Origin of the sequence: Streptomyces sp. NPDC048623 (assembly GCF_040650755.1) — a bacterium.
Classification (GTDB): Bacteria; Actinomycetota; Actinomycetes; order Streptomycetales; family Streptomycetaceae; genus Streptomyces.
This window is the reverse complement of sequence record NZ_JBEZHV010000006.1, coordinates 280383-322653: the sequence shown is the minus strand read 5'-3', so window position 1 is coordinate 322653 and position 42271 is coordinate 280383. Positions and strand designations below refer to the sequence as shown.

The window sequence follows — 42271 nt, the reverse complement described above, 5'->3', positions numbered from 1 at the left end:
TGTGCAGCTCCGGCATGTTGTCGAAGTTCATCCCGTAGATCGTGCCCACCAGGGTGGGCGCGAAGAGAATGGCGGCCCAGGAGGAGATCTTCTTGAAGTCCTCGCCCTCGCGTCGCTGACCTGCGGGAGTCGACTGGAGAGGTGCTCTGACCTGCGCCGATCAACCTTTCCGGCTCTTTCATCGTGCTACCGACTTATACAGCCGATCCTCCCCAGCCGCTCCCCAACGGGGCTTGATCCTCCCCAGATTCTCCCCAGCGGAGAGCGTTCGGAGGCGGCCTGCTGCTGGTCAGTGGAGCGTCCGTGCGATGGGCTACACCACATCGACTCCGTGCGCTCTGGCCAAGCCGTCGAGTCCGTCTGCCCAGCCCTGCCCGACTGCTCGGAGCTTCCACACCGGCAGACCCTGGGTGGACCTGTGCCGGTATAGCTCTGCCACGACCATCGCTCGGATGGCAGGATCGGCGGGTGGCTGGAAGGCCCAGGCGGCGGCAGTGCATTTCAGGGACAGTTCTGCGTGGGTGAGGGAGCCGCACGTCAGTCCGGTGTCGACATCCATGTTGATTGCGATCGTCGTGCGTTGGACGCGTTCAGGCAGAGCCGCGAGGTGGACGGCGGCGCGCTCGATGGTGTGCGTGCCATCGTTCTGCTTCCCCAGGAGACGTGCGGCCCCTTCGGCGGCGGACGGCTGGTTGTAGAAGACGAAGTCCTCGTCGGAGGCGACCCGGCCGTGCGCGTCGGTGAGGAAGAGCGTGAGGTCGGCGTCTGCGCCGTCGAAGCTGAACGTGATGTTCAGCCCTTCCCACGCCTCGTCGGGCAGGGTGAGGTTCTGCCCAGGCGTAAGCGTCGCGGGGGCGGCGTGAACGGGCTCGCCCGTGGCGGGCAGCTGGGCCGGGGACGGGGCCTGGGCCCTCCACTCGGCGAACGTGTGGATCAGATAGGGGTCTGAGGTTGGCACATCGTGGGTGGCGGGGACGTTGGCGATGAGGTCGCCGTCCAGGCCGGCCAGTGTGGCGTCGACCGAGGTGGCGTCGTCCTGGGCGTGGTCGAGCAGGCTCTGCAGGCCGGGCAGACGGCTGGTGTCCAGCGGCTTGATGGTGCTCGACAGGTTTCCGGAGGCGGTCGTGGCGACGGCGCAGGCGACGTCCTGGCCGATGTCGAGGAACCGCAGCGCGTCCTCCGGCTGCCGCCAGGAGCCTGCCTCGATGACCTGGCGGGTCCACCGGCCGTACGCCACGAACCCCAGCCGCTGGGTGTCCGGCATGCGGGTGATCACCGCGAGGTCGATCGCGGTGATTCCTGGCGCGACGGCGAAGCCCTCCTTGAGGGTGGCGATGACGTTGGACCCCATGGCCGTGAGCCACCACAGGACCCGGTCGCGCTTCGTCAGCGTCTTCAGTGTGGGGCGCCCGCTGGAGGTGACTCCGGGAGTCCGGTCGGGGAGCGAGTCGATGTCGGGCTGCCGCATCACCACGGACATCACAGAGCCATCCACCCCGACCGCGCAGCCGGCGGCGGGGTTGTCGGAGAAGGCGTAGTTGACCGTCTCGCAGACGGTCGCCTCGTCGTTCGCGACGAGGGCCTGCCACCATTGATGTGCCTCGGTGGTCAAAGCGGCGTAGATGCCGTGCAACCGCGCCTGTTCGGCGGCCAGGTACACCGGCGCGTCCTGCTCGGCCCGCCGCTTCGCCTCGGCGCGCTCTGCACGGGCGAACACACTGAGCCCCGCCAGATGGAACGTCCTGGCCTCGGCCAACGCCCAGGGCAGTCCCAGTTGCGGGGGAGCGGGCACCACCGGCGGGTGGGCGGGGGAGAAGGGCTGCAGATGCACGCTGGTCATCTGCAGCCGCAGTTCCCGCAGATGCGCGATGGCCGCGTCGCGTTCTGCCTCCTGTCGGGCCCGCTCAGCCTGTCGGCGAGCCCGTTCCAGCTGCGCGCCCGAAGGTACGGTGGCCCGCGGGCGCGAGCCGGAACGTGGCGCGCGGCTCGTCGTGCTCCGACGGCGCCCACCGCCCAGCGCGGTGGAGGCGTACAAGGGCCCCATGCCCGACGAGAGCGTCGTTCGCCCGCCTCCTACGTTCACGCGTGCCATCCGCGGCCCGATGGACGTCCGTACACCCCTTGTCGAGACGCGCACGCTCAATCCCGGCACACCGACGCGGAATCCGAAACCCATGGAGCCTCCCTCGCTGCTGCAAAGAGTCTGGCAGTCTTCCGATATCGATGCCGGGGCTTCGCTCCTACTGCCGGCGAACGGCAGGGGGCTTCGAGGCCGACTGCGGAAGCATCCTCGGGTGAAGCCCATACCGGACACAAGCATCGACCGCCTCCGTACACGCCGGAGCGGCATCAGTTGCCGGGGTGGCGCTTCGAGAGTGCAGGCCCGGGGATCACATCAATACCCACGTGTTTCCTTGGAGAGATGCTCCTGATCGGCGAACGGCTCTGACAAGGACCGGGCCGGGTAGCCCCGACCATGTGCTTAGAAGGCACTTGGTGGGGGAGTTATAGGGCTTTGACCTGCGTGAATGTGCCCCGTGATGAGCTGCCGCCCATAGCTTCCGGCATTTTCGGGATGATCGTTTCCCTACCACTACGAATGTGTGCCGGCCACTTCGGCCGACGCACATTCGTGCTCACCGCTCGACGGTGGCGGAGTCCACCCAACGTGCGAGCACACTGATGGCCGCCAGCTGTTCCAGCGCCTCGTGCTCCGGAAGCTCCGGCAGGCCGTCCTCATGGCTGTTGGGGTTCCGGATGCCCGCGAAGCACCCCTCAGCGAACGCGGCCGCGCCTCGATGGATGCTCTGGAAGGTATCGCTGCCGTCGTCCGGCATCAGGCGGAGCCGGGGCTGACCGGGCTTGGGAGCGTCCTTGGAGAACGCGTTCAGAAAGAGGGCTGTTTCGCTCACGTCCCGCCTGTCCACCTTGTTCTGCGTCTCGGCGTTCACCTTGCGGGCAGCCGCGGTGACCGCCTGCCGGAAGTGGCCGCTCTGCCACAGGGCTCGGGCCCCGTCCCAGGCCCACGGGTGCATGGTTGCCGCGCTGAGCTGCGGTGCGTCGTCGCCGAGCCGCTTGCGGATCTCCGCGTCCCGCTGAAGTGCGACATCGGCTCGCTGGGCGGCTTCCCGATGCTGGGACCAGCGATTCAGCAGCTTGTTGTTCTCGGACGGGACACTGGTCCGCCACGTGGGTAGGACCCGGTCCAGGATCTTCTCGACCACCTGCGCACTCGCGACGATCTCGTCGTCGGAGCCACGGGTTTCCAGGTGGAAGCTGATCACGTTCGGGTTCGACGGTGCGTGCATCGTCGTCAGCGTCAGGAATTCGGCGATCTCGGACCGCGCCCATTCGACATCGATGGCCATGCCGCCATCATCCGACCGACCACTGACAACGGGGGAGGCTTCGCTCAGGCAGTGGCGCTGCAGAGAACCTCGGTCTCGAGATCGGCCCCTTCCCCCGCTCTCGGCTGTCTCGTGTGAGTAAGCTGTGGAGGCAAGGTCCGGACTCCCGGTAGCACCGGGGGAACCAGCCGAACAAACCTAGTCTTTCGCCGTCCGGAGGCGCGTCAGCAGCGTGCCCACCAGCGGAACTCCACTCGCTTTCACGCACGTTTCCCGTGCGTCCATCGTTCGGAGTCCTCCGCATGTCTGCTCAGCCGACCCTAGCCGCGCTCCGCGGCTTCCACTGCGAGCACACCCCCAGCAAAAGCCGCATCCTCGCCCTCGTCCATCACCGAGAGGGCCCCGCCTCCTTGCAGGCCGTCCTCACCTGCCGGCAGCCCGAGCTCGCGCAGCAGGCGGTGAGTATCCTCCAGCAGGCCATTGGTGCTTCTGTCGAAGCTTGGAAGCCCGAGCCACTGGAGGAGCTCTGTGCCCAGCTGCCGGATGCTCCGGCTTCCTCCCTCCGCAGCGCCGCACGGCACGCGCTGGCGGGTGTCTGGCCCATGGCACCAGGCAGCTTCCTGAAGTGGGAGCAGCTCGCCGACGACGTTGACGACGACTCGGAGGAGGACGGCGACCCCGACGCGGCTCGGCGCGACGCAAGGACCCCGAACGACGCACGGCTCGCTGACCTGGCTGGTCCGGTCATTCGGGTAGAGGTACTCCGAGAGTTCCACGTACATGACCCGCAGGCCGTACTGAAGGCAGCCAGGGGCGCGGGTTGGGAGCCCCTGCCGAGTCAGAGCACCGAGAGCGACGACCCCCAGGACATCGTCGGGGCGGTCATGTGGCTCGGGGAGGCCGACGCCGAGATCGAGGGCGCGGACACCGTTACAGAGGCATCCCAGGGCATGAGGCTGTATACCGAGGAGGGCCATGAGGTCGCCGACTGGAGCAAGGAAGCGGTGGTTGCCGACTTCGGCGCGGGCTGGCGATACTCGGCGGCTGTCCGCCGAGGTGAGCAAGCGAAGCCGTCCACCAAGGGTAAGAGCCTGGACTTCGCAGCACTGTTCGCAACGGAGGCGCCGCACTGCGATGACCCGGAGTGCGAAGACGAACGGTGCCAGTGGCGGCTCACCCCCCGAACGGCCGACCTCCTCTACACAGAACTGTGCGTGCTCGCCGACCAGGCGTACGACGACAGCGAGGAACTCGGTGACAGGACCGTGGTGCCCGACGAGTACGACGGCCACTGGGGAGTGTTCTCCTACCTCCCGAAGCTGACCTTCGCGGCCGACCTCCAGTGGCGCCGCCGGTTCGCCCGGGCCGCCGACGACCTCGCCAGCGACCTCGAACGCGGACAGTGGCCGGAGCCCACCTGCACGGCCGAGGAACTCGCCCTTCACCTCGCCATCCGTGACGCCGCCGACCACGAGGTCGAAGACGATGCCGCCAGTGACCACGGGAGGCTGCCCACCCACCGCGACGACTACGACTTCGACATGTGCTCCGAGGTGTTCTCCCAGGACACCGACGTGCTGATGCTCTACAACGCTCGCTTCGACGGAATCGAGGACCCGGACGGCGAGACGAACCAACACATGGGCATCGGCGACCTCCGTGCCGAAGCCTGGTTCGAACCGTTCCTGAACGTCGACGCACGAGATCCCCATCGCGGGTTCCGCCGCTGACTGCCAGGCAGCGTCCAGCAGGACCCTGGCCGCGATGGTTCAGGAAGCCAGACTCTTGCGGCGGACCCTGAGGGAGTACGTGGTCCCCTCGGGTCCGCCCCAGCGGCTCCACCCGACCGAGGTGGCCACCGCCCAGCCCTTCTGCTCCCGCATCTGCTCGGCGAACACACGGAGACTCTCGATCTTGCACCCGCAGTCCAACACGACCTCGATGCCGATGTACGGGCTGCGAGGATTCTTCTCCTCGTCCGATTCGGCCCATCGGACCTGATGCACATGCTCGGCCAGCCCTGTCCGCTGGACGTCGTGCTTGATGCCCCACGCCTTGGCGTACTCGTCCAGATCGTCGATCACGAAGAGATGGCTGGACCACTCCCCAGGCCACACGGCATACAACCTGGACTCGCCGGCCACCGCCCGCTCGTACGTCGCCCGATTTGCGCCGTGGGTGACGCGGCCGTCCCTGTGGATCTCGATGTAACAGGTAGTTCGTGCGGTGTAAGGGAAGGCCTGTCCCGCTGCTGCTGCACTTCTCGGCTCCATCGCATGCCCTCCCGATACGCCGGACCCCAGAGCTTGGGGTACCCCACCAAGATCTCCCTGCAGGATTTTCCCAAACAATCACTGGGAACGCAGGGAGGGCCTGATCCTCACTGAGGATCAGGCCTTTGACCTGGTTTTACCCTGTCGAGGCGGCGGGACCTGAACTCACGACCTCTTCGTCCCGAATGAGGTTCGGTCGTTGAGCTCGCCTGCCGAGATGGCGTTTATGCAGGTCAGGTGGGCGGTCTCGATTGGTCTCGGCGGTTTTTGGAGAGAGTTGGGGAGCAACTCGGCTCCCAGACCAGCTTGTAGGGGAGGAGCACGATCTCGTTGCCCACGTGCTATCCGAGCAGTGTGCTGACGGCGGCGGTGAGGCCCTGGAGGACGGTGACGACGGCCGCCGCCGACCCGATGGCGAGCCCGAGGTCTTCGAGGTTGTCTCTGATGCGGCGCTCGTCGGGCTGGGCGCTGTTCAGCTCCTCGCCGATGCGTCCAGCTGTTCGGCGCGCCAGATCGGCATTGCTCAGCTCTGCGGCGTGCTCCTCCACGGCCGCCTCCAGCTCCGAGAGCTTCGCCAGAGCCGCCTGGAGGTGGCGGGTGTCCCGACCTGCGCTGACGTACGACTGGCGTTGGTCCCCGCCGATCTGTCCGGTGTTGACCTGGTTCCCGTTGCCCGTGATCTGCATGCCGCCACTCGTCTCACGGCTCCGCCAGATAGTCATGATCATCCTTTCGGCTGCGCGTTGCTGTTTTCGACGCTCTGTTCCTGACCACCGTGCATGGTCCCGGTGTTGACCTGGTTGTGGTCGCCGTTGATGAAGATCTTGGTGACGACCTCCTGCGCTTGGCGTCTGAAGTCGCCGGTGTCGACGCCGTGGTCATCGAGGAAGGCTCCAACCGTGCTGAACATGCGTGACTGGAGGATCGAGACGTGCCGGGCTGCGTCCTCGACCTGGTGCATGTCCTCCGGTGCGTCGAGGGCGCAGTGCTCACGGAGGCTGACCGGCTCGCCGTTGTCCTTCTTCTCGGTCTTGTCGAGAACTGCTGCTGCCTGCTGCTGCGCGAACTGCCCGAACAAGCCGCCAACGACCACGCTTAAGGTCCGGATGAGGCCGGCGTGGGACCGACGCGCCAGTGCCACAGTGTCCCCGAGGGCGTGTACGGGGGTGAGGAGGATCTTCTTGGCGAGCTCCCACCCCTTCGCCGACTCGGAGCGAGCCTCGTCCTCGAGAGGCGCCATAACGTGTGGGCGCGTCACGAAGTGGAGCGTCTTCCCCTCCAGCGCTGCGTGGGCGAACACCGTAACGACGACTTGCCCCTCCCAGTCGACGACCTGCGCAGCGAGATAGCGACGCGAGTGGTGGCCTGACGGAGCCCTTCGTCCTTCCTCGACCATTTCCCGTGCCTCCGGCCAGGCGTCGTCGAAAGCTCTTCTCGGAGCATCGGGCTTGCGGCCGGGCTTGCGCGGGAGCTTCTTCCACCGGGACTGCGGGACGGCGAGTGTTTCGAAGATGTCGCAATGAGGGAGGGCGTGGGTCTCCACAAGGACGCCGCTGAGGCGTTCGAGTTCGACGCGCAGCTTGGCCATCAGCTCGTCGGCCTCGAACTTGCGGATGCCGGCAGTCTCGCCCCCCGATGAGACGTTGGCCTCAGCGGACGGTCCTGATGTCGGAGTTGGGTTCGTGCCGATCTGCTCCTTGTCCTCCGCATCGTTCGCGCGACGAGCGGCGGTGAGCTGGATGCGGGGTCCGCCGGCACGCCAGGCATCGAGGCCGGCGCCGACGAAGCGATTGACCCCGTCCTCCTTCCGGTACGGAATGCTCTGCCACCGTTCGCTTACCTCGCATTCGGCAATGCGAGCCCTTGCACGCGGGGCAAGTCGTGGGCGAGTGGCCGGGGCCTTGCGCCAAGGTCCCAACGAGGCCAGGTAGGCCAGGCCCGTCCAGCGGTCCATCGTGTAGACGACGGTGAGCAGGAGTGTCGTCCACACAGCGGCGGCGACAGAGTCCTGTACCGCGAACATCAGGGTGGGTGTACGGGGCTGAACCTGTGACCAGGCCAGGTAGCCACCCGCGATCACGAGAAGCAGGGAAACGAGCGAGCTGAAGCCCCAGCGGAGCAGCGCGCGAAGGAGACCGGCTGTGAGGAGGTAGTGGTGGAGCAGTGCCATCACCACCAGTGCCAGCGCACCCCACGGATGACGCACTGCCACGAGGCTCACCACCCCGGCCATCGCGATACCGCGCAGTCGGCGCTGACGTTGGGCAGCGACGCTATGTGTGAGGACGAGCGGAAGGCTGAAGCCGAAGGAGGGAACAGGTCGCTTTCGCGCACTGAGCACGTTGTCAAGAGTCCATCGGACGAGTTCCTCACCGGCAAGCGGGCCCAGGTGCCGCATATCGCGTGCCTTGTGACCGCGGACGCGGTCCTGCCACTGACCCATCAGGTCACGTGCCTGACCGATACGGTTCACGCGCTCGTGCATGGCTCCAGCGAGCAGGCGGGCCACCTCAGTTGTGGAAGGCGGCACGTAACGTGCAGCGTACGTTGCACGCAGGGAGCGAGGGCTGTCGGTCTCGGCAGCCCCATCGGAGCCCTTCTGGAGCGGGACGCTCGGAACAGCTTCGGCAGGATCTGACTCGGAGACGACCTCGCGGGGCGAACCGCTTGGCGCGGAGGCTCGCCAAAACAGCAAGGACATAGGCACCTCCCCCGAGACCCCTGCTCATCAGCGGCCCATCCTGCCCACGAACAATTCGATCAGTCAGGGAAAGTAGGAGACGCGCCACTAGGGCAGTGGGCGCTATGGCAAGAACCAGCACCAGGTGGATCCACGTTGCCCCAGGTGAGAGGGGCTGACATCCACAAAATGCCCATTCCCGCGCACCGTCATCTTGACTGGTTCCCGCCCACGGTCGATTCCTTCGATCGTGGGTACCGTCTACGAGCGCTGGCCAGGGCGAGGTCTTCGGGCTCTCGCCGCAGGACGTCGACTTCGATCGTGGCGTCATCCGGGTACGCCGCCAGGTGCAACTGCTCAATGGGCGCTTGTACTTCACGCGGCCCAAGGGCGGGAAGACGCGCGTCGTCGACATGCCCGGTTCGGTCACCGCTGAGCTGGCCGCCCATTTCCTCGAGTTTCCGGTCGTCGAGGTCGAGCTGCCGTGGGGTCGGCCGGAGCCCGAGTGGGAGAGGCGGGTCTTCCCGATTGTCCTGACCACCACGTACGGCAACGCGATCCGCGCCAACATCTTCAACGACGAGTTATGGAAGCCCGCGCTCGCGAAGGCCGGCGTCATCCCCATGCGGGAGCAGGGCGGGCGCTGGAAGGCGTCCCGCAAGGACGGCTTCCACATCCTCCGGCACACGTACGCCTCGATCATCCTCGAAGCTGGGGAGTCTGTGGTTACCCTCGCCCGCTGGCTCGGCCACTCCAGTCCGACGATCACCCTCGACCACTTTGCCCACTTCATGCCTGAGGCCGGCGGCAAGGGGCGTGCGGCAGTCGATGCCTTGCTCGGTGCGGTGCCCGAGTACGTACCTGAGGGCTTCGTCTTGTCTCGCCGAGCCACGATCGGTCGTATCGAAGCTTGACGAACCACCGTCTGCGTCCCCGGACGACCGTAAGGCAGCGACAGTTTCAAGGACCGCACCCGAGATCTTGTGCCGCGGTAGTTGCTTGCGCCCGAGGCTGGTCCAGGAGAGCCGTTGCTTCTCTCAGGTCCGGGCGTCCTCGATCGCCAGCGGCTGGCTGGCTGAGCCTTGATCGACCGATGTCTTCGTCAGTCGATCGCAGTGAGGAGTCGTGCCGCATGGTCGGGGTCGAGATCCCATTGCAGGGTTATGGCCGTCATGCCGTCCAGCTGTAGGTAGTCCTCTGTTGGTTGGCCGGTCACTCCCTGGGCGATGGCGCTGGCGAAGTTGGGCACGCCAGACTCTCTGAGGGCCGGGCCCTCTGCGATCTCGCCCTCAACCCGACGGGCGAGGGCGTCGAGGAAGCCGAGGACCGCGTCGATGACCGGGTCCCCTTGGTGGAGCAGTCCCGCGATCACGTGGCGTGCCTGCTGGAACTGCGCCACTGCCTCGTCGGCGGTCTCCTGGTGCCTTACGTCGGTGTCCCGCAGGGTCGCAAGATGAGCCAGCCCGGAGAGGCACTGGAGAGCCTGGTGTGCGGCGATGGCGGCCTCTGTGAGGGGAGTTGGGTGCGCCTTGGGAAGCTCGGTGCTCCAGGCGTCGAAGAGACCCATTCCCGGCCACAGGGCCGTCTGAAGCTGTCGCGCCATCAGTCTGACCGGTCTTCCAGTGAGAAGGGGCACGAGCAGGACGGCTCTGCGGCTGCCCTGGGAGCCGGGATCGTGCTTCAACAGCGAGCACAGCTGTTCCACTGCCGCCGGCCACTGAGCTAGTTCGGTGAGGTGCACACCCACCGCGAGTTCCATGGCAGGCCACTCCGTTGAGTCCGCCTCGGTGATGGGCCTGATATACACACTGATACGGATCCCTGCTGCCCTGGCGTCGGACTGGAGTTTCAGGGACATGGCGCCTGCACGTGCGTTGGCAGCTCGGCGGGCAAGGTCTGCCGCCCGACTAAGTGCCTGTGCGGAGGGTCCTGACCGCGCCGCGGCGGTGAGTTTCTTGGGTCCGAGGGTACCCCAGGCGAGTTCGGCCAGAACGGCGTGCAAATCGGTGAGTGTCCTAACCAGCTGATTGAGGACGTCCGGAGGCTCTTGGCCGATGAGGTGCCAGCGCTCCTCATCTCGCACCTGCAAGGCGAGACGTGTCAGGGTGTCGCCCACGTAGCCGGCGAGCGCTGCGTACCCTTTGGGTTCTGCGAGCCTTCTGGTGGCGTTCTCGGCGATCCCATCCACGAACTGTTGCAGGTGGTCGGCTCCACCTCCTGGAACGTCGTCGCCGACGGGCAGAGATGACAGAAACGAGGTGTCGACGGGGAGTGTCAGAGAAGAGGCCCAGTTCTTGAGCGCTGCCTGTGTCGTGCGTAGGTCCTCGGCGTCTTTGGGGCGACCACGACCGACGCACCAGATTCTGGTCAGATCCGTCAGGTATTGATGGAGTACGGGGAGCAAGGAGGCCGCGTTCGCGGCTCGGGTGGTCCAGTCAGTCTGCCCCGCCGCCATTGCCCCGATCAACGCGCGTGTGCGAGTCCATGCCATCGAGACGGGAGACCTGTCGAACTGCCGCTGCAGACGGCTGACCCCACTGGTGAAGTCACCAATGGCCAGGGGCAGGCCACCGGGCAGCAGATTCTGGAGGTCGACCTTCTCGCATTGCGGAAGGGAGCGCAGCAGCGTCCGCCCGAGCTCCCTGACCTCCTGTTCCGCGCTCGGCCGTGCCCGGTCCGACACATGGAGCAGGCGGGCGAACGCAACTCGGCTGCCCTCGCGTTCGATGACAGACGCCTCAGTGACCCACGGCGAATCGGTTGCGATGGTGGCCAGCACGCGCTCCTCTCCGCCCCCGATCTCCAGCAGCTCTTTGGCCAGGGGGACCGATACGGCCCGGGCTGTGGAAAGAATGTCTCCCAGAAGACTGATCGGTGCGTCGGCGAGCATCTGGCCGAACGGTGAGTCAGAGACCACCGCTGGCCAATCCGTGAGATCCAGATCCGTCCCGGCAAGGACGGCGAGCAACCGCTGGGAATCGACCGGTTTCTCGCACTCTGACAGTAGGCGGCCGATTGCCGTCGTACCGAGCCGATCCGCGAGCGCGTCACGCAGCGGCGAACCGGATGAGTCAGCTGCCCGAATCTCAGTGATGGCCTCAGCGATCTCGGGTTTGAGCTGCGGCAGCAGCTCTCCATCCACGAGCGCGAACTGAAGTGTGGTGCGGCGCAGCGCGGGTGGGATCCGGTATCGGTCGAGGGTCCGGAGCCATTCAGCTGCAGTGCGGTTGACGTCCACCAGCCGAAGGGCCTGTAGCGCGCCGGTGACCGCCTCTACAGAAGGGTGGCGGCCGAGTCGGACCGCGACCTGGTCCAGTACAACGGGGTCCAGCTCGGGGTGTTCGGTGAGGACGCCGGCGATGAACGGCTGAAGCTGTGAGTCCGCCAGTATGCGCATCACTGCGAGTACGGTCTCGTCCAAGATCGGCGGCGGAATCGCGTGCACGGCATCGGCCAGGTGCGCCGAGCGCAGCTGGTGCAGACCGGACAGCCGTCCGCTCCGCTCGTGGACGAGGTGTTCATCGGCCAGGCGGGACAGGGCCACGCGAAGGTCCGTGTTTTCAAGCCCCAGCTGCTGCTGAAGGGCTCGTACGGGTAGATCGACGCCCCACCGGTGGGCGATCGAGATCCTGGCCAAGATCTCGATCTCTGTCTCCCGACCTTCGATAACTCGCCGCTCTACTTGCTCGGACAGGACATCTGCGAGCCTTCGTCCGCGGGTGAGGAGGTGAGTGAACTCCAGGGTCAATCCGTTTGCCGCGTCATACGCCTCTTGCCAATGCGCGGCCGTCGTGGCTCCGGTAGCCGACAGTCCGGCGTGAATCTGCTCAGCGACCTCTTCGTCGAGCGTCACCTCGATCTGGGTACAGTTGGCCCGGCTTTGAAGGGGTAGTAGGTCCTCGCTCCGGACCGAGCCCAGGAGCAGGACACCGGGAATAGGAGCGAGCTCGCGGTAGAGGACATCCCATGCCTCGGCCGCTCCGATGCCGATGCCGTCCACGATGAATCCGACCGGAGATCGGGCCGAGGGCTGCAACGCCTTCGCCAGCCTCACCAGCGGGACGGCATCGTCGGCTTGGAGCCGCCTGATGCGGTACCAGAGCACATGTCTGGTCACGTAGGCAGCCGTCCACATCACGGTGGACTTGCCAATACCAGAAGGGCCGGTCACGAGGACGCTCTGACCTCGATGGATCGCGTCCGCTACCTGCCCAGTCAGGACCGGTCTGGGGGCCGGAAGCCCGGCAGCGATGTGGCCGGGCTGCACGTCGATACCTTCGTGGAAGCCGGCGGACTGGAGCGGCCGGTCGAAGTCCACCGGCTCGCACAGGCCCGTGGTCAGTGCTTCCTCCAGTGGTGCACGGTCGATGGTTTCCGCGACCTCAGTCGCAATCCGTGCAATGCTCGTTCGACTCAGCCCTGCTGCTCCTGACAGGCTCCTCTCGGCGTTGGCATCGGCCTGTCTTGCGACGGCGTTGCGTAGAGCTAGCACGATTGTCTCCGCAGCTACCGGCAACAACCCGAGCCGATGGGCTACAGCAGTGCGGGTGTCCTCGGCGGCGGCACGCCAAGGCAAGACGTAGAGGCTGGCGACATCGCACCATGCGTCGATTTCGTCCTTGGTCAGACCAGCTTGCGTGGCCTTTGTGTTGAGCGCCTGTAGCAACTGGTGGCCTCGCGGGAGGTCACTCAAGGGGGCGCCCCAATCGGTGAGCCATTCCCCTTCAATCGGCCGCTCGAGCACAAGAAGGGGCCGACCTGGCACCCCTGCTTGTACACGCTTTGCGTGTGCCAGGGCCATGGCAACGAGATGCTTAGCCACCTCAGAAGCGGTGAAGTCGCCCATCCGTTCCTGACGGGACTTCACCTGGACGTGCCAGGGGGTTGGCCCATCACACGAGAGGTCTTCCAACCCCTCCGGGACGACGCGATCCGCGTCGAGGGCGCCGGACAAAACGCGGCCGCATAGCCAGGCCCCGACAGCGTCCTGATAGTGGAACCCACGCCCGGCGCGGGCTCCCGATCGCGTCTTCACCCACAAGGTCTCGCCGGGTGCGTTACTCGGCTCGCTCTGCTGAACGGGGACGGGGAGGCCGACCCTGCTGCTCCGACCCCTGCTCTTCCTGGTCACCTGAGAAGCATCGCAGGCCCTGCTGTGAAACCGTACGGCTTCCCAGCGCGAAGCTGAGACACGAGAAAGGCGGGGAGCAGCAGATGGGAGGAGGGCGGCTCACTCCATGGTGCCGTGCGTTCTCCCCAGATTCTCCCCAGGGCCTCGAATCTATCCATCGGTGAGGTTTGCCGTGGCGAATTCGATCGCCGGTTCCGACTCCCTGGCTACAGCCAGTCCTTCCGCTTGAAGATCACGTACAGGCTGGTGCACACCACCGCCATCAGCAGCACCGCGAACGGGTACCCGCCCACCCAGTGCAGCTCCGGCATGTTGTCGAAGTTCATCCCGTAGATCGTGCCCACCAGGGTGGGCGCGAAGAGAATGGCGGCCCAGGAGGAGATCTTCTTGATCTCCTCGTTCTGCTCGAAGCCCGCCTCCGCCAGCGCCCTCATCTCCGCGTTCTGCTGCTGGGTCACCAGCGTCGCGTTGACCGTGAGGATCTCCGTGAGGGCCTGGCGGAAGCCGTCGACGCGTTCGCTGGTGTGGGTGACGTGGTCGGCCACGTCACGGAGATAGCGCTGGAGTTCCTCGTCCGTGCCGTACTTGGCGAAGCCGGCCATCAGGCCGTGGAGCATGCCGACCAGGGGGCGGGTGGCGCGCTGGAACTCGACCATTTCGCGGGAGAGTTCGTAGATGCGGCGGGAGACCGCGGGGTCGCCGCCGAAGACCTCGGTCTCGATCTCGTCGATGTCGTTCTGGACGCCCGCCACCACCGGGGCGTAGCCGTCGACCACCGCGTCCAGGATCGCGTAGAGCACCGCCTCCGGGCCGAGGGCGAGGAGTTCGGGGTCGGCCTCCATGCGGCGGCGGACCGCCGAGAGGTCGGGGGCGGCGCCGTGGCGGACGGTGATGACGAAGTCGGGGCCGACGAAGACATGGAGCTCGCCGAAGTCGACCTCCTCCGGCGCGTCCAGGTAGCGGGCGGCGCGCAGGACGACGAAGAGGGTCTCGCCGTACCGCTCCAGCTTCGGGCGCTGGTGGGCCTCCATCGCGTCCTCGACGGCCAGTTCGTGGAGGTCGAACTCGGCGGCCAGGGAGTGGAGCTCCTCCTCGGTCGGGCGCTGCAGGCCGATCCAGGCCATGCCGTCGGGGTGCTCACGCAGCTGGCGGAAGGTTTCCGCGAGGGTGGCGGGCGAGGAGACCCGGTGGCCGTCGCGGTACAGGGTCGCCTGGACCACGCTCGGCCGGTTCGCGGGCTCCGCCGGCCGCGACGACGGTGAGGGCGACGCCGAGGGCGCCGACGGCGACGACGGGGACGACGGGGGTCGCGCGGCGGACGCGGCGGCGGCCGGCGGCTCCGGTGCGCGGCGCCAGGACGCGCGCGGACGGCGGTCGGACATCGGTCGGTCTCCTCCGGACCGGGACGCACCTCCGAGGCCTCGCCTCAAGGGTCCGCCCCGTGGTCGCGCTCCACGGTTTCACCCCGCGTACGTGTCCTCGCCCGCGGGATCGGGCTGATTCGCAGGATAACGGGGTGAAACCCACACTGCGGGGGCACCCCGTGCCACCCTCTCGGCCGGACGGAGACGCCAGGACCGCTCCTTTGCGGACCGTACCTGTCCGCAATCCTCGCTAGCGTGCGGCCATGGCCTCGAAGAAGACGACGAAGACCGCCAAGGCCGCGCCTCCGGTCCTCTCCACCCGCGCCCTCAACCGCGCCACCCTCGACCGCCAGCTCCTGCTCCGCCCCGCACCCCTCACCGCCGAGCAGGCCGTCCACCACCTCGTCGGGCTCCAGGCCCAGAACACCAAGCCGCCGTACTACGCGCTCGCCGCCCGCCTCGACGGCTTCCGGCCCGAGGACCTGTCCGCGGCCATGGAGGAGCGCCGGGTCGCCCGGATCGTCTCGCTCCGGTCCACCGTCCACACCCACACCGCAGTGGATGCCGGACCCCTGCGCCGGTTCGTCCAGGAGGGGGCGATCGACCGCGAGCTGCGGATGTTCCGGAAGGGGCTCGTCGGCGTCGACCTCGACCGGCTCGTCGCCCTGACCGCCGACTACGTCGACGAGCGGCCCCGCACCCCCAAGGAACTGCGCGAGCACCTGCTCCAGGAGTGGCCCGACGCCGATCCGCAGGCGCTCACCATCGCCGCCCGGTGCCTGCTGCCCATGGTCCAGGTCACACCCCGTGGGCTCTGGCGGCGGAGCGGGCAGGTGGCCCTCACCAGCGCCACGCACTGGTTCCGCTCCGAGAGGAACGAACCCGCCGACCCCGACGAGACCGTCCTGCGCTACCTCGGCGCCTTCGGGCCCGCCTCCGTCAAGGACATGCAGACCTGGTGCGGCCTGACCCGCCTCCGGCCCGCCTTCGAGCGGCTGCGCCCCGGACTTCTCGTCTTCCGCGACGAGCACGGCACCGAGCTCTTCGACCTGCCCGACGCGCCCCGCCCCGACGAGGACACCCCCGCGCCGGCCCGCTTCCTGCCCGAGTTCGACAACCTGCTGCTCTCACACGCCGACCGCACCCGTGTCGTGCCCGTCGAGCACCGCACCCGCACCTGGACCGGCAACCAGGCCCACCGGACCTTCCTCCTCGACGGCTTCCTCGCCGGGATCTGGCACCTGGAGGAGGACAAGGAGCGGACGATCATGACCATCGACGCCTTCGCCCCGATCGGCCGGGCCGGGCGCGCCGAGCTCACCGCCGAGGCCGAGCGGACCCTGCGCCTCCTCGGGCCGGAGGACGTCCCGTACGAGATCCGGTACGCCGAATGAGTACGCAGAGTGAGTACGGCGACCGGGGACGCCGAATGAGCGCCGCCGCCAGGGCCGCGGCCGGGTCCACGCCCGGGGTCACGGCAGCGCGCCCGCCCGCCGCGCCGCCACCACCGCCTCCAGGCGCGTGTGCGCGCCCAGCTTGCGCATCGCCGAGCGCAGATAGCCCTTGACCGTCTCCGGACGCAGCCCGAGCCGCTCCGCCACCGCGGCGTTCGTCGCACCCGAGGCCACCGCGGCCAAGACGTCCGTCTCGCGCGGCGTCAGGGTCACCTCGGGGTCCGACCCCGAGTCGCTGCCGCCGGAGGCCGTCTCCAGGTGCCCGCACACCGCCCACAGACGGTTCCGCAGCTCGGGGTCGGTGACCTTGGGCGCGAGCTCGCGCAGCTCGCCGTACGCCTGCCGCAGCGCCTCGCGCTCGGCCATCAGCCGGCGAGCCTCGTCCCGTACGGCGAGCACCTGCTCCACGTCCCGGGCCGCCGCGACCGCCGCGTCGAAGACCCGGTCGCCGATCGGCAGCGCGTCGCGCAGCGCCCCGTACAGCACCCCGCGCACCTTGCGCCGGACGACCAGGGGCACCGCGATCACCGAGCGCAGGCCCTCCGCGGAGACCGGGACGTCGTACTCGTGGGTGATCTGCCGGGCGGAGGGATAGTCCGTGACCGCGCACGGCCGGGACAGGGCCAGGCACTTGCCGCCGAGGCCGGAGCCGGTCGAGATGGCCAGGCCGCGCAGCGCCGGGGTCACGACACCGTCGAGCTCGGCGATCCGCATCGCCGAGCCGTCGTGGAGCAGCCCGCCGAACGCCACCTGGAGGCCCGTGGCGCGGCGCAGCCGCAGCAGGGCGCCGCGCAGCTCCGCCGACTCGACGCGATCCTGGACCCTCTCCGGCACGCTGTTCTCCTTCGTCGCGACCATCACCCCCCGAACGGGGGTAGTGAGACCTGGGTCACTGATTACACGATGTCGGGGACCGGTCCCGCAATGGATGCGGTCCAGGATCGAGGAGGACGCATGACCACGACGAGCGCGACGGAGGCGACGGAGAGGTTCCGGGCCGCCCGTGACTTCCTGCTCCGGCACCGGGAGGACTACGAGACGGCGTACGCCGGTTTCGCCTGGCCCCGCCCCGACCGGTTCAACTGGGCGCTCGAATGGTTCGACGTCATGGCCGCGGGCAACGACCGCACCGCGCTGCACATCGTCGAGGAGGACGGCACCGAGACGAAGGTCAGCTTCGCCGAGATGTCGGAGCGCTCGAACCGCGTGGCGAACTGGCTGCGTGAGCAGGGCGTCCGTGCCGGCGACCGCATGATCGTCATGCTCGGCAACCAGGTCGAGCTGTGGGAGACCATGCTCGCCGTGATGAAGCTGCGCGCCGTCGTCATCCCCGCCACCCCGCTCCTCGGCCCCGTCGACCTGCGCGACCGGGTGGACCGCGGCCGGGCCCGGCATGTGCTCGTACGGGCGGAGGACACCGCCAAGTTCGAGGACGTGCCAGGGGACTACACCCGGATCGCGGTCGGCGGCGACGGGGTGAGCTGGCTCGGTTACGAGGAGGCGTACGGCGCGTCCGCGGACTTCACGCCCGACGGCGCGACCTCCGCCCACGACACGCTGATGCTGTACTTCACCTCGGGCACCACCTCCCAGCCCAAGCTGGTCGAGCACACCCACACCTCGTACCCGGTCGGGCATCTGGCGACGATGTTCTGGATCGGGCTCAAGCCCGGCGACGTGCACCTCAACATCTCCTCGCCCGGCTGGGCCAAGCACGCCTGGTCCAACCTCTTCGCCCCGTGGAACGCCGAGGCGACCGTCTTCATCCACAACTACACGCGCTTCGACCCGGCCCGCCTGATGGCCGAGATGGACCGCCACGGCGTCACCAGCTTCTGCGCCCCGCCCACCGTGTGGCGGATGCTGATCCAGGCCGACCTCAGCCAGCTCGCCACCCCGCCCCGCGAGGTCGTCGCGGCCGGCGAGCCGCTCAACCCGGAGGTCATCGAGTCCGTCCGGCGTGCCTGGGGCGTCACCATCCGGGACGGCTTCGGCCAGACCGAGACCGCCGTGCAGGTGTCGAACAGCCCTGGTCAGCGGCTCAAGGAAGGCTCGATGGGGCGGCCGAGCCCCGGATACCGGGTCACCCTGGTCGACCCGGTCAGCGGCGAGGCGGACGTCGAGGAGGGCGAGATCTGTCTCGACCTCGGCGCCGACCCGGTGGGCCTGATGACCGGCTACCACGGGGACCCGGAGCGTACGGCCGAGGCGATGGCCGGCGGCTACTACCGCACCGGGGACATCGGCTCGCGCGACGCCGACGGCTACATCACGTACGTGGGCCGCGCTGATGACGTCTTCAAGGCGAGCGACTACAAGATCAGCCCCTTCGAGCTGGAGAGCGCCCTCCTGGAGCACGAGGCGGTCGCCGAGGCCGCCGTCGTCCCCGCCCCCGACCCGCTGCGGCTCGCCGTCCCCAAGGCGTACGTGGTGCTCGCGGCGGGCTGGGAGCCGGGCCCCGACACCGCGAAGGCGCTCTTCGCGCACTCGCGCGAGGTCCTCGCGCCGTACAAGCGGATCCGCCGGATCGAGTTCGCCGATCTGCCGAAGACCGTGTCCGGCAAGATCCGCCGCGTCGAGCTGCGCAAGCTCACGGCGGAGGGCACCACCGGCACCGAGTACACGGAAGGGGACCTCGCATGACGGGAATCACCGGTACGACGGACTCGATCGGTTCCACGGGCACGAGCAGCCTCTCGTACGCCCACGGGCTCGGCACCACGCCGCTGCTCGGGGACACCATCGGGGCCAACCTCGACCGGGCCGTCGCCGCCTGGCCGGACCGCGAGGCCCTGGTCGACGTGCCCTCCGGGCGCCGCTGGACCTACGCCGAGTTCGGCGCCGACGTGGACCGGCTGGCGGACGCGCTGCTCGGCAGCGGCGTCATGAAGGGCGACCGGGTCGGCATCTGGGCGGTCAACTGCGCCGAGTGGGTGCTCGTCCAGTACGCCACCGCCCGCATCGGCGCCATCATGGTCAACATCAACCCGGCCTACCGCGCGCACGAGCTGGAGTACGTGCTCAACCAGGCCGGCATCACGCTGCTGTTCGCCACGCTCACCCACAAGACCAGCGACTACCGCGCCATGGTCGAGGAAGTGCGCGGCCGTTGCCCGCGGTTGCGCGAGGCGGTCTACTTCGGCGACCCGAGCTGGGACTCACTCCTCGCCCGTACCGCCCCGGAGGGCGTCCGGCCCGAGGAGCTGTCCTGCGACGAGCCGGTCAACATCCAGTACACCTCGGGAACGACCGGCTTCCCCAAGGGCGCGACCCTCTCCCACCACAACATCCTCAACAACGGATACTTCGTGGGCGAGATGATCGCGTACAGCGAGCAGGACCGGATCTGCATCCCGGTGCCCTTCTACCACTGTTTCGGCATGGTCATGGGCAACCTCGCGGCCACCTCGCACGGCGCCTGCATGGTGATCCCGGCCCCCTCCTTCGACCCGGCCGCGACCCTGCGGGCGGTGCAGGAGGAGCGCTGCACCTCGCTCTACGGGGTGCCGACGATGTTCATCGCCGAGCTCAACCTGCCCGACTTCGGCACGTACGACCTCTCGACGCTGCGCACCGGCATCATGGCGGGCTCGCCGTGTCCGGTGGAGGTGATGAAGCGGGTGGTCGCCGAGATGAACATGGCGGAGGTGTCCATCGGTTACGGCATGACGGAGACCTCCCCGGTCTCCACCCAGACCCGCCGCGAGGACGACCTGGAGCGGCGCACCGGCACCGTCGGCCGGGTCATGCCGCACGTCGAGGTGAAGATCGTCGACCCGGTCACCGGCCTCACCGTGCCGCGCGGCACCGCGGGCGAGCTGTGCACCCGCGGCTACAGCGTGATGCTCGGCTACTGGGACGAGCCCGAGAAGACCGCCGAGGCGATCGACGCCGGCCGCTGGATGCACACCGGCGACCTCGCGGTGATGCGCGCGGACGGCTACGTCCAGATCGTCGGCCGCATCAAGGACATGATCATCCGCGGCGGGGAGAACGTGTATCCGCGCGAGATCGAGGAGTTCCTGTACGGGCACGCCAAGATCGCCGACGTCCAGGTCGTGGGTGTGCCGGACGAGCGGTACGGCGAGGAGATCCTGGCCTGCGTCATCGCGCGCGACCCGGCCGACCCGCCCACCCTGGAGGAGGTCGCGGCCTTCTGCCGCGACCGCCTCGCCCACTACAAGATCCCTCGCCGGGTGGAGGTCCTGGCCGAGTTCCCGATGACGGTCAGCGGGAAGGTGCGGAAGGTGGAACTGCGGGAGCGGTACGCGGCGGGCTGACCGTCGTGGCGGTGAGTTCACGGCGCATGCACACCCGCGGCCAGGCGGCGAGCCCGTGCGCCGCCTCGGCCGCGCTGATCGCGCGCAGGCCCTCGGTCAGCGCGGGGTCGCCGGCGTCGAGCCGCCGGAAACCGATCCGGGCGTAGTACGGCGCGTTCCACGGCACCTCGGTGAAGGTCGTCAGGGTCAGCGCCGTCAGGCCCTGCTCCCGGGCGGCCTGCGCCACATGCTCGATCAGGGCCCGCCCGACACCCCGCCGGGCGGCGTCCGGATGCACCGAGATCTGCTCGATGTGAGCGGCCCCGTCGACGGTGTCGGTGAGCAGATACGCGACGGGCCGGTCCTCCGCGTCCACCGCCACCCACGCGCGCCCCGCGCCGCGATAGCTCTCCAGAACGTCCAGCGGAAGGGGGTCGTCGTCGGCGATCTCCCCCATGCCGATGGGCCGGAATGCCTCGCCCGCGGCGCGTTCGATGTCCTGGAGCAAGGGGAGTTCGGCCGGTGCGGCCACTCGGATGCGCATACGCCAGTATGGCGCGCCACAGAACGGAACGGCGCCAGGATTCCGCCCGGACCCCGCCGCGCGGGCGGCCTCCGCCCCGGCCGGGGGCGAGCCCGTGCCGGGCGGCGGCGCCGCGCGTGCCGCCCGCGCCCGCCCCGGCCCGGGGGGCGGGCTGGCCGATTCTCCCTTCCCCCGCTCAGTCCGGCGTCGTGCTGCCGCAGGTGAAGGGGGAGTCCGTTGTGCCGCGGCCTGTGGCGTAGGCGTCGTCGGGGTGGGGGTGGTGGGTGAGGAGGCCGCCGTCGCGGGAGAAGTGGGGGAGGAGGAGGGTGAGGGCGGGGTCGCCGTAGAGGGCGACGTAGAGGAGGACGTCGCGGGCCTCGGTGACGTCGCGGCGCCGGGCGGGGAGCGGGTGGCGGGAGCGGAGGGCGGCGAGGAGGCGGCGGGCCGCGCGGGTCGTGGGCGGGACGCAGAGCAGGGCGGCGGCGCCGAGGACCGGGACCGCGCCCAGGGCGAGGGCGGGGCCGGACACCCCGTTTGCGGCGAGGCCCGCGGCGACCGTCAGCGGGACGCAGATCAGCAGGACCCGGGCCGCCCGGTGCCGGCCCGGCGGGCGGAGCAGGCCCGTCCGGCCCAGTTCCGCGCGCAGCGCGTCGAGGGCCTGCCGCGCCTTGGGCCGGGTGGCGAGCAGCCGTAGCGTCAGGGCGCGCTGGAGCGAGCGGTGCACTCCGAGCTGGAGCGGATCACGGGTCCGCCCGGCGCCGCCGTTGGCGCGAATCGTGCCCCGGCGCCCGGCCGCCACCGCACCGCGCTGGTGCAGCGCGACCAGCGCCACGACGACCGCCGCCCGCGGCCCGCCGCGCAGCAACGCGAGTGCCTGCGGCGGCAGTTCCGGCCGCTCCTGGCTGCGGGCACGCAACAGCAGTGCCGCCAGCCCCAGTTCACCGACAGCGGCCCCCAGGAACCACCACATCCCCGTTGTCATGGCGTCCACCCCCACAGGGAGTTGTGCCCCGGGGCGCGGCGCTCCTCACGTGCGAATGGCCGAAACTGTCAGGGTGCGCCGCCGGCCAGCAGCTCGCCCGCAGGCGCGTTCACGGGCTGCGGCGTTCCGGTGAGGTCGAGGACGAACAGCGGGATGCCGAGACCGTCCGCCCGCTCGTGCGCCTCGGCGGTGTACCCCGCGAGGGAGAAGCAGACGCTCACCGCCGCACTGCTGAGCCCGTTCAGCCACAGGCACTCGACCGCCCGCAGCCCGGTCGGCCGGGTGCTCGGGTCCACCTGGGCGACGAGCCCCGGTCCCCGCAGGTCCACGCCCGAGGCCGAGCGCTCCTCCGGCTGGACCACGTGCCGGAAGCCCAGCCAGCGCAGATAACCGGCGGACGCGGCGACCGCGTCCCGCGCCGTCCTGATCGTCACCGGCCGGAACGCCGTCCGCTGCGCTTCCGGCACCGGCCGGCGGTCCCGCGCCGCCGCGGACGCCGCCGATGGCGACGGATGCCGCCGTATGAAGGGCGAGGAACCTTCCGGCACGCGGTGCGGCGAGGGCCCCGTATCGGACCCGCCACCCGTCTCGGACCCGCCACCGGGACCCGACCCGCCACCCGCACCAGGACGCGGCCGCTCCGCCGTCGCCTGCGGTGGTACGCGCGGGGCGGCGCCCCGCCCGCCGGGCCCGGCCCCGTCCGCGTACCCCTCGGACTCCCCGTACCCCTCGCCCGGAGCCCGTACCGGCACCCGGAGCACCGCCCCGCACGCGCAGCCCACCTCGGGGTGGGGCCAGTCGGAGCGGCGCGCGCACGCGGGGCACTGGACGGTGACCCACTCGTCGGACCAGTTGCGATGGACGACGGGCACGGCCGCGGAACCCGGGATGACCGGGGGCGCGATGGGCGTGCCGCAGGAGCAGGGGAAGGCGGGCGCCGCGTACCGCAGCGTGCGGAGGCACTCCGGACAGCGCACCTGTACCGACTCGGCCACGGATGAACCCCCTCCTGCGCGGTGCGCCCCCATCGTCCACCAATTCGGCCGTCGAAGGGAGGAACTTCGGCCATCCCCCGGGCGGGCGTCTCTTGACGCCTCTCCGCGGCCCCACCTACATTGCTTCCGTATAGCAGAACAGTACTTCCGCATTATGGAAACAAGCCGTCAAGGCCCCGACGCAGGAGCACTCCCATGCCTCGTATGACCGCCGCCGCAGCGGCCGTTGAGATCCTCAAGCGCGAAGGCGTCACCCACGCGTTCGGCGTGCCCGGCGCGGCGATCAACCCCTTCTACCGAGAGCTCAAGAACGTCGGCGGGATCAGCCACACGCTGGCCCGCCACGTCGAGGGCGCGTCCCACATGGCCGAGGGCTACACCCGCGCCAGGGCCGGCAACATCGGTGTCTGCATCGGCACCTCCGGCCCCGCGGGCACCGACATGATCACCGGCCTGTACTCGGCGATCGCCGACTCGATCCCGATCCTGTGCATCACCGGCCAGGCCCCGGTCTCGAAGCTCCACAAGGAGGACTTCCAGGCCGTCGACATCGCCACCATCGCCGCCCCGGTCACCAAGGCCGCGACCACGGTCCTGGAGGCGGCTCAGGTCCCGGGCGTCTTCCAGCAGGCCTTCCACCTGATGCGCTCCGGCCGCCCCGGCCCGGTCCTCATCGACCTGCCGATCGACGTCCAGCTCACCGAGATCGAGTTCGACCCGGAGACCTACGAGCCGCTGCCGGTCTACAAGCCGTCCGCGACCCGCGCGCAGGCCGAGAAGGCGCTGACCTTCCTCCTGGAGTCCGAGCGTCCGCTGATCGTCGCAGGCGGCGGCATCATCAACGCCGACGCGACCGACCTGCTCGTCGAGTTCGCCGAGCTCACCGGCATCCCGGTCATCTCCACCCTGATGGGCTGGGGCACCATCCCGGACGACCACGAGCTCGCGGCCGGCATGGTCGGCGTCCAGACCGCGCACCGCTACGGCAACGCGACCTTCCTGGAGTCGGACCTCGTCCTCGGCATCGGCAACCGCTGGGCCAACCGCCACACCGGCTACAACATGGACGCCTACACCCGGGGCCGGAAGTTCGTCCACGTCGACGTCGAGCCCACCCAGCTCGGCAAGATCTTCGCCCCGGACTACGGCATCGCCTCCGACGCCAGGGCCGCCCTGGAACTCTTCGTCGAGATCGCGGGGGAGTGGAAGGCCGCCGGCACGCTGCCGGACTTCTCCGCCTGGGCCGCCTCCGCCCAGGAGCGCAAGGCCACCCTCCAGCGCCGTACGCACTTCGACGACATCCCCATGAAGCCGCAGCGCGTCTACGAGGAGATGAACAAGGCCTTCGGCAAGGACACGCGCTACGTCACCACCATCGGCCTCTCCCAGATCGCGGCCGCGCAGTTCCTGCACGTCTACAAGCCGCGCCACTGGATCAACTGCGGCCAGGCCGGCCCGCTCGGCTGGACCATCCCGGCCGCCATCGGCGCCGCCACCGCCGACCCGGAGACCCCGGTCGTCGCGCTCTCCGGCGACTACGACTTCCAGTTCATGATCGAGGAACTGGCGGTCGCCGCCCAGCACAAGGTCCCCTACGTCCACGTCCTCGTGAACAACGCCTACCTCGGTCTGATCCGGCAGGCGCAGGGCGGCCTCGGCATCAACTTCGAGGTCAACCTCGAGTTCGAGAACATCAACACCCCGGAGATCGGCGTCTACGGCGTCGACCACGTCAAGGTCGCCGAGGGCCTGGGCGTCAAGGCCATCCGGGTCGAGGACCCGAGCGAGCTGGGCGAGGCGCTGGAGCGGGCCAGGAAGATGGCCGTCGAGTTCCAGGTCCCGGTCGTCGTCGAGGCGATCCTGGAGCGCATCACCAACATCGCGATGAGCAAGACGGTCGACATGAGCGACGTCACCGAGTTCGAGGACCTGGCCACCGAGCCGTGCCACGCGCCCACCGCGATCAAGGCCCTCAAGGTCTGACCGGGCCGCCGTGACCAGGCCCCCGCCCCGAGGAGCACCGGGGCGGGGGCCTCACCGCGTCTGCGCCCGTACGAGGGCGGCGCCCGCCTCCGTCCAGTCGTACAGCACCGAGCGGCCCGCCCGCCGCCGCCGTACCAGACCGGCGTCGAGCAGCACCTTCAGGTGCCGCCCGACCGACCCGAGCCCCTGCCCGGTGAGCGCCACCAACTGACTCGTCGACGCCGGGGATTCGAGGCGTACGAGGACCCCGGCGCGGGCCCGCCCGAGCAGCGCGCCCAGGGCGTCCGGCACGACCGGCCCCGACACGTCCGCCAGGGCGCCCGAGCACGCGTACGTGACCGCGTACCGCTCCGTCCCCTCCCACGACGACCAGCCCTTGGCGGGGGTCACCGGCACGAAGAGCAGCCGAGCTCCGTCCAGCGAACGCGGCGGATAGTCACGGGTGTTGATCTGCAGCCTGCCGTCGCCCAGCCAGCGCATCTTCCCCGGGCACAGCTCGTCGAGGGCCGCCGCCCAGCCGCCCCGGCCGAGCAGCGCCGTCCGCGCGACCACGTCGGCCTCCAGGATCCGCCGCCGGCGCGGCCACTCCGGCAGGACCGTCTCGTGCCACACCCACTCCAGGACCGCCGCCATCCGCCGCGGCAGATCGGGTGCCCGGCGCAGCGGCTCCGGCACCGGGCCGCCCACCGCCACCGCCAACTGCGGGACCGCGTCGCCGGGTTCGGTGTCCCGGACCACCGCGACCTCCTCCGCGAAGGACTGCTCGCCCTCGCCGAGCGGCGTCGGCGTGAGGAAGTCCGCGTTCCACGTGGGACCGATCGCGGCCCGGACGAGCAGCGCGTCCACGGGATCGGCGGCGAGCCGTGCGCGATACGCGGGCAGCCGGGCCGCCAGCCAGGCCCGCTCGCCCGGATGCGCGCCCCGGCCCGCGTGCAGGGTCATCAGGGCCGCGACCGTCTCGGCCAGCGGCGACACCACGAACCGACTGCTCGCGAGCACGTCCGTACCCATCCGCCACCAGCCCATGTTTCGCCTCCCCGCGAAACAATATCGGCGCCGCGCCGAGCCCCGGAGACTCCGCGGCATGCCCCGCTACCGCGATCTCTTCCGTGTCCCCGAGTTCACCCCGCTCTTCCTCAGCGGCTCCGCGCAGACCGCCGCCCAGACCGTGGCAGGCCTCGGCCTCGCCACCCTCGTCTACCGGGCCACCGGCTCGCCGCTGCTCTCCGCGCTCGCCCTGTTCGGCCCCGCGCTCGCCCAGCTGGTCGGTGCCACGACCCTGCTCTCCGCGTCCGACCGGCTGCCGCCCCGCGCGGCGCTCAGCGGTGTCGCCCTGCTCTTCGCGCTCGGCACCGCCGTGCAGGCGCTGCCCGGCCTGCCGGTCGCCGCGGCCTTCGCGCTCCTCTTCGTCCAGGGCCTGGCCGGCTCCGTCGTCGGCGGCGTGCGCTACGGGCTCCTCCACGAGATCCTGCCCGAGGACCGCTTCCTGCTCGGCCGTTCGGTCCTCAACATGTCCGTCGGCGTCTGCCAGATCGCCGGCTTCGCGGGCGGCGGCGTGCTCCTCGCCCTGCTCTCGCCGCGCGGCGCGCTGCTCGCCGGTGCGGGGCTCTATCTGGCCGCCGCGCTGCTCGCCCGCCGCGGCCTGTCCGCGCGGGCCCCGCGCGCCTCGGGGCGCCCGTCGCCCGCCGAGACCTGGCGGACCAATGCCCGGCTGTGGTCCTCGCCCGCGCGGCGGCGCGTCTATCTCGCCCTGTGGGTGCCCAACGGGCTGATCGTGGGCTGCGAATCGCTGTTCGTGCCGTACGCCCCCGAGCGCGCCGGGCTCCTCTTCAGCTGCGCCGCCCTGGGCATGCTGGCCGGTGACACCGCCGTCGGCCGCTTCGTACCGCCCGGGTGGCGGGCCCGGCTCGCGGCGCCCCTGCAGACCCTGCTCGCCGCCCCGTACCTCATCTTCGTCCTCCGGCCCGCACTGCCGCTCGCGGTGCTCGCGATCACCGTGTCCGCCGTCGGCTACGCGGCGAGCCTGCTCTACCAGGAACGCCTGACGGCTCTGGTCCCCGGTGAACTGAGCGGTCACGCCCTCGGGTTGCACACCTCCGGCATGCTCACCCTCCAGGGCCTGAGCGCGGCCCTCGCCGGTCTCCTCGCCCAACTCTCCTCGCCCGCCACGGCGATGACGATTCTGGCGCTCGCCTCGCTCGCGGTGACGGCGGCCCTGTCCGTACGGGAACGGCGCATGCGCAAGAGCGCGGAACCAGGGACCGTAAACCTGGTTCCGCGCTCTCGTTGGTGACCGCCCGACGGTGCGAGGCCGGCGCGTCGGAACGTTCGCGCCGCCGGGCGGAGTCTGTCCCCCTCTTCTGCGCGAGAAAGGGAGGGGGAGGCGGTGGACCGTGGTGGTGCCGACGGGTGCCGCGACCAGTTCCCTTCCCTCAGGTCAGGAAGGGGAGCCGACGGTCCCTTACCACCGCACTGGCTCGGCGCCACCACGGTCCTCACGCTGTCCGGTCCACCGGCCACCCCTCATCCGGGCCGGTGATCCGGACCGCGTACGGCACTGACCTCCCGTCAGGAGCCGTACGCAGTCGGGGTGTCGGAGGCTCAGTCCTCGCGCAGGGCGCGGACGGCCTCCTCGACGCGCCGGCCGTACTCGGCGTCGGCGGCGGCGAAGTGGGCGAGGTTCTTCTCGATGACGTCCTCGCGGGCGACCTGGGAGAGGCTGCCGGCGATGTTGGACACCAGCCGGGACTTCTCGTCCTCGGACATCAGGCGGTAGAGCTCGCCGGCCTGGAAGAAGTCGTCGTCCTTGGCGTGCTCCGGGGCCGCGTGGGCGCCGGTCCAGCCGTGCACCGCGAGCGGCGCGGAGAGCGCCGTGTCGGTCTGCGCCGGGCCCTGGTACGAGTTGGGCTCGTAGTTCTTGTCGTGGCGCGAGCCGTTGCGGGTGGCCATGCGCCCGTCGCGGCCGTAGTTGTCGGCCTCGGTCGCCTTCGGCGCGTTGACCGGCAGCTGGGTGTGGTTGACGCCGAGGCGGTAGCGGTGGGCGTCCGCGTAGGCGAAGAGGCGGCCCTGGAGCATCTTGTCCGGCGACGGGCCGATGCCCGGGACGAAGTTGTTCGGGGAGAACGCGGCCTGCTCGACCTCGGCGAAGACGTTGTCCGGGTTGCGGTCGAGGACCAGCCGGCCCACGCGCTGCAGCGGGTAGTCGGCGTGCGGCCACACCTTGGTGAGGTCGAACGGGTTGAAGCGGTAGTCCGCGGCCTCGGCGGCCGGCATGACCTGCACGTAGAGGGTCCAGGACGGGCTCACGCCGCGCTCGATCGACTGCAGCAGGTCGGTCTGGTGCGAGTTGGCGTCCTTGCCGACCAGCTCGGCGGCCTGCTCGGCGGAGAGGCTGCGGACGCCCTGGTTCGTCTTGAAGTGGTACTTGACGAAGAAGGCCTCGCCCGCCTCGTTGGTCCACTGGTAGGTGTGCGAGCCGTAGCCGTTCATGTGCCGGTACGAGGCCGGGATACCGCGGTCGCCGAACAGCCAGGTCACCTGGTGGGTCGCCTCGGGGGCGTGGGCCCAGAAGTCCCAGACGTTGTCCGCCTCCTGCTTGCCCGTGAAGGGGTCGCGCTTCTGGGAGTGGATGAAGTCGGGGAACTTGATCGGGTCCTTGATGAAGAACACCGGGGTGTTGTTGCCGACGAGGTCGTAATTGCCCTCCTCGGTGTAGAACTTGATCGCGAAACCGCGCGGGTCGCGCACCGCGTCCGCGCCGCCGAGCGAGTCGGCCACGGTGGAGAAGCGCAGGAACAGCTCGGTCTTCTTGCCGACCTCGGAGAGGAAGGCGGCCCTGGTGTACGCGGAGACGTCGTCGGTCACCTCGAAGTAGCCGTACGCGCCGGAGCCGCGGGCGTGCACCACACGCTCCGGGATCCGCTCACGGTTGAAGCGCGCGAGCTTCTCCAGGAGGTGCTGGTCCTGGAGGAGGAGAGGGCCACCGACGCCGGCGGTGGCGGAGTTCTGGTTGTCGGCGACGGGGGCGCCGGACTCGGTCGTGAGCACGCGCTTCGACATCGTGGACCTTCCGTGAGCTGCACTGCTGACTGGTGAAGTGCTCTGGAGCGTAGGGACGCCCGGCGAAAATCGTCAACAGTTTGTTGAAATTGAAGTGTGGTGTTCCGGACGGCGGCGGCGCCTGGGCGCGACAGGACAGGTGTCAGCACCGCCGCCGTCCGGAAATCTGGGCCCCGTTCGGAACGGGGGGCGGGTCAGGCCTGCGGGCCGGAGAGACGCTCGACGGCGCGCAGCAGGGCCGAGTGGTCCAGGCCGCCGTCGCCCTGCGCACGCAGGGAGGCGACGAGCTGGGCGACCACGGCGCCGACCGGGAGGGCCGCGCCGACGTTGCGGGCGGCGTCGGTGACGATGCCCATGTCCTTGTGGTGCAGGTCGATCCGGAAGCCGGGCTTGAAGTCGCGGTTCAGGAAGTTGTCCTTCTTGCGGGTCAGGACCGTGGAGCCGGCCAGGCCGCCGTTGAGGACGTCCAGGGCGGCATTGAGGTCCACGCCGGACTTCTCCAGGAAGACCACGGCCTCGGCGCACGCCTGGATGTTGACGGCGACGATGAGCTGGTTGGCCGCCTTGACCGTCTGGCCGGAGCCGTGCGGGCCGCACAGGACGATGGTCTTGCCGAGGGCCTCCAGGATCGGCAGGGCCTCGTCGAAGTCGGCCTGCTCGCCGCCCACCATGATGGAGAGGACGGCCTCGATGGCGCCGGCCTCGCCGCCGGAGACGGGGGCGTCGATGACGCGGATGCCCTTCTCCTCGGCGTTCTTGGCCAGGTCGACGGAGGTCTGCGGGGTGATCGACGACATGTCGATGACCAGGGCGCCCGCCTTGGCGTTCTCCAGGATGCCCTCGGGGCCGTAGGAGATGGCCTCGACCTGCGGGGAGGCGGGCACCATCGTGATGATCACATCGGCGTCCTTGACGGCCTCGGCGATCGAGCCCGCCGCGGTACCGCCGGCGGCCGCCAGGCGGTCCAGCTTGTCCTGCTCCAGGGTGAAGCCGGTGACGGAGTAGCCGGCCTTGATCAGGTTCTCGGACATGGGGGAGCCCATGATGCCGAGTCCGATCCATGCGATGGTGGGGCGGTTGCTCATGAGGGTGCCTCTCAAAACAAGGTGGTACGGGGAGGGGAGGGCGGGTCAGCGCGCGGCGCGGGCCTCGGCGGGCAGCCAGTCGAAGGACGCGGCGGCGTCGGCGGCCTTGTACTCCAGGCCCACCCAGCCCTCGTAGCCGGCCTTCCTCAGCTCGTCGAGCAGCTGCCCGAGCGGGAGCTCGCCGGTGCCCGGGGCGCCGCGGCCCGGCATGTCGGCGATCTGGACGTGGCCGGTCCTGTCGGCGTACCGCGCGATGACCTCGCTGACGTCCTCGCCGTTCATGGCCAGGTGGTAGATGTCGAGCAGGAACTTGGCGTTGCCGAGCCCCGTGGCCGCGTTCACCTTGTCGACGACCTCGATCGCGGAGGGGGCGCTCACCAGCGGGTAGAGCGGCGACTCCGGCTTGTTGAGGGTCTCGATCAGCAGGATCGCGCCGACCCGGTCGGCCGCGCGGGCGGCCAGGACCAGGTTCTCCAGGGCGAGCTCGTCCTGGACGGCCGGGTCCACGCCCTCGACGCGGTTGCCGTAGAGCGCGTTGAGCGCCGTGCAGCCCACCGAGGCGGCGAAGTCCGCCGCGATGTCGATGTTGGCCCGGAAACGGTCCGACTCCTCGCCGGGCACCGAGACCGCGCCGCGGTCCGGGCCGGGGAGCTGTCCCGCGTAGAAGTTCAGGCCGACGAGCCGGGTGCCGGCGTCCTCAAGAGCCTTCTTGAGGGCGTCGAGCTCGCTCTGCTCGGGGGTGGCGGTGTCGATCCAGGGCCACCACAGCTCGACCGCGGTGAAGCCCGCCGCGGCGGCGGCCGCGGGACGCTCCAGGAGCGGGAGTTCCGTGAAGAGGATCGACAGGTTCACATCGAAGCGCTGGTCCGTGACTGCGCCTTCAGAGAAGCGGGCCATGAGGGGCGGCGCTCCTTCCGTATTGCGGAAGTAAGTTTCTGTCTGGTGGAAGGTTGCAGGGCGGGCGACGCACTTGTCAAGAGGTCCCCGCAGGTCCGGGGCTCCCGCACGGCCCGGGGCGGGCCGTAGCGTGGGGGCATGGTGCGTTTGAGAGTGGAGTTCACGACCGAGCCGTTCGACCTCGACGAGGCGCCGGCGCACGCGGTCGTGGCGCGTGAGGTCATCCAGTCGGCCGAACTGGACGCGGTGGACGTGGGGCCCTTCGGCAATACGGCCGAGGGCGGCGCCGACGCCGTGCTCACCGCTGTGGACGCGCTGCTGCGCAAGTCCCTGGCGGCCGGTGCGACCCGGGTGTCGCTCCAGGTCAATGTGATCGGCGGGGCCGCCGGGGCGGACGGGACGGGTGAGGGAGACAGATGACCGAGCATCCCCTGGTGTCGGCGGTGAAGCCGCTGGTGGACGCGATGGGCGCCGAGCTGCTCGGGCCCGAACAGGCCCAGCCGGACGACGTGGTCCTCGCCTGGGAGGGCGAGGACGTGCTCGCCGTGCGGCTGCCGCAGCTGTCCGAATCCCTGGACCACATCCTCGCCGCCATGGAACGACGGCACGGGATGCCGCTCGCCGAGCTCGACCGCAAGGCCAAGCAGGAGGTCGTGCGGCTCCTTGAGGCACGCGGCGCCTTCTCGGTGCGCCACGGCGTGGAGACGGTGGCCGGCGCGCTGGGCGTCAGCCGCTTCACCGTCTACAACTACCTGAACCGGGAGACCGCCCTGAACAGGGAAAAGACCCCCAAGAACGCCTAGTCGGCCACTCCGTGAGGGAAGCCGTCGTCCAGATGTCGGGACGACGGCTTTTGTATGGCCGACTTTTCAACAAAGTGTTGACGTCGTGTTGCGGAGGGCGTTAGCTATCCGCAGCCCGTCCGACGCACAGCGAAATACAGCCACGGAGGTATCCCGTGACTTCAGGTACGACTCCGGGTCTCACCCGGTTCAACACTTCGGCGGAGGGCGACGCGCTCGCCGCGCTGCACGAGGTGTGCGCGAGCTCGGCGTGGGGGAGCAAGATCCTCGCCCAGCGCCCGTACGCCACGGCCGACGCCCTCTTCCGGGCCAGTGACGCCGCCATGGCGGAACTGACCGCGGAGGACCTGGCCGAGGCGATGGCGGGGCACCCGCCGATCGGTCGTCCGAAGGAAGGGGACCCGACCTCCTCCCGCGAGCAGAGCGGGATGGCCGGGGCCTCCGCGGAGCTCAGGGCCGCGATGCTCGAACTCAACCTGGCCTACCAGGACACGTTCGGGCATGTCTTCCTCATCTGCGCCACCGGCAGGACCGGAGAGCAGATGCTCGACGCGATCCGTGAGCGGATCGGAAACCCGCCCGAGCAGGAGCGGGAGATCGTCCGCACCGAACTGGGAAAGATCAACCGCATCCGTCTCACCCGTCTCGTCGAGACCACCGAGGAAGAGAACCGATGAGCACCGACACCACCGCTTCGGTGTCCACCCACATCCTGGACACCAGCATCGGCCGGCCGGCCGAGGGCGTGACCATCACGCTCGCGGCCCGCGCCGGATCCGCTGCCGAGTGGGTGGCCCTGGGCGGCTCCGCCACCGACGCGGACGGACGCTGCAAGGACCTCCCGGCCCTGCCGGAAGGCACGACCCACGTACGGCTCGACTTCCTGACCGAGTCGTACTTCCTGAGCAAGAAGGACAAGCAAGCCGAGGCGCAGCAGGACGCCCCCGCGCATCGGGACAGCGGCGCGGCCGGTGTGTTCTTCCCGGAGGTGGCGATCACGTTCGCCGTCGTCCCGGGCGAGCACTACCACGTACCGCTGCTGCTCAACCCGTTCGGCTACTCCGTTTACCGAGGGAGCTAGCAGACATGCCCACGATTCTCGGCCAGAACCAGTACGGCAAAGCAGAGAACCGCGTCGTCAAGATCACGCGTGACGGCGCCACCCACCACATCAAGGACCTCAACGTCTCCGTCGCCCTCTCCGGCGACCTCGACGACGTCCACCTCACCGGCTCCAATGCCCACTGCCTCCCCACCGACACGACGAAGAACACCGTCTTCGCGTTCGCCAAGGAGTACGGCATCGAGTCCGCCGAGCAGTTCGGCATCCACCTCGCCCGCCACTTCGTGTCGAGCCAGGAGCCGATCCAGCGGGCCCGGATCCGGATCGAGGAGTACGCCTGGGAGCGCGTCGCCTCCTCCGCGGCCAACTCGCAGTTCATCGGCGCCGACGAGGTCAACCACTCCTTCGCCCGCAAGGGCCAGGAGACCCGCGTCACCCAGGTCACCTACGACGGCGAGAAGTGGGAGGTCATCTCCGGCCTCAAGGACCTCGTCGTCATGAACTCCACCAACTCGGAGTTCTGGGGCTACATCAAGGACAAGTACACCACCCTCCAGGAGGCGTACGACCGGATCCTCGCCACCCAGGTGTCGGGCCGCTGGCGGTTCAACTGGACCGACGACGACCAGCGCATGCCCAACTGGGAGCGGTCGTACGAGCAGACCCGGAAGCACATGCTGGAGGCCTTCGCGGAGACCTACTCCTACTCCCTCCAGCAGACGCTGTACCAGATGGCCACGCGGATCATCAACCACCGCGCGGAGATCGACGAGGTGCGGTTCTCGCTCCCGAACAAGCACCACTTCCTGGTCGACCTGGAGCCCTTCGGCCTGAAGAACGACAACGAGGTCTACTACGCCGCGGACCGCATGTACGGCCTGATCGAGGCCACGGTCCTGCGGGACGGCGCCACGGCGCGGATCCCGGTCGACATGACCAATCTCTGAGCGGCCCCGAGTGATCCGGTCCCCGCCCGCCCGCAGCCGGGCGGGGACCGGTACCGGCCCGGAGCTGAACCAGTTCTTCCAACATCTCGGCACCCGGAGCCGTCACGCGGCCCCGGCACTCAAATCCTCCTAGGGTCCTGCCGTGCCCACCCCACCCCTTTGGAATGAAGGAAGCACCGCCATGGCAGCACCTTCGGCAGCCCCGCAGCGCATCGTCATCGAGAACGCGGCGATCGCGACCGTGGACGCGATCGACACCGAGTACGCCACCGGCCATCTCGTCATCGCCGACAACAAGATCGAGTCCCTGGGAGCCGGCCGGGCCCCCGAGGGCCTGGAGAACGTGGTCCGGCGGATCGACGCCACCGGGCATCTGATCACGCCGGGTCTGATCAACACCCACCACCACTTCTACCAGTGGATCACCCGCGGCCTCGCGACCGACCACAACCTCTTCGACTGGCTGGTGGCGCTCTACCCGACGTGGGCGCGGATCGACGAGTCGATGGTCCGCACCGCCGCGCAGGGCTCGCTCGCCATGATGGCCCGCGGTGGTGTCACCACCGCGATGGACCACCACTACGTGTACCCGCGGGGCTCCGGCGACCTGTCCGGCGCCATCATCGGCGCCGCCGCCGACATGGGCGTCCGCTTCACGCTCGCCCGCGGCTCCATGGACCGCAGCGAGAAGGACGGCGGCCTGCCGCCGGACTTCGCCGTCGAGACCACCGAGGGCGCGCTCGCCGCGACCGAGGAGACGGTGAAGAGGCACCACGACGCCTCCTTCGACGCGATGACCCAGGTCGCCGTCGCCCCCTGCTCGCCCTTCTCCATCTCCACCGAGCTGCTGCGCGAGGGCGCGGCCCTCGGCCGCCGGCTCGGCGTGCGGATGCACACCCACGGCTCGGAGACCGTGGAGGAGGAGAAGTTCTGCCACGAGCTGTTCGGCATGGGCCCGACCGACTACTTCGAGTCCACCGGCTTCCTCGGCGAGGACGTGTGGATGGCGCACTGCGTGCACATGAACGACTCCGACATCGCCGCCTTCGCCCGCACGAAGACCGGTGTCGCGCACTGCCCCTCGTCCAACGCGCGCCTCGCCGCCGGCATCGCCCGCGTGCCCGACATGCTGAAGGCGGGTGTCCCGGTCGGCCTCGGCGTCGACGGCACCGCCTCCAACGAGTCGGGCGAGCTGCACACCGAGCTGCGCAACGCGCTCCTCATCAACCGCCTCGGCGCCCACCGCGAGGCCGCGCTGAACGCCCGTCAGGCGCTGCGCCTCGGCACCTACGGCGGTGCGCAGGTGCTCGGCCGTGCCGACAGCATCGGCTCGCTGGAGCCCGGCAAGCTCGCCGACCTCGTCCTCTGGAAGATCGACGGCCTCGGCCACTCGTCGATCGCCGACCCGGTCACCGCCATCGTCTTCGGCGCGGCGGCCCCGGTCACCGCCTCCTTCGTCAACGGCCGGCAGATCGTGGAGAACAACCGGCTGCTCACCGCCGACGAGGACGCCATCGCGCGTGACGCGCGCGCGGAGGCCCAGCGCCTGGCCCGGATCGCAGCCCAGGCCTGATCCCTCCCCGGTCCGACCCTCCCCAAGGAGTCCGACCGAGGGGGACGGCCCTCGGTCGGTCACCGCGGACCCGAGCGGGGTCCGCGGCTGCCGGGCCGGGGGGTGTGCGTACGCACCAGTCGTACGGCACCCCCCGGCACGGTGTACCCCTGTCCGCACCCCCACCGGACAGCCGTCCCGCGTGGCACCCCCTCCGCCGGCGCGCACCGCACCACCCCGCAACGAGCCGCACCTCCTGCACTTCGCACCGCATCGCAGCACCTCCCTGACACCCGCGTCACCGCCGACGTGTACCCGACCGGAGGAACCCCCGTGGCCGCCAAGCCCCAGGTTCGCAATGCACAAGACGCAGGCAGCGCCCCCGAAGCCGACCGGAGACACCCGGTCGACGAGACCCTGCCCCCACTGAAGATGCTCACCAGCGGTCTGCAGCACGTGGCCGCCATGTACGCCGGAGTCGTCGCCCCGCCCCTGATCGTCGGGGCGGCCGTGGGCCTCTCCGGCACCGAACTGACCTTCCTCACGGGCGCCAGTCTCTTCACCGCCGGACTCGCCACCTTCCTCCAGACCCTCGGCGTCTGGAAGCTCGGCGCCAGACTGCCGTTCGTCAACGGCGTCACCTTCGCCGGCGTCGCCCCGATGCTGGCGATCGTCGACACCACGAAGGACAAGGCCGACGCCCTCCCGGTGATCTTCGGCGCGATCATCGTCGCCGGACTCCTCGGCTTCCTCGCCGCCCCCTGGTTCTCCCGCCTCGTGCGGTTCTTCCCGCCGGTCGTGACCGGCACCGTCATCACCCTGATCGGTGTCTCGCTGCTCCCGGTCGCCTTCGGCTGGGCGCAGGGCCCGAACCCCGCGGCGCCGGACTACGGTTCGACCACCTACCTCTCGCTGGCCGCCGGCACGCTGGTCATCGTGCTGCTCCTGCGCCGCTTCACACGCGGCTTCCTGAAGCAGATCGCGGTCCTCGTCGGCCTGGTCCTCGGCACGCTGATCGCCATCCCCTTCGGCGTCACCGACTTCGGTCCGGTGCGGGAGGCCGACATCGTCGGCTTCCCCACCCCGTTCCACTTCGGCGCCCCGCAGTTCGCGCTCGCCGCGATCATCTCGATGTGCGTGGTCATGCTGGTCTCCATGACCGAGTCGACCGCCGACATGCTCGCGCTCGGCGAGATCGTCGACCGGCCGGCCGACGAGCGGACCATCGCGGCCGGACTGCGCGCCGACACCCTCGGCTCGGCGCTCAGCCCGCTCTTCAACGGCTTCATGTGCAGCGCCTTCGCGCAGAACATCGGCCTGGTCGCGATGACCCGGATCCGCAGCCGCTTCGTGGTCGCCTGCGGTGGCGGCTTCCTGGTCCTCATGGGCCTCTCGCCGGTGGCCGCCTCGCTGATCTCGGTGGTGCCCCGGCCGGTGCTCGGCGGCGCGGGTGTCGTCCTCTTCGGCTCGGTCGCCGCGAGCGGCATCCAGACCCTGGTCAAGGCGGGTCTGGAGAAGGACAACAACGTGCTGATCGTGGCCGTCTCGCTGGCCGTCGGCATCATCCCGATCACCAGGCCGGAGTTCTACCACGCCTTCCCCGAGACGGCGCAGATCATCCTGGACTCCGGCATCTCCACCGGCTGTGTGGCCGCCGTGGCGCTCAACCTGGTCTTCAACCACCTCGGCAGGCCCCGGGACGACGACACGGTGACCGCGCCGATGGAGCCGGGCGAGGAGATCTCCGAGACCGCCTCGGCGAAGGCGGTCCACGTCCACTGACCCGTCCGCGCCACCAGGGCCGCCCGCAACGCCAAGGACGCCCCCACCGCCCCCGGTCCGCCCCGGTCCCCGCGCCCGCCGCGGAGACCGGGGCGCCCGGCGCGCCGCCTGCAGCGCCGCCCGCAGCAGCCTCGTACACCCGCCGCTCCACGCCTGACGCACCCTCACCGCTCCACCTCCGTCCGCCGCCTGCATTCACGGGCCAGATGCGGATAGGCCGCCGCGATCGCCTCGTACAGCCGCCGGCGCAGCAGCCGCTCGGCCTCGGCGCGGCCGGCGTCGCCGTAGATCCCGTCGAGCAGGGTGTCGTAACGGGAGAGCGCGTGGCGGAGGTAGCTCACCTGCCAGCGGACCATCGCGCCCGCCGCCCCGCCGGGGCTCCTGGCCCCGAGCAGATGCCGGTGCCGGACCGCCCGGCGCTCCAGTTCGGCGGCGGGCAGCCGAGGGACCTCGATCGGCTCGGCGCGGATCGCCGCCAGGACGGCGCGGCGCCGGCGCTCGGCGTCCGCACCGGCCGCCGCCGAGCCGCGCCCCGCGACGGCGGCGCAGCCCAGGAACTCCGGCGTGCGCTCCACCGCCTCGACCCGCGCGAGGAGATACAGCCGCACCGGGGCGAGCGACCACCGCCGCGGGTCGCGCCCCTGCACATCGGCCTGGCCGAGCAGCTCGCCGATCATCGCGTCGCTCCATCCGCGCCCGCGCAGCCCGGCCACCGTCACATACGTCGTACGGTCCGTCACGATTCCCCCAACTTCGACTACGGAGAGTGATGGGTCCAGTGAAGCGCACCCCACTGACAACGCCCCTCCAAGTCCCTCCAAGCCCCTCGCGGCGCCCGCTCGACGCCCTCTTGCCCCCGCCCCGCCCGCCGTGGGATATAGGTCCAGACCTTTCACCGGACCCGCCGGACGGAGGCACCCCCCATGCGCCGCCCCCTCACCGCCCTCGCCCTCGCCGCAGCCCTGACCGCCCTCACCGGCTGCTCCGCCACCGCCGCGGCCGCCAAGGACACCAGCGCCCCCACCGCCCCCACCGGCGTCACCGCCACCGCCGGCAGCGCCACCACCGTGCATGTCATGTGGAGCGCCGCCGCCGACGACCGGGCCGTCACCGGTTACGCCGTCTACCGCCAGGGCCACAAGGTCAAGGACCTGCCCGCCGGCACCCTGATGACCGACGTCACCGGCCTCGCCCCCGGCACGCCCCACACCTTCACCGTCCGCGCCCGCGACGCCGCCGGCAACGTCTCCCCGGACAGCGCCGCCGTCACCGCCACCACCCCCGCCGCGAGCGCCGAGGACCGCACCGCCCCCACCCGCCCCACCGCGCTCCGCGTCACCCCCGCGGGCCCCGACGCCGCCACCCTCGCCTGGCACCCCGCCCGCGACGACACCCGCGTCACCGCCTACGACGTCTACCAGTCCGGATCCCGCATCCACACCGTCCCCGGCACCGCCACCGAGGCCCGTGTCACCGGCCTGCGCCCCGCCACCGCCTACTCCTTCACCGTCCGCGCCCGCGACGCCGCCGAGAACTCCTCCCGGGACAGCGCCGCCGCCCCGCTCACCACCCCCAACGTCCCCGGCCGCCGCCCCGCCACCGCGCCCACCGGCGTCACCGTCCGCGCCACCCAGGGAGCCCTCACGGTCACCTGGACCCCGCCCCGCACCGCCACCCCCGTCAAGGAGCACCAGCTGCACCTGAACGGACGCTTCGCCACCACCATCGTCTGGGGCGCGGACGCCGGCCCCGGCCCGGTCACCTACACCCTCACCGTCCCCGCCACCCCCGGCGTCCGCTACGCCCTCACCCTGCGCGCCAAGCTCCCCGACGGCACCTGGGGCGACTTCTCGACGCCGGCCACGGCGGTGACGGTCTGACGCCCCCACGGTCTGACGCCTCCACGATCTGACGCGCCCACGGTCTGACGGGGGTCGCCGACCCGGCACGCCGCCCCGCGCCGAACTACGCTGGGAAGCGTGGCCGAGATCGTTCTCACCAACACCGGTCTTGACGCGTTCCTGGCAGCGCACCCCGAGTTCCGGGGCCCCGCCGCGGCCCGGGCCGCCGACGCCGTGCTCAGTCTCCTCGCGCTGCGCGGCGCGGACCGCGACACCGGCGTGCCGGAGCCCACCCCCGCGCTGGTCAAGCGCCTCCTCGTGGAGGACCTGCCCGCCTTCGTGTGCGCGGCGCCCGGCGAACTCGACACCTACCCCGCCGTCCTGCGGGCGCTCGCCGGCCGCTTCGCGGCCGAGCGCCGCCGGAGGGTCGAAGGGGTGATCGGCGAGGCCGCGCCCGACTTCGCCCGCGCCATGAGCGACCCCGGCAACCTCACCTGGCCCCGCTGGTACGCCCAGCTGCTGCGCGCCGACGGCACCGACCCGGCCGACCCCGGAGCCGTACGGGACTGGCTCGCTCGGCTCGACGGGCCGCCGCTCCCCGACGGCATGCGCCGGGCCGACCTCATGGGCCGTACCGCGCTCGCCGACGTCCTTCTCGCCGAGGCCCTGACCAGGGCGTACGTGCGCGATGCCGAGCATCCGCCGACGGCCGGGCCGCTACTCGGCGACCACGACGTGGCCCAGGGCATCGGAACCGTCGCCGCCGCCCTGCTCGACCGGTGGACCGCGGCCGGGCTCGCCGAGGGACTGGCCGGGGAGTACGCCCACCTCGCGCCCGGACCCGACGACTTCCCCCATCTCGTCCTCGCCGACGCCCTCCTCGACGAGCACCTCGACTACTATGGCGACTCGTCCGTACCGCTCCCGCCGCCCGAGACCGAGGCCGCCGCGGACGACGTGGAGGCCGACGCCGACCGGCTCGCCGCCGCCGTCGACGCCCTCGAAGGCACGGGCCAGGAGGATGCCGGACCGTACGGCGGCGAGGCCGCGCACCTCCTCTACACGCTCTACCAGCGAGGCTGCTCCGCCGAGTCGGTCGCCCGCCGTGCCGCCGAGTTCGAGGACTGGACCGTCGACCCGGACCTGGAGGACGCGCCGGTGACCGTGCCGCCGCCCGCCTCGCCCGCGTACACCACCCCCACCGCCGGCGAACTCGCCCGGCTGCTCGGGACGCCCGGGATCACCGACACCGACCGCGCCCGGCTCGACAAGCCCGCCCGTGAACTCGCCGCGGTCGTCGACCGGCTCGCCGCGACCGGCCTGGTCTTCCGGTACGGCGACGCCTTCGGGCTCACCCCGCGCGGCTGCGCCGTGGTCCGCTATCTGCTCGCGGTGCGCAGGGTCGAGGTGCCCGACGCCGCCGAGACGGCCCGCTGGGACGCCGCCACCCTGGTCGCCGCCGCCGAGGGCTGGCCGCAGGCCCCCGCGGCCCGGGTGCTCGCCGACTGGACGGCCGTCCGGGGCGGCGCCCAGGAGGCCTGGGGCGATCTGCTCGACGCCGTCCGTACGGTCAACGCCGGCACCTCCGACGCCGCCTCGACGCGCGCGCTGCTCGGCCTGCTCGACTGGTCCGCCGCGCCCGTCGGCGCGCTCCGCGCCGCCCTCGCCGACCCGGTGGCAGGCGCCCGGGCCGAGGCGGAGCTGACCGCACGGGGCGAGCCGGTGGACCCGGCCGCGGTGCCGGCCGCCGCCCGCGCGCTGGCGGTGCTCGACGGGCTGCCCGGCAAGAAGGGCCCGCTGGAGGCCCGCCGTACCGCCTTCGACGCGGCCGCCGCGCGCTGGCCCGGCGGGTCGGCCGCGCTGGTCGCCGCGATGACGGCCGCGGACCCGCACGAGACCGTGCGGGTCCTGAAGCCGCTGGGCGTCAGCCTGCCGTGATCAGGTCAACCGATCGGCCTGCCGAGATCAGCCTCCCCGAGATCAGCCTGCAGTGATCAGCCTGCCGTGAGGTACATCCCCGACGCGTCCGTGCCCGCCGTGTTGCGGCAGCTGTAATTGCCGCTCGTCCGGTCCTCGATCAGCGCGAGACAGCGGCCGAGCGCCAGCTGCCCGTAGTAGTTGGGGTGCATGTCCTCCTGGAGCGGCCCCTGCGTCTCGTTCTGGTCGATCCAGCGCGCCCACTCGCTCGTCGCCGCCGCGGCCGGCACCGTCGAGCTGACCAGCTTGCTGCTCTTGGCGCACACCTCGCGGCCCTGCAGCATGTCGCGCAGATCGAGGAACTGGGCGCCCTTGGCCGTCGCGACCGACTTCAGCCGGTTCGCGATCTGCGGCACGAGGGAGTCGCGGGCCCAGTCGGAGTCCTTGTTCCAGAAGGGGCAGCCGCCGGTGTTCACACGGCTCCAGCCACTCTCGCCGTAGCGGTTGTCGGCGGCCCGGGGGATGGGGGAGGGGTACGACTGGAGCACGATCCGGTAGTCGGAGGCGGCGTAGCCGGCGCCGGTCATCACGGCCCGGATCTCGTCTATCGACTTGCCGACGTCGGCCATCGCCCGGTCGATCTTCGCGTCGACGGCGGCCTGCTGGTCGTCGTAGCAGTAGGAGTACCAGACGATGTAGTCGGTGGCGCAGGTGGTGATGACATCGGCGAAGCCCAGGTCGTTGCCGCCGATCGAGAGCGCGATCAGCTTCACGTCACGCGTGGCGGCGACGGCCGCCAGCTGGTCCGCCTGCGGGGCCTCGCCCTTGAAGGCCACGCCGCCCTGCGAGGCGCGGAAGACGTTCTGCGTGGTGGCGCCGGAGCAGGCGAGGTTGATCTGCTCGGCGGCGAGCGGGCCCGCGCTCTTCACCTCGGCCGAGTCGGAGCGGTGGCAGCCGTTGGCCTCCGTCGTGCCGTACACCCGGGTCGGGTCGTACGTGCTGCCGGTCCAGGCCCGGTCGGTGCCGTTGCGACTTCCGCTGGTGGTCAGGCTGTTGCCCTGCCAGCGGCCGGCCTCACCGGAGATGTAGCTGTCGCCCATGGTGACGACGGCCGTGGGGCCGCTGCCGGGGGAGGCGACGGCGGGCGAGGGCGACGCCAGGGTGACGAGTCCGGCGGCCAGACACAGGGGGAGCAGGCCGCGCAGCGCGCGGTGGGGGGACGAAGACATGGCTGTGCTCCTGCGGGGTGCGGTGCGCAGTGAGTGGGGGACAGCCGCCGGCCGGTGGCATGGCGGAATTTCGCATGCGCCGGCTTGTTACCGCTAGGTAGTTGC

At 70.4% G+C, this 42271-nt stretch carries 33 protein-coding genes and 1 pseudogene; 16 read left to right on the top strand and 18 right to left on the bottom strand.

Annotated features, from left to right (window positions below; genetic code table 11):
• From AB0C73_RS12200 to AB0C73_RS12190, 3 genes and pseudogenes are all read right to left on the bottom strand, one after another.
• Window positions 1-109: pseudogene (locus tag AB0C73_RS12200) on the bottom strand (CorA family divalent cation transporter); the annotation flags it as partial.
• Between the two features lie 204 nt (window positions 110-313).
• Window positions 314-1840, bottom strand: coding sequence for a TerD family protein (locus AB0C73_RS12195; RefSeq protein WP_362527902.1), 1527 nt, complete (start codon window positions 1838-1840; stop codon window positions 314-316).
• A 796-nt stretch (window positions 1841-2636) separates the two neighbouring features.
• On the bottom strand, window positions 2637-3368 hold the full coding sequence (locus AB0C73_RS12190; protein WP_362527899.1) for a TIGR02391 family protein: 732 nt from the start codon (window positions 3366-3368) through the stop codon (window positions 2637-2639).
• A 581-nt stretch (window positions 3369-3949) separates the two neighbouring features.
• Between AB0C73_RS12190 and AB0C73_RS12185 the strand changes: the two genes are divergently transcribed.
• Entirely contained in the window at window positions 3950-5077 is a 1128-nt protein-coding gene (locus AB0C73_RS12185) for a hypothetical protein (RefSeq protein WP_362527898.1), read from the top strand.
• Window positions 5078-5116: 39 nt separating this feature from the next.
• Here AB0C73_RS12185 and AB0C73_RS12180 read toward each other — a convergent pair whose 3' ends face one another.
• The 3 genes from AB0C73_RS12180 to AB0C73_RS12170 form a co-directional block, all read right to left on the bottom strand.
• Window positions 5117-5464: a hypothetical protein gene (locus AB0C73_RS12180; RefSeq protein ID WP_362527895.1), complete on the bottom strand. Its 348-nt coding sequence runs from the start codon at window positions 5462-5464 to the stop codon at window positions 5117-5119.
• 497 nt (window positions 5465-5961) lie between these two features.
• A complete protein-coding gene (locus AB0C73_RS12175) occupies window positions 5962-6342 on the bottom strand; it encodes a hypothetical protein (protein ID WP_362527893.1) in 381 nt (126 codons plus the stop codon).
• A gap of 2 nt (window positions 6343-6344) precedes the next feature.
• Entirely contained in the window at window positions 6345-8105 is a 1761-nt protein-coding gene (locus tag AB0C73_RS12170; protein ID WP_362527891.1) for a hypothetical protein, read from the bottom strand.
• A 542-nt stretch (window positions 8106-8647) separates the two neighbouring features.
• On the opposite strand from AB0C73_RS12170, the gene AB0C73_RS12165 reads away from it, so the two are divergent.
• Window positions 8648-9214: a hypothetical protein gene (locus tag AB0C73_RS12165; RefSeq protein ID WP_362527889.1), complete on the top strand. Its 567-nt coding sequence runs from the start codon at window positions 8648-8650 to the stop codon at window positions 9212-9214.
• A gap of 188 nt (window positions 9215-9402) precedes the next feature.
• Here the strand turns inward: AB0C73_RS12165 and AB0C73_RS12160 are convergent, their stop codons facing one another.
• Window positions 9403-13146: a hypothetical protein gene (locus AB0C73_RS12160; protein WP_362527887.1), complete on the bottom strand. Its 3744-nt coding sequence runs from the start codon at window positions 13144-13146 to the stop codon at window positions 9403-9405.
• Between the two features lie 491 nt (window positions 13147-13637).
• The gene (locus AB0C73_RS12155) at window positions 13638-14813 is read right to left on the bottom strand and encodes a magnesium and cobalt transport protein CorA (RefSeq protein ID WP_362527885.1); all 1176 of its coding nucleotides are present in this window, start codon (window positions 14811-14813) and stop codon (window positions 13638-13640) included.
• Between the two features lie 245 nt (window positions 14814-15058).
• On the opposite strand from AB0C73_RS12155, the gene AB0C73_RS12150 reads away from it, so the two are divergent.
• Window positions 15059-16189 (top strand): winged helix DNA-binding domain-containing protein, encoded by a 1131-nt coding sequence (locus AB0C73_RS12150; protein WP_362527883.1) that lies wholly within the window; start codon window positions 15059-15061, stop codon window positions 16187-16189.
• Window positions 16190-16267: 78 nt separating this feature from the next.
• On the opposite strand, the gene AB0C73_RS12145 is transcribed toward AB0C73_RS12150, so the two are convergent.
• Window positions 16268-17107: a LuxR C-terminal-related transcriptional regulator gene (locus AB0C73_RS12145; protein WP_362527881.1), complete on the bottom strand. Its 840-nt coding sequence runs from the start codon at window positions 17105-17107 to the stop codon at window positions 16268-16270.
• Window positions 17108-17203: 96 nt separating this feature from the next.
• Between AB0C73_RS12145 and AB0C73_RS12140 the strand changes: the two genes are divergently transcribed.
• Together AB0C73_RS12140 and AB0C73_RS12135 are read left to right on the top strand one after the other, a co-directional pair.
• On the top strand, window positions 17204-18892 hold the full coding sequence (locus AB0C73_RS12140; RefSeq protein WP_362527878.1) for an AMP-binding protein: 1689 nt from the start codon (window positions 17204-17206) through the stop codon (window positions 18890-18892).
• A complete protein-coding gene (locus tag AB0C73_RS12135; protein WP_362527876.1) occupies window positions 18889-20529 on the top strand; it encodes an AMP-binding protein in 1641 nt (546 codons plus the stop codon). The genes AB0C73_RS12140 and AB0C73_RS12135 overlap by 4 nt, the downstream gene beginning before the upstream one ends.
• On the opposite strand, the gene AB0C73_RS12130 is transcribed toward AB0C73_RS12135, so the two are convergent.
• The 3 genes from AB0C73_RS12130 to AB0C73_RS12120 form a co-directional block, all read right to left on the bottom strand.
• Entirely contained in the window at window positions 20477-21052 is a 576-nt protein-coding gene (locus AB0C73_RS12130; RefSeq protein ID WP_362527873.1) for a GNAT family N-acetyltransferase, read from the bottom strand. The two genes, AB0C73_RS12135 and AB0C73_RS12130, sit on opposite strands and share 53 nt — an antisense overlap.
• Window positions 21053-21227: 175 nt before the next feature.
• Window positions 21228-22013, bottom strand: a complete 786-nt coding sequence (locus AB0C73_RS12125) for a TIGR04222 domain-containing membrane protein (protein ID WP_362527871.1) — start codon at window positions 22011-22013, stop codon at window positions 21228-21230.
• Window positions 22014-22081: 68 nt separating this feature from the next.
• The gene (locus AB0C73_RS12120; protein ID WP_362527870.1) at window positions 22082-23008 is read right to left on the bottom strand and encodes a hypothetical protein; all 927 of its coding nucleotides are present in this window, start codon (window positions 23006-23008) and stop codon (window positions 22082-22084) included.
• Window positions 23009-23203: 195 nt separating this feature from the next.
• Here AB0C73_RS12120 and gcl point away from each other — a divergent pair, with 195 nt between their 5' ends.
• The gene (gcl, locus tag AB0C73_RS12115) at window positions 23204-24991 is read left to right on the top strand and encodes a glyoxylate carboligase (RefSeq protein WP_362527868.1); all 1788 of its coding nucleotides are present in this window, start codon (window positions 23204-23206) and stop codon (window positions 24989-24991) included.
• Window positions 24992-25042: 51 nt separating this feature from the next.
• Here gcl and AB0C73_RS12110 read toward each other — a convergent pair whose 3' ends face one another.
• Window positions 25043-26017, bottom strand: coding sequence for an ArsR family transcriptional regulator (locus AB0C73_RS12110; RefSeq protein ID WP_362527866.1), 975 nt, complete (start codon window positions 26015-26017; stop codon window positions 25043-25045).
• A 58-nt stretch (window positions 26018-26075) separates the two neighbouring features.
• Between AB0C73_RS12110 and AB0C73_RS12105 the strand changes: the two genes are divergently transcribed.
• The gene (locus AB0C73_RS12105; protein WP_362527864.1) at window positions 26076-27284 is read left to right on the top strand and encodes an MFS transporter; all 1209 of its coding nucleotides are present in this window, start codon (window positions 26076-26078) and stop codon (window positions 27282-27284) included.
• 308 nt (window positions 27285-27592) lie between these two features.
• On the opposite strand, the gene AB0C73_RS12100 is transcribed toward AB0C73_RS12105, so the two are convergent.
• The 3 genes from AB0C73_RS12100 to AB0C73_RS12090 all read right to left on the bottom strand — a co-directional run bounded on the left by AB0C73_RS12100 (window position 27593) and on the right by AB0C73_RS12090 (window position 31032).
• The gene (locus AB0C73_RS12100; RefSeq protein ID WP_362527863.1) at window positions 27593-29050 is read right to left on the bottom strand and encodes a catalase; all 1458 of its coding nucleotides are present in this window, start codon (window positions 29048-29050) and stop codon (window positions 27593-27595) included.
• Window positions 29051-29244: 194 nt separating this feature from the next.
• Window positions 29245-30135, bottom strand: coding sequence for a 2-hydroxy-3-oxopropionate reductase (locus tag AB0C73_RS12095; RefSeq protein WP_362527860.1), 891 nt, complete (start codon window positions 30133-30135; stop codon window positions 29245-29247).
• Between the two features lie 45 nt (window positions 30136-30180).
• Window positions 30181-31032, bottom strand: coding sequence for a TIM barrel protein (locus AB0C73_RS12090; RefSeq protein WP_362527857.1), 852 nt, complete (start codon window positions 31030-31032; stop codon window positions 30181-30183).
• A gap of 141 nt (window positions 31033-31173) precedes the next feature.
• Between AB0C73_RS12090 and AB0C73_RS12085 the strand changes: the two genes are divergently transcribed.
• From AB0C73_RS12085 to AB0C73_RS12055, 7 genes are all read left to right on the top strand, one after another.
• Window positions 31174-31452: a hypothetical protein gene (locus tag AB0C73_RS12085; protein ID WP_362528052.1), complete on the top strand. Its 279-nt coding sequence runs from the start codon at window positions 31174-31176 to the stop codon at window positions 31450-31452.
• Window positions 31449-31835, top strand: coding sequence for a helix-turn-helix domain-containing protein (locus AB0C73_RS12080; protein WP_362527854.1), 387 nt, complete (start codon window positions 31449-31451; stop codon window positions 31833-31835). Before AB0C73_RS12085 ends, AB0C73_RS12080 begins: the two co-directional genes overlap by 4 nt.
• Window positions 31836-31990: 155 nt before the next feature.
• Window positions 31991-32512, top strand: coding sequence for a 2-oxo-4-hydroxy-4-carboxy-5-ureidoimidazoline decarboxylase (gene uraD, locus AB0C73_RS12075; protein ID WP_362527852.1), 522 nt, complete (start codon window positions 31991-31993; stop codon window positions 32510-32512).
• Window positions 32509-32916: a hydroxyisourate hydrolase gene (gene uraH, locus AB0C73_RS12070; protein WP_362527850.1), complete on the top strand. Its 408-nt coding sequence runs from the start codon at window positions 32509-32511 to the stop codon at window positions 32914-32916. The genes uraD and uraH overlap by 4 nt, the downstream gene beginning before the upstream one ends.
• 5 nt (window positions 32917-32921) lie before the next feature.
• On the top strand, window positions 32922-33845 hold the full coding sequence (gene pucL, locus AB0C73_RS12065) for a factor-independent urate hydroxylase (RefSeq protein ID WP_362527847.1): 924 nt from the start codon (window positions 32922-32924) through the stop codon (window positions 33843-33845).
• Between the two features lie 181 nt (window positions 33846-34026).
• The gene (locus AB0C73_RS12060) at window positions 34027-35418 is read left to right on the top strand and encodes an 8-oxoguanine deaminase (RefSeq protein WP_362527845.1); all 1392 of its coding nucleotides are present in this window, start codon (window positions 34027-34029) and stop codon (window positions 35416-35418) included.
• A gap of 411 nt (window positions 35419-35829) precedes the next feature.
• Window positions 35830-37179, top strand: coding sequence for a nucleobase:cation symporter-2 family protein (locus AB0C73_RS12055; protein WP_362528049.1), 1350 nt, complete (start codon window positions 35830-35832; stop codon window positions 37177-37179).
• 164 nt (window positions 37180-37343) lie between these two features.
• Here the strand turns inward: AB0C73_RS12055 and AB0C73_RS12050 are convergent, their stop codons facing one another.
• Window positions 37344-37919 (bottom strand): hypothetical protein, encoded by a 576-nt coding sequence (locus AB0C73_RS12050; protein ID WP_362527842.1) that lies wholly within the window; start codon window positions 37917-37919, stop codon window positions 37344-37346.
• Window positions 37920-38102: 183 nt separating this feature from the next.
• Here AB0C73_RS12050 and AB0C73_RS12045 point away from each other — a divergent pair, with 183 nt between their 5' ends.
• Together AB0C73_RS12045 and AB0C73_RS12040 are read left to right on the top strand one after the other, a co-directional pair.
• Window positions 38103-39059: a fibronectin type III domain-containing protein gene (locus AB0C73_RS12045; protein WP_362527840.1), complete on the top strand. Its 957-nt coding sequence runs from the start codon at window positions 38103-38105 to the stop codon at window positions 39057-39059.
• A 99-nt stretch (window positions 39060-39158) separates the two neighbouring features.
• On the top strand, window positions 39159-40958 hold the full coding sequence (locus AB0C73_RS12040) for a hypothetical protein (RefSeq protein WP_362527837.1): 1800 nt from the start codon (window positions 39159-39161) through the stop codon (window positions 40956-40958).
• 56 nt (window positions 40959-41014) lie between these two features.
• Here the strand turns inward: AB0C73_RS12040 and AB0C73_RS12035 are convergent, their stop codons facing one another.
• Window positions 41015-42166 (bottom strand): GDSL-type esterase/lipase family protein, encoded by a 1152-nt coding sequence (locus tag AB0C73_RS12035; RefSeq protein WP_362527834.1) that lies wholly within the window; start codon window positions 42164-42166, stop codon window positions 41015-41017.
• Window positions 42167-42271 lie beyond the last annotated feature (105 nt).

What these genes read in the sequence shown, in the direction of transcription:
- AB0C73_RS12195 (WP_362527902.1), bottom strand. Translation starts at nt 1,840, where the DNA reads ATGACCAGCGTGCATCTGCAGCCCTTCTCCCCCGCCCACCCGCCGGTG.
- AB0C73_RS12190 (WP_362527899.1), bottom strand. Translation starts at nt 3,368, where the DNA reads ATGGCCATCGATGTCGAATGGGCGCGGTCCGAGATCGCCGAATTCCTG.
- AB0C73_RS12185 (WP_362527898.1), top strand. Translation starts at nt 3,950, where the DNA reads ATGGCACCAGGCAGCTTCCTGAAGTGGGAGCAGCTCGCCGACGACGTT.
- AB0C73_RS12175 (WP_362527893.1), bottom strand. Translation starts at nt 6,342, where the DNA reads ATGACTATCTGGCGGAGCCGTGAGACGAGTGGCGGCATGCAGATCACG.
- AB0C73_RS12170 (WP_362527891.1), bottom strand. Translation starts at nt 8,105, where the DNA reads ATGCACGAGCGCGTGAACCGTATCGGTCAGGCACGTGACCTGATGGGT.
- AB0C73_RS12160 (WP_362527887.1), bottom strand. Translation starts at nt 13,146, where the DNA reads ATGGGCGACTTCACCGCTTCTGAGGTGGCTAAGCATCTCGTTGCCATG.
- AB0C73_RS12155 (WP_362527885.1), bottom strand. Translation starts at nt 14,813, where the DNA reads ATGTCCGACCGCCGTCCGCGCGCGTCCTGGCGCCGCGCACCGGAGCCG.
- AB0C73_RS12150 (WP_362527883.1), top strand. Translation starts at nt 15,059, where the DNA reads ATGGCCTCGAAGAAGACGACGAAGACCGCCAAGGCCGCGCCTCCGGTC.
- AB0C73_RS12145 (WP_362527881.1), bottom strand. Translation starts at nt 17,107, where the DNA reads ATGGTCGCGACGAAGGAGAACAGCGTGCCGGAGAGGGTCCAGGATCGC.
- AB0C73_RS12140 (WP_362527878.1), top strand. Translation starts at nt 17,204, where the DNA reads ATGACCACGACGAGCGCGACGGAGGCGACGGAGAGGTTCCGGGCCGCC.
- AB0C73_RS12135 (WP_362527876.1), top strand. Translation starts at nt 18,889, where the DNA reads ATGACGGGAATCACCGGTACGACGGACTCGATCGGTTCCACGGGCACG.
- AB0C73_RS12130 (WP_362527873.1), bottom strand. Translation starts at nt 21,052, where the DNA reads ATGCGCATCCGAGTGGCCGCACCGGCCGAACTCCCCTTGCTCCAGGAC.
- AB0C73_RS12125 (WP_362527871.1), bottom strand. Translation starts at nt 22,013, where the DNA reads ATGACAACGGGGATGTGGTGGTTCCTGGGGGCCGCTGTCGGTGAACTG.
- gcl (WP_362527868.1), top strand. Translation starts at nt 23,204, where the DNA reads ATGCCTCGTATGACCGCCGCCGCAGCGGCCGTTGAGATCCTCAAGCGC.
- AB0C73_RS12110 (WP_362527866.1), bottom strand. Translation starts at nt 26,017, where the DNA reads ATGGGCTGGTGGCGGATGGGTACGGACGTGCTCGCGAGCAGTCGGTTC.
- AB0C73_RS12105 (WP_362527864.1), top strand. Translation starts at nt 26,076, where the DNA reads ATGCCCCGCTACCGCGATCTCTTCCGTGTCCCCGAGTTCACCCCGCTC.
- AB0C73_RS12100 (WP_362527863.1), bottom strand. Translation starts at nt 29,050, where the DNA reads ATGTCGAAGCGCGTGCTCACGACCGAGTCCGGCGCCCCCGTCGCCGAC.
- AB0C73_RS12095 (WP_362527860.1), bottom strand. Translation starts at nt 30,135, where the DNA reads ATGAGCAACCGCCCCACCATCGCATGGATCGGACTCGGCATCATGGGC.
- AB0C73_RS12090 (WP_362527857.1), bottom strand. Translation starts at nt 31,032, where the DNA reads ATGGCCCGCTTCTCTGAAGGCGCAGTCACGGACCAGCGCTTCGATGTG.
- AB0C73_RS12080 (WP_362527854.1), top strand. Translation starts at nt 31,449, where the DNA reads ATGACCGAGCATCCCCTGGTGTCGGCGGTGAAGCCGCTGGTGGACGCG.
- uraH (WP_362527850.1), top strand. Translation starts at nt 32,509, where the DNA reads ATGAGCACCGACACCACCGCTTCGGTGTCCACCCACATCCTGGACACC.
- pucL (WP_362527847.1), top strand. Translation starts at nt 32,922, where the DNA reads ATGCCCACGATTCTCGGCCAGAACCAGTACGGCAAAGCAGAGAACCGC.
- AB0C73_RS12060 (WP_362527845.1), top strand. Translation starts at nt 34,027, where the DNA reads ATGGCAGCACCTTCGGCAGCCCCGCAGCGCATCGTCATCGAGAACGCG.
- AB0C73_RS12055 (WP_362528049.1), top strand. Translation starts at nt 35,830, where the DNA reads ATGCTCACCAGCGGTCTGCAGCACGTGGCCGCCATGTACGCCGGAGTC.
- AB0C73_RS12045 (WP_362527840.1), top strand. Translation starts at nt 38,103, where the DNA reads ATGCGCCGCCCCCTCACCGCCCTCGCCCTCGCCGCAGCCCTGACCGCC.
- AB0C73_RS12035 (WP_362527834.1), bottom strand. Translation starts at nt 42,166, where the DNA reads ATGTCTTCGTCCCCCCACCGCGCGCTGCGCGGCCTGCTCCCCCTGTGT.